This window comes from Pseudomonas sp. GYB4201 (genome assembly GCF_056312595.1).
Map to the genome: position 1 here is coordinate 1 of NZ_JBWGIG010000045.1, position 49523 is coordinate 49523.

The following is a 49523-nucleotide window of genomic DNA, read 5'->3' on the forward strand; positions in this document are numbered from 1 at the left end:
CGCTAAAGCCCCTCCAACGGCCCGGCTATCCAGACGCGGCCTGCGGCCGCTGCTACGTAGCAGCGGCCAAAGGCCGCGTCCGGCTACCTTGCGAAATGTCCTGGAACGGCACGGCGGTTAAGGCGCGGCCTGCGGCCACTGCTACGTAGCAGCGGCCAAAGGCCGCGTCCGGCTACCACGCGAAATTCCTGGAACGGCGCGGCGATTCAGACGCGGCCTGCGGCCACTGCTACGGGATTTTTGTAGCAGGGCGGCGATATCAGTGCCCTGCCGCCTCCGGCCCTGCCTTGGCGGCGAACGGCGGCTTGGCCAGCCACACGATCAGAATCAGGCCCATGAACATCCAGCCCAGCAGCGTGAAGTAATCCACGGTGGAGAGCATGTACGCCTGCGCCTCGACGATACCGTCCAGCTGCTGGTAGGTCTTGAGCCCTGCCCCGCCCATCTGCTGGATGGTGTGCTGGGTAGCCGGATCGTACGCGGTCACGCTTTCGGTCAGGTAGGCATGGTGCTGGTCCGCCCGGCGAATCCAGATCCAGGTAGTCAGCGACGCCGCGAAGCTGCCGCCCAAGGTCCGCAGGAAGGTGGCCAGGCCCGAGCCGTCGGCGATCTGGTTGGGAGGCAGGTCCGACAGCAGGATGGTCAGGGTCGGCATGAAGAACAGCGCCACGCCGATCCCCATGAACATCTGCACCAGCGCCACGTGGTTGAAGTCCACCTCGTTGGTGAAACCGGCCCGCATGAAGCAACTGGTGCCGATGGCCAGGAACGCCAGCCCTGCCAGGATCCGCAGGTCGAACTTGGTGGCGTACTTGCCCACGAACGGCGACATCAGCACCGGCAGGATACCCAGCGGTGCCACCGCCAGCCCCGCCCAGGTCGCCGTGTAGCCCAGTTGCGTCTGCAACCACTGGGGCAGGATCAGGTTGATGCCGAAGAAGCCCGCGTACCCCAGGATCAGCACAATGGTGCCGAAGCGGAAGTTGCGGTACTTGAACAGCTTCAGGTTCACCACCGGGTGCTCGTCGGTCAGCTCCCAGATGACGAAGAACGCCAGGGCAATCGCCGAGATCACCGCACCGATGATGATGAAGTTGGACTCGAACCAGTCAGCGTCGTTGCCCTTGTCGAGCACGATCTGCAGGGCGCCCACACCGATGATCAAGGCAATCAGGCCCACGTAGTCCATGGGCTGGCGGCTGGTGACCACCGGCCGCGCGGCCAGCTGCTGGCGCACCACCAGGCAGGCGAAGATACCAATCGGCACGTTGATGAAGAAGATCCACGGCCAGCTGTAGCTGTCGGTAATCCAGCCGCCGAGGATCGGCCCCGCAATCGGCGCCACCACCGTGACCATGGCCAGCAGTGCCAGTGCCATCCCCCTTTTCGCCGGTGGGTACACGGCAATCAGCAGCGTCTGGGTCATGGGGTACAGCGGCCCCGCCACCACGCCTTGCAGCACGCGGAAGCCGACCAGTTCAGGCATCGACGTGGAGATACCGCAGAGGAACGAGGCCAGCACGAACAGGATGGTGGCCCACAGGAACAGCTTGACCTCGCCAAAGCGACGGCTCAGCCAGCCGGTCAGCGGCAAGGCGATGGCGTTGCTCACGGCGAACGAGGTGATGACCCAGGTGCCCTGCTCGGAGCTGACCCCCAGGTTGCCGGAAATGGTCGGCAGCGCCACGTTGGCGATGGTGGTGTCGAGCACCTGCATGAAGGTCGCCAGCGACAGGCCGATGGTGCTGAGCAGCAGGCTGGGCGGCTTGAAGGAAGCGTTACTCATCGCAAATCCCTGGAAGTTGGAGGCGTACAGGCCCCGCGCGAGCGCACGGGGCCTGTGGATCGGCGAATCAGCGTTGGGCGGTGTTGCCGGCGCCGACGCTGTTGTCGTGGATCAGGCGGGTGATCATGTCATCGGCCTCACCCAGCTGACGGTCATAAACCTGGGTGCTGAACGAGGCTTTCTGCGGCGGCTGCTGGGCCAGCACCGGGCCGCTCTGGTCGTGCAGGTTGACGTCGACCACGGTGGACAGGCCGATGCGCAGCGGGTGGTCCTTCAGCTCATCCGGGTTCAGGTGGATACGCACGGGTACGCGCTGGACGATCTTGATCCAGTTGCCGGTGGCGTTCTGCGCCGGCAGCAGGGCGAAGGCGCTGCCGGTGCCGGCGCCCAGGCTGTCGACGGTGCCGGTGAATTTGACGTCGCTGCCGTACAGGTCGGCGGTGATGTCCACCGGCTGGCCGATGCGCATCTTGCTCAGCTGGGTTTCCTTGAAGTTGGCGTCGATCCAGATCTGGTCCAGCGGGATCACGGCCATGGTCGCGGTGCCCGGCTGGATGCGTTGGCCCAGCTGCACGGTGCGCTTGGCGACGTAGCCGGTCACCGGCGCGATCAGCGTGGTACGGGCGTTGGCCAGGTACGCCTGGCGCAGCTGCGCGGCGGCCGCCATCACGTCAGGGTGGGTGGCCACGGTGGTGTCATCCACCAGCGCGGTGTTGCTCTTGAGCGCCTGCTGGGCGTTGGCGACCGCGGCCTGGGCGGCGTTCAGGTCGTCACGGGCATGGCTCAGTTCTTCCTGGGAAATGGCCCCGCCGGCGGCCAGGGTACGGCGACGGTCGAAGTTGTCCTGGGCCTTTTTCAGGTCGGTCTGGCGCGACAGCAACTGCGCCTTGGCGCCATCGACGTTGCTGTACAACCCGCGCACCTGGCGCACGGCCTTGGCCAGGTTGGCCTGGGCGCTTTGCAGGTTGACCTTGGCGTCAGCCGGGTCGAACTCCAGCAGCACTTGGCCTGCGTGCACCAGGTCGCCGTCGTCGGCGCCGATGCTGGTGACGGTGCCGGTGACCAGCGGGGTGATTTCCACCACGTTGCCGTTCACGTAGGCGTCGTCGGTGCTTTCGTTCCAGCGGCCGTACACCTCGTACCAGCCCCAGGTAGCCAGGCCGCCGAGGATCACCAGCAACAGCAGAATGAACAGCATCACCTTACGCTTGCGCGGGTTGCCAGCGTTGGGTTGTTCCGTTGCCGGAGCCTTGTCCGGCGAGTTTGTAGCGGAGGCAGTAGCCATGACAGATACCTTGCTTATTCAGTCTGCGTTGCGTGTGCGGAAGGAGTGGCGGCCTGGGCGACGCTGTCGCCCGAGAAGCCGCCGCCCAGGGCCTGCATCAACTGGATCGACAGGTCGATCTGTTCGGCGTTGAGGCTGGCCAGTTGTCGTTGTGCCTGCAGCAGTTGCTGCTCGATGGTCAGCACGTCCACGTAGTTGCCGATACCGGAGCCGTAGCGCAGGGTGCCGGTGTCATAGGACTGCTTGGCGATGCTGGCCGCGCGTTCCTGGGCCTTGATCTGCAGGTCGATGGCGTGCAACTGGTTGATGGTGTCGCTGACATCGCCAAGGGCCTTGACCAGGCTCTTGTTGTACTGCGCCACCGCCAGGTCGTAGTCGGCGTCGCGGGCATCGAGGTCGGCGCGCAGGCGGCCGCCGTCGAAGATCGGCAACGACACCGTCGGCGAAATGCTCAGCAGGCGGCTGGCGCTGCCGAACAGCGAATCACCCAGCAGCGACTGGGTGCCGGCCGCGGCGCTGAGGTTCAGGTTGGGGTAGAAGCGGGTCTTGCCAGCGGCCACGTCCTTGCTCGCAGCCTCCACGCGCCAGCGCGCGGCCACCAGGTCCGGGCGGCGGCCCAGCAGCTCGGCAGGCAGTACCGATGGCAACGCCACGGCGCTGGCCTGCAACACTTTCGGCCGGACGATCTCGTTGGCCCGGTCCGGGCCCTTGCCCAGCAGCACCGCCAGGGCGATGCGCGCGCTTTGCAGGCGCTTCTTGGCGTCTTCGGCCGAGGCCTGGGAGCTGGCGGCCAGGCTCTCGGTCTGCTGGAACTGGTAGTCGCTGTCGATGCCGGCCTTCAGGCGGCGCTGGCCCAGGTTCAGCATCTGCTGGGTGCGCTTGAGGTCGTCCTGGGCCAGGTCGTCCATGATGTAGGCCTGGCCCAGGTCACTGTAGGCACGGGCGACATCGGCGGCCAGGGTAAGCCCGGCTGCCTGGCGGTCGACTTCGGCGGCGCGGGCCTGGCCCAGCGCGGCTTCCCAGGCGTCACGCTGGCCGCCCCACAGGTCGAAACTATAGTTGAACGACAACTGCGCCTCGCGCACGGTGGCGTACAGGCCACCCACGCCCTGCGGGTCCTGCACCTTGGGCAGGCGCTCGCGCACCACGCCCGCCGAGGCATCCAGGGTCGGCATGCGCGCAGCGTCCGCTGACAGGGCGGCAGCAGTGGCCTGGTGGGCGCGGGCCGCGGCCACCTGCATGTCGGGGCTGTCGCGCAGGGCTTCGCGGATCAAACCGTCCAGCTGCTCGTCGCCCAGGCTTTTCCACCAGTCGGCTTTCGGCCAGGCGGCAGGCGACAGAGTCACGCCTTTGAGCGTGCCATCGGCCTGCAGGGTTTTCGCGTCGGTGGCCACGCCCGAGGTGTTCAGGCCATGGAAATTGGCACAGCCGGCCAGGCTCATGGCCAGGAACACCAAGCTGAACCGGTTGCGTAAGGACTTGCCGCTCATTTTTCACCTACCCGCAAGGCGGTGAGGGTGTCCCCGGCCGCCAGCAATACTTTGGTTAAGATTCGTTCCAGGTCCGCCAGTTCGGTCGGCTCCAGCACCCCTACCAAATCGTTCATGGCATCGGCGCCAATGTGTGGCATGCGCTCCGCCAGGGAATGCCCCTCGGCGGTCAGTGCCAGGCGGATCTGCCGACGGTCCGTGGCGCAGCGCTTGCGCGTGATCAGGTTTTTCTGTTCCAGGCGGTCGAGCATGCGGGTCATGGAGCCACTGTCCAAAGACAGGTAGCGGCACAGCTCCGCTGGCGTATCGACCTTGTACATGTCAATGAAAATCAACACCTTGAACTGGGCCGAGGTCACACCTTCGGGCACCAGGTGAGTGTCCAGGATGCGATCCTTGACCTGCGACGCACGGCCCAGCAGCAGGCCGATGGTGCAGCGCTGGAAATTTTCCGGGGTGAAATGTCTCATCAAGAAGCCTGCCTAGGCAGTAATTTATACAAGATGTTACTGCCTAGGCAGCTAATGTCAAATAAATTTATTAGCTTGCTTAGTATTCGGACGACAGGCGGGAGGAAAAGTTTAGGCGCAAACACGTAGCCGCTGCCGCAGGCTGCGCTGGCCTTCGAGTCCACTGAAAATCTGCAGCGAACATCGGGGCCAGCGCAGCCTGGCGGCAGCGGCTACAGGGGGTCAGGCGAAGGCAGGCACGCCGCTGTGGAAGCGGAACTCGGGGTCGGGGCTGAGGATCAGGTCGGCCTCCACTTCGCGCACCTTGTCGATGGTCTTGGCAATGTCCTTGGCCTCACCGTAGTGATGCGCCAGCTTCAGGTAACCCTGGTAGTGCCGCGCCTCGCTCTTCAGCAAGCCGTGGTAGAAGGTGCCCAGCTCTTCGTCCAGGTGCGGCACCAGCGCCTCGAAGCGCTCGCAGCTGCGCGCCTCGATGAACGCGCCAACCACCAGCGTGTCCACCAGCTTCACCGGCTCGTGGCTGCGCACCACCTTGCGCAGGCCCGAGGCATAGCGCCCGGCGTTCAGCGGCCGCAGTTCGACGTTGCGGCGCTTCATCAGGCGGATCACCTGTTCATGGTGCACCAGCTCTTCACGGGCCAGGCGCGACATGAAGTTGATCAGGTCGGCGTGGGTGCAGTACTTGGCGATCAGGCTCAGCGCGGTGCTGGCGGCCTTGAACTCGCAGTTCTTGTGGTCCACCAGCATGGTTTCCTGGTTCACCAGGGCTGCGTCGACCCACGCCTGCGGCGTCCTGCAACCGAGGAACTCATGGATTTCAGACAGCATGCTCGACTCCTGGGGCGGGGCAAAAGCCGGCGATTATACGGACCCCACGGCAGATCGCCAGCCGCTATGCTTGAGAGAGGTCAATGGGCCGGACTGGCGGCTGTCTATAGTAGAACCCTACCTGCCCCTACCCGCCCGGGAGAACCGTCATGCAAACCATCCGCAGCCTGTTGGTGGTGCTGGACCCTGAACACGCCCACAGCCAGGCGCTGACCCGCGCCAAGCTGATCGCCGGCGTCACCCAGGCGCACCTGCACCTGTTGATGTGCGACCACCACCAGGACCACAGCGCCCTGCTGACCCTGCTCAAGAGCCAGTTGCACGACGACGGTTTCAGCGCCACGGCCGAGCAGGCCTGGGATGGCAACCTGGAGAAGACCATCATCAAGGTGCAACAGACCGAAGGCTGCGGCCTGGTGATCAAGCAGCACCGCCACGAAAGCGCGCTGAAGCGTTTCCTGCTCACGCCCAGCGACTGGAAGCTGCTGCGCCACTGCCCCTGCGCGGTGCTGATGGTGAAAAGCGAGCGACCCTGGACCCATGGCGTGATCCTGGCGGCGGTCGACGTGGGCAATGCCGACGGCGAACACCGGCATCTTCACGCGAACATCGTCGAACATGGCTTCGACATTGCCCGCCTGGCCAAGGGCGACCTGCACGTGATTGCCGCTCATCCTTCGCCGATGCTGTCGGCCAAGGACCCGGCGTTCCAGCTCAAGGAAACCATCGAGGCGCGCTACCGCGAACAGTGCGCGGCGTTCCAGGCCGAATTTGACATCGACGACGCCCACCTGCACATCGCCGAAGGGCCTGCGGACGTGTTGATCCCCTTCACCGCGCAGAAACTCAACGCCGCCGTCACCGTGATCGGCACCGTGGCCCGCACCGGCGTATCAGGGGCGCTGATCGGCAATACCGCGGAGGTGGTGCTGGATGCGCTGGAAAGTGACGTGCTGGTGCTCAAGACCGACGAGATCATCGCGCACCTGGAAGAGTTGGCCCGCGGATAACCCGTAGCCGCTGCCGCCAGGCTGCGCTGGCCAACGTGGGCCCTGAAAATCTCCAGTGAAGCACAGGGCCAGCGCAGCCTTCGGCAGCGGCTACGGGTTATTCGCCCGGCAGAGCATCCTGCAAAAACCCCGGCGCGATGTAGCGCTCGTAATGCGCCTCCGACAGCAGGAAAAATTCCCGATCAATGGCATCGCGCAGTTCCGGCAGCTCCCAGTCGCGGAATTCGGGCAGCAGGACCATGCCGTAGGCCTCCAGCTGGTTGATCACCCGCGCGCCACGGGCGATCAACTGGTAGGCCCAGCAGTATTCGGACTGGTTGGGTACAAAACGGATCTTGCGTTGCTCCAGCTGAAGGCGCAGCTTGTCCTTGTCGAAGACTTCGAGCTTGGCCACCATCACCTGCACCAGCAGCTGCTCCAGGCGCAGCCACACGGCGCGCTTGGCGTCGTCGTCGTAGCCGTTCCAATGGATCACTTCGTGGTGGAAACGCTTGCAGCCGCGGCATACAAGATCCCCGTAAACCGTGGAGCAGAGGCCTACACAGGGGGTCTTGATGGACTGATTGGACATGGGCCGGCAACGCTTTGACAAAGAAGACAGGCGGCCATGTTAGCCCTTTGTCTAAGGATGATCACCCCTGAAGTGGTAGGGCTTAACTTACCTTTCTTGTTTTTTTGCCGTAGAATCACGCTGCCTTTTTAGGCACCAATGTCCGCTAGAAGCTGTTTTCAAAGCGTCACGAGCACAGTTATCCGACAGAACGGCGTTGGCGCAGGTATTTGCAGGCACAAGTACCTGGCGCCAGCCCTCATCAGCTCCCCGTTCTGGAGGCGTAAAACTTTGAAAGCAGCTTCTACAAGGAATTTCTGCAGCCCCGGCTCATCGGCTCGAGAAGCCGTGCGGTGCATGGGCGCAGAAGTGACTGGATGAGCGTCCCGGACAGGGACCACTGATGAGGGTAATAACTGTGCTTGAAGCCTACCGCAAACACATCGAAGAGCGTGCCGCCCAGGGTATCGTGCCCCAGCCGCTTAACGCCGAACAAACAGCCGGCCTGGTCGAGCTGTTGAAGAATCCTCCGGCTGGCGAAGAAGCCGTCCTTGTCGACCTGATCACCAACCGCGTTCCACCAGGCGTGGACGAAGCGGCCTACGTGAAGGCCGGCTTCCTCTCCGCCATCGCCAAGGGCGAAGCCACCTCCCCGCTGATCGACAAGAAACGTGCCGTCGAGCTGCTGGGCACCATGCAGGGCGGCTACAACATCGCCACCATGGTTGAGCTGCTGGACAGCGCCGAGCTGGCCGCTGTTGCCGCCGAACAGCTCAAGCACACCCTGCTGATGTTCGACGCCTTCCACGACGTGGCTGAAAAAGCCAAGAACGGCAACGAACACGCCAAGGCCGTGCTGCAATCCTGGGCCGACGGCGAGTGGTTCAAGAAGCGCCCGGTGCTGGCCGACAAGATCAGCCTGCGCGTGTTCAAGGTCACCGGCGAAACCAACACCGACGACCTGTCCCCTGCCCCCGACGCCTGGTCGCGCCCAGACATCCCGCTGCACGCCCTGGCCATGCTGAAAATGGCCCGCGACGGTATCGTGCCGGACGTGCAAGGCTCCATCGGCCCGATGAAGCAAATCGAGCAGATGCGTGGCGAAGGCTTCCCGATCGCCTACGTCGGTGACGTGGTAGGTACCGGTTCGTCGCGTAAATCGGCGACCAACTCGGTGCTGTGGTTCTTCGGCGACGACATCCCCTACGTGCCGAACAAGCGCGCCGGTGGTTTCTGCTTCGGCTCGAAAATCGCCCCGATCTTCTACAACACCATGGAAGACGCCGGCGCCCTGCCGATCGAATTCGATGTCTCGAACATCAACATGGGCGACGTGATCGACCTGTACCCGCACGCTGGCAAGGTTTGCAAGCACGGTACCGACGAAGTCATCACCACCTTCGAAATGAAAACCCCGGTGCTGTTGGACGAAGTCCGCGCCGGCGGCCGTATCCCGCTGATCGTCGGCCGTGGCCTGACCGAAAAAGCGCGCGCCGAGCTGGGCCTGGGCCCAACCGACCTGTTCAAGCTGCCGGAAGCGCCGGTCGACACTGGCAAGGGCTTCACCCTGGCACAGAAGATGGTCGGCAAGGCCTGCGGCCTGCCAGTAGGCAAGGGCGTGCGCCCTGGCACCTACTGCGAACCGAAAATGACCACCGTGGGTTCGCAAGACACCACCGGCCCGATGACCCGCGACGAGCTGAAAGACCTGGCCTGCCTGGGCTTCTCCGCTGACCTGGTCATGCAGTCGTTCTGCCACACCGCTGCCTATCCGAAGCCGATCGACGTGGTTACCCACCACACCCTGCCGGACTTCATCCGCACCCGCGGCGGCGTTTCCCTGCGCCCAGGCGACGGCATCATCCACAGCTGGCTGAACCGCATGCTGCTGCCGGACACCGTCGGCACCGGTGGTGACTCGCACACCCGCTTCCCGATCGGCATCTCGTTCCCTGCAGGTTCGGGCCTGGTCGCCTTCGCCGCAGCCACCGGCGTCATGCCGCTGGACATGCCGGAGTCGGTACTGGTGCGCTTCAAGGGCAAGCTGCAACCGGGCATCACCCTGCGTGACCTGGTACATGCCATCCCTTACTACGGCATCCAGAAAGGCCTGCTGACCGTCGAGAAGAAAGGCAAGATCAACGCCTTCTCGGGTCGCATCCTGGAAATCGAAGGCCTGGACGAGCTGACTGTTGAACAGGCATTCGAACTGTCCGACGCCTCGGCCGAGCGTTCCGCCGCTGGTTGCACCATCAAGCTGCCGGAAAAGGCTATCGCCGAGTACCTGAAGTCGAACATCACCCTGCTGCGCTGGATGATCAGCGAAGGCTACGGCGATGCGCGCACCATGGAACGTCGCGCCCAGGCGATGGAAGCCTGGCTGGCCAACCCTGAACTGCTGGCCGCCGATGCCGACGCCGAATACGCCGAAATCATCGAAATCGACCTGGCCGACGTCAAGGAGCCAGTACTCTGCGCCCCTAACGACCCGGACGACGCTCGCCTGCTGTCCACCGTTCAAGGCCAGAAGATCGACGAAGTGTTCATCGGTTCGTGCATGACCAACATCGGTCACTTCCGCGCTGCCGGTAAGCTGCTGGACCAGGTGAAAGGCCAACTGCCGACCCGCCTGTGGCTGTCGCCGCCGACCAAGATGGACGCCCACCAGCTGACCGAGGAAGGCTACTACGGCATCTACGGCAAGGCTGGCGCGCGCATGGAAATGCCAGGCTGCTCGCTGTGCATGGGTAACCAGGCACGCGTTGAGCCGAACAGCACCGTGGTGTCGACCTCGACTCGTAACTTCCCGAACCGCCTGGGCGATGGTGCCAACGTGTTCCTGGCCTCCGCCGAACTGGCTGCCGTTGCCTCGATCCTGGGCAAGCTGCCAACCGTCGAGGAGTACATGGAGTACGCGACGAACATCGACAGCATGGCTGCCGACGTTTACCGCTACCTGAGCTTCGACCAGATCGCCGAATTCCGCGAGGCTGCTGCCAGCGCGAACATTCCGGTGGTTCAGGCCTAAGCCCGACCGGCAATAAAAAAACCCCGTCCTGGTGACGGGGTTTTTTTATGGTCGCAAGGCTGGCCGTGGCACGTTACGACGGATGTAGCAGCAACGGTCTCGGCTAGTAAATGCGGATCTTCGGCGTGGACCAGGGCCAGCGCAGGCTTCGCCAGCGGCTACAAGTGATCTGCGTAGCAGCTGCCGCCAGGCTGCGTCTGGACCCAAACCCGTTCGTCCAGGAACACCGCGGCCGCCAGCTGGCCACACCCAGGGCGTGCAGCCAAAAAAAACCCGTCGCAAGCGACGGGTTTTTTCATGAGCCAGGCAAGCTTACGGGTTGGACGTACCGCTCAACGCCAAGTCCATCAATTCCCGGTTCGCCACTGCATACATGGCGTAATCGGTACCCGTGGCGGCTTTCAACTCTTCAAGCATGGCGCGCCAGCGTACCACCATGTTCTTGTGCTGCTCGGTCCACAGCTCCACGCGCGCGTCCATGTCCGCCGGGCCATCGGCCATCTGCAGCACGGAAATGGTGATCGCCCGCTGCTGGAAGTCGATGTCGTCGCGGAATGCCTCGCGGGCCAGGGCCTGCCAGTTGTTTTCCACCGGCAGGCTGCTGATCTGCTGCAGGTACCAGTTCAGGTCCAGGGAACTGCCCACGGCGAAGAACGCCCGCGCCACTTCCGCAGCGTTGTGACCGGTGACGTCCGAGGCCTCAATGATCGGCAGCAGGGTGTACAGGTGGCTGGTGCCCGCCACCATGCGCGCCAGCAGTTCCGGCACGCCAGCCTCGACGTACCCCTGGTAGCGGGTCTGCCAGACCTCGCGGGTGGGGCCTTCCAGCAGTTCGTCCAGTTTTAGGCCCAGGGCCGCGATGTGCGGTCCGAAGTGCGCCACGTCGCGACCGGCGTCCTGCTCGTTGCGGCGGCTGCGCAGGAACCAGCGCGTGGCACGGCGGCCCAGGCGCATCAGCTCATCCATCAGCGCCAACTGCACCTCGGCGGCCACCTGGTAGTCCAGCGCCTCGATCTGGCGGAACCAGTGCGGCAGGTGGAAGATGTCGCGCACAATCACGTAGGCACCGGCGACGTTGGCCGGGCTCATGCCGGTGGACTCCTTCAGCCGCTGCACGAAGGTGATACCCATGTTGTTGACCAGGTCGTTGGCGATCTGGGTGCTGACGATCTCGCGCTTCAGGCGGTGGCGGCGCATGGACTCGGCGTACTTGCTGACCAGCGACGGCGGGAACGCGGTTTCCATGTCGCGGGTCAAGTAGTCGTCGTCCGGCACCTGGGACTTGAGCAGGGCTTCCTTGAGGTCGATCTTGCTGTAGGAAATCAGCACCGACAGCTCGGCCCGGGTCAGGCCCTGGTTGTTCGCCACGCGCTCCACCAGCTGCTCCTCGGACGGCAGGAACTCGATGGCACGGTCCAGCTTGCCGCGGCTTTCCAGGTCAGCCATCAGGCGCTTGTACTCGGCCAGGCGCTCGTAGGCACGGCGCGCGGCCAGGGACAGGGCCTGGGTCTGCTTGTAGTTGTTGCCCAGCACCAGGTGGCCGACCTCATCGGTCATGCTGCCCAGCAGCAGGTTGCGCTGCTTCTCGGTCATGTCGCCGGCCTGCACCGCTTCGTTGAGCAGGATCTTGATGTTGACCTCGTGGTCGGAGCAGTCCACGCCACCGGCGTTGTCGATGAAGTCGGTGTTGGTGGCACCGCCCAGCAGGCCGAACTCCACGCGCCCCAGCTGGGTCATGCCCAGGTTGCCGCCCTCGCCCACCACCTTGCAACGCAGCTCGTTGCCGTTCACGCGCAGGGCGTCGTTGGCCTTGTCGCCCACGTCGGCATGGGACTCGCTGCTGGCCTTGACGTAGGTGCCGATGCCGCCGTTCCACAGCAGGTCTACCGGCGCCTTCAGCAGGGCGTTCAGCAGTTCGGTAGGCGTCAGTTTGTCCGCCTGGATGTCGAAGCGTTGCTTCATCTGCGGGCTGATGGCGATGCTCTTGGCGCTGCGCGGGAAGATACCGCCGCCCCCGGACATGAGCGCCGTGTTGTAGTCGCTCCAGGCCGAGCGCGGCAGGTCGAACAGGCGCTGGCGCTCGGCGAAGCTGCTGGCCGGGTCCGGGTTGGGGTCGATGAAGATGTGCAGGTGGTTGAAGGCGGCCACCAGCTGCAGTTTGTCGGACATCAGCAGGCCGTTGCCGAACACGTCGCCGGCCATGTCGCCGATGCCGATCACCGTGGTCACGTCCTGTTGCACATTGATGCCGCGTTCGCGGAAGTGGCGCTGCACGCCCACCCACGCACCCTTGGCGGTGATGCCCATTTTCTTGTGGTCGTAGCCGGCCGAACCGCCCGAGGCGAAGGCGTCGCCCAGCCAGAAGCCGTAGTCGATGGCAATGCCGTTGGCGATGTCGGAGAAGGTCGCCGTACCCTTGTCGGCGGCCACCACCAGGTAGGGGTCATCGTCGTCGTGGCGCACCACGTTGGCTGGCGGCACCACGCCGCCGTCCTTGAGGTTGTCGGTGATGTCCAACAGGCCCGAGATGAACAGGCGGTAGCAGGCGATGCCCTCGGCCTGGATATCGTCACGGCTGCCGCCCAGGGGCAGGCGCCGCGGCAGGAAGCCGCCCTTGGCGCCCACGGGCAGGATCACCGAGTTCTTCACCTGCTGGGCTTTTACCAGGCCCAGCACCTCGGTGCGGAAGTCTTCCTCGCGGTCCGACCAGCGCAGGCCGCCACGGGCGACGTTGCCGAAACGCAGGTGCACGCCTTCGACGCGCGGGCTGTAGACGAAGATCTCGAACTTGGGCACCGGCTTGGGCAGCTCGGGAATCAACTTGGGGTTGAACTTGAAGCTGAAGTACGACTTGGCGTGACCGTTGGCGTCAGGTTGGTAGAAGTTGGTGCGCAAGGTGGCCTTGATCAGGTCCAGGTAGCGCCGCAGGATGCGGTCCTCGTTGAGCACCTGCACGTCGTCCAGCGCCGTGAGGATGGCCTGCTCCAGGCGTTGCTGCTTGTCGTCGAGGTCTTCGCCGGTGAGCTTGCGCGCCAGGTAGAAACGGGTCTTGAACAGCCGGGTCAGCTCGCGGGCGATGTCGGTGTGGTTGTTCAGGGTGCTGGCGATGTAGCCCAGGTCGAAGCCCAGGCGGATCTGCTTCAGGTAGCGGGCGTAGGCACGCAGCAGCGCCACGTCGCGCCACGGCAGGCCGGCGGTCAGCACCAGGCGGTTGAAGGCATCGTTCTCGGCGTCGCCCTGCACGATGTGGACGAAAGCGTCCTGCAGGGTGTCGTTGAGCTGCTGGATGTCCAGGTCCAGGCCTTCGGCAGCGGTGAAGGCGAAGTCATGAATCCAGAACTCGCGGCCATTGGTGTGGCGCAGGCGGTACGGGAACTCGCCCAGCACCCGCAGGCCGAGGTTTTCCAGGATCGGCAGCACGTCGGACAGCGCCAGCGGCGTGTCGGCGTGGTACAGCTTGCAGTGCAGCTGCTGCCTGCCGGTCTGCGCCAGCGGCTGGTAGAAGCTCATCACCAGCGGGCGCTTGTCGTTCAGGGCCAGCAGGTGCTGCATGTCGACCACCGCCGAATGCGCGGCGAAGCGCTCGCGGTAGCCGGCCGGGAAGCCTTTCGGGAAGTCGGCCAGCACGTTGGTGCCGTGGGCCTCGCCGAACGCCTCGACGGTCAGGCTGGCGTAGTCGTCCTGCCACGAACGGCAAGCCTGCACCACTTCGTTTTCCAGCTGCAGCGGGTCGATGTCGATGCGGTTCTTGGGGTCCACGCGCAGGATCAACTGCACCCGCGCCAGTACCGATTCCGAGAAGAAGGTCCAGAACTCGCAGTCGCTGGCCTTGAGGCGGTCCATCAGCACCTGCTGGATCTTCTGCCGGACCTCGGTGGAGTAGACGTCACGCGGTACGTAGGCCAGGCAGTAGCAGAAGCGCCCGTACGGGTCCTTGCGCAGGAACACGCGGATCTTGTTGCGCTCCTGGATCTGCACGATGGACATCACGGTGGTGAACAGCTCGTCCACCGGGGTCTGGAACAGGTCGTCGCGGGGCAGAACTTCCACCACCTGGGCCAGTTCCTTGCCCAGGTGCGCCTTGGGATCGAAGCCCGAGCGGCGCTCGATCTCGGCGACCTTGCGGCGAATGTACGGGATCTGCCGGACACTCTCGCCGTACACCGTGGAGGTGTACAGGCCCATGAAGCGGCATTCCTTGATGACCCGGCCGTTGGCGTCCAGCTGGCGCACCGAGACGTAGTCCGGGTAAGCCGGGCGGTGCACGCGGCTGGGGTGCGCGGCCTTGGCGAAGGACAGCAGCAGCGGTTCGTTCAGGTAGTTGACGGCATAGTCTTCGATGCGCAGGTCATCGGCGCTGAGGCCGGCGCGCAGCAGGCGGGTCAGGCCCAGGAACGAGCTTTCGTCGTACACCAGGTGGCCGCCGTCGGCGTCGTTGGCCACCACGAATTCTTCATAGCCCAGGAAGGTGAAATGGTTGGCCACCAGCCATTCCAGGAAGGTCTTGACCTCGGCCTTTTCCTCTTCATCCACCCCATAGGGGCTCTGGTCCACCAGTTGCAGCACTTCGCGGACCTTGGCCTTCATCGGCTCGAAATCGGCCACGGCCACGCGCACTTCCACCAGCACCTGCTCCAACTCCTTGGCCAGCAGCTTGAGCTCGGCGGCGTTGGCGCAGCGGTCGATCTCCAGGTACATCAGCGATTCCTGCAGCACGCCCTCGCCCTGGGTGCCCTTGGGCAGCAGCTCCTGCAGGCTGCCATCGGCGCCGCGGCGCACGCTGAGCACGGTGGTCTGCAGGGTGTGGATGCTGTAGCCGCGGCGGTTGAGCTCGGTGCGCACCGAGTCCACCAGGAACGGCAGGTCGTGGTGCAGCACCTCGACTGCGGTGTGGGTGGATTGCCAGCCGTGGCGTTCGTAATCGGGGTTGTACACCCTTACCTGGGGCTGGGCGTGGTCGAACCGCTCCAGCAGGCGCCAGGCCGAAAGGGTACAGCCGGCCAGGTCGCTGAGGCGGCGCTGGGTGAGTTCGTCCAATGAGATGATGCCGAAGAACTGATCAGCGAACAGCGCTACTTGTGGCAGGGCCTGCTCGCTAACGTGCTGCGCCAGGGCCGCTTTCAGTTGTTGCTGGAAGTCGGCTTTGCTGGCTGCGGTGAAGAACGCCATCTGTGGTACTCCGCTTGGGCTTGTTTTTGAATGAAGCGTCGCGTGTGTTCCCCTCTGGGATCAACCATAGCCAACCCGCCGCAAGAGGGGAGGAAAAACCCGATACCGGAGGTTGCCGGCATCGAGGGCAAGGGTCCGAACCGGTGCCTTGGACGTTGCACCAAAATGGACCGCTTGCCGACTCCCCAGCTTACCCAGTGCAACAGCTTCGATACTTGCAGGGCTGCGACATATTCGGTCAATCAGGAGTTGTCGTACGAGCTACACAGGGCGTTGCACACACAGGTTTCAGAATCGGCGCAAAGAGTGTCAGAATCGCTACCTGCCCTCCTACCTTGGTAAAAATCATGCAATTTCAAGCCAGCCAGTTGATGGTCAACCCTTGTGACGACGAAGAAGACAACATGGCGCTGGTGTGCTGCCACGATGAAAAAGGCGGCATGATCCTCATCACCCGCATGGCCGATGACAAGGACGTGGAATTCACCTTGGGCGAGGAAGAACCGTGCTACGTACGCGACTTCAAGGTCACCCTGGACGAGAACACCCTGAAGTTCGAACTGGCCGCCGATGACGCCGACGTATTGAACGGCGACGCCGAACTGGTGATCCACTATGACAAGGGCCAGGTAGACCTGGCTGAAGTCGAGGAAACCCTGCGCAACATCCTCGACGGCACCGGCACCTACGTGAGCCACATCGCCCGCTGATCACGCCCTGGAGCGCGCCATGACCCGCCCGGTATTCGACGCTCACTGCCACATCATCGACCCGCGCTTCCCGCTGGTCGCCAATGACGGCTACTTGCCACCCACCTACACGGTGGACGATTACCAGGCCCAGGTCGCACCGCTGGGCGTGTGCGGCGGCGCGGTGGTGTCGGGCTCGTTCCAGGTGTTCGACCAGCAGTACCTGCTGGCCGCCCTCGCGCAACTGGGGCCGGGCTACGTGGGGGTGACCCAGCTGCCGGCTTCAGTCACCGACGCCGAGCTGCAGCACCTTGACCGCCACGGCGTGCGCGCCCTGCGCTTCAACCTCAAGCGCGGTGGTTCCGAACAGCTGGACAAGCTGGAGCCCTTCGCCAAGCGCGTGCATGAACTGCTGGGCTGGCACGCCGAGCTGTACGTCGATTCCCGTGATTTGCACGCGCTGGAGGCACGCCTGCTGCGCCTGCCCGAAGTCAGCATCGACCACCTGGGCCTGAGCCGTGACGGCCTGCCCACGCTGTTGCGCCTGGCCGAACGCGGCGTGCGGGTGAAGGCCTGCGGCTTCGGCCGGGTGGATTTCCCCGTGGGGCCGGCGTTGCAGGCTATTTACGCGGCCAATCCCCATGCACTGATGTTCGGCACCGACCTGCCGTCCACGCGGGCGCCGCGGCCGTTCCAGGTCGAGGACCTGGGGCTGGTGGAGGACATGCTGGGGGACGATGGTGCGCAGATGGTGCTGTGGGGCAATGCGCGGGATTTCTATCGGTTGTGACGGGCCAGGCGACATGTTGTGTCGCCCTTGAGATCGACCCGGCCTCGCGGCCGGTGCTACATCTGGTTCAGGCCAGCCAGGCCTGTGCAGTCAATCGAGCTTCTTGCGGATCCAGTAGAGGTAGGTACCCTCGCCTTCACGCCGCTCCACCAGTTCATGCCCCAGGAACACGCAGAACTTGGGAATGTCGCGCTGGGTCGAGGGGTCGGTGGCGATCACCTTCAGCAAGCCGCCGGCCGGCAGGTCGCGCACGTGCTGGTGCAGCATCATCACCGGTTCCGGGCAGTTGAGGCCGGTGGCGTCGAGCACGCCATCCACGGCCAGTTCAGCAGGTTCAGACATACAAATCTCCAGAAACGTGTGGGCATTGTCAGCCAATGCCCGGGCGCAGGTCACCCCTTGCGCGGGGCCTTCTTGGTCGGGGTGTCGATACGGCGCAGGTGGCAGGTCACTTCCTCGCGGTCGTGGTAGAGCTGCTTGCAGCCGATTTCCACTTCAATACCACGGGCCTTGAAGCCGTCGGCGATGCGCTCCAGCAAGCGGCGCACCTCGGCGTAGCGCTGCTTCATCGGCAACTTCAGGTTGACCACCGCCTCGCGACACAGGCCCTCGCCCAGCCAGGTTTCCAGCAGGGAAGCGCTGCGGGCCGGCTTCTCGACGATGTCGCACACCATCCAGTCCACGGTGGGGCGCGGCTTGTAGGTGAAACCGTCAGCCATCAGGTGGGTGACCAGGCCGGTGTCCATCAGGCTCTGGGCCATGGGGCCGTTGTCGATGGCCGTCACCAGCATGCCGCGGCGCACCAGCTGGTAGGTCCAGCCGCCGGGCGCGGCGCCCAGGTCGACCCCGGTCATGTCTTCCGACAGACGCGCGTCCCACTCGTCGCGCGGGATGAAGTGGTGCCAGGCCTCTTCCAGCTTCAGCGTCGAGCGGCTGGGCGCCTCGCGGGGGAACTTCAGGCGCGGGATGCCCATGGGCCACATGGCCGAATTGTGCGCCGGGGCCAGGCCCAGGAACACTTCCCGGCCGCTGCGGAAGGTCAGCAGCAGGCGCGGCAGGTCGTCGTCTTCCACCAGCTTGCCGGCCTTGAGCAGGGCCTTGCGCAGCGGGCCTTCGAATTTGCGACAGAAGGTCGACAATTCCTTGCCGTCGTTGGTATCCAGCACTTCCAGCCACAGGCTGCCGCAGGTCGGATACGCGCCGAGGGCATCGAGCAGCACGCTGATGCGGTCGGTTTCCGGCAGTTCCACGAACGCGCCACGCGCCCACTGGCGCGGGAAGATCAGGTCGCTGAAGTTGACCTCGTCCATCAGCCGCTCAAGGTCCGCCGGTTCATGGCAGACGAACTCGGCGAAGGCGCTGGCCGGCTTGGCCTTGGCGTAGCCAGCCACGTCGAAATACGCGGCCAGTTCGGAAATTTCGGAACAGACTTCGCCTTCGAAGCCCGGCCGGCAGTGCATAAACAGGGTATTCATCAACCACTCCTGGACCGGCGCCCCGACAGTAGGTCGCCGCCATGGCGAGCGCACCACTGGCGCGCTGCCGAAATCGGCGCATTCTAAAGGAAGTTCGGAACCGGCGACACGCCTGGACAGTCAGGTGTAATGATAGCTAGCTACGCTTTATGCCCTGGGTCCGTGCCGTGCGGACCTTCGCGGCAGCCGCCAAGGAGTGATTTCATGCCCTCGCTTGATAGCCTGAAGACCCTCAAGACCCTGCAGGTCGACGACCGTCAGTACCATTATTTCAGCCTGCCCGAAGCCGCCAAGAGCCTGGGTGCCCTGCAACAACTGCCCATGTCCCTGAAAGTGCTGCTGGAAAACCTGCTGCGCTGGGAGGACGCCAAGACCGTCACCGGCGATGACCTCAAGGCCCTGGCCGCCTGGCTCAAGGACCGCCGCAGCGACCGCGAGATCCAGTACCGCCCTGCCCGCGTGCTGATGCAGGACTTCACCGGCGTGCCGGCGGTGGTCGACCTGGCCGCCATGCGCGCCGCCGTGGCCAAGGCCGGCAGCGACCCGCAGCGCATCAACCCGCTGTCGCCGGTGGACCTGGTGATCGACCACTCGGTGATGGTCGACAAATACGGCGACAACCAGGCCTTCGGCGAAAACGTCGACATCGAGATGCAGCGCAACGGCGAGCGTTACGCCTTCCTGCGCTGGGGCCAGAGCGCCTTCGACAACTTCAGCGTGGTGCCCCCAGGCACCGGCATCTGCCACCAGGTGAACCTGGAGTACCTGGGCCGCACCGTGTGGACCAAGGAAGAGGACGGCCGCACCTACGCCTTCCCCGATACCCTGGTGGGCACCGACTCGCACACCACCATGATCAACGGCCTGGGCGTGCTGGGCTGGGGCGTGGGCGGCATCGAGGCCGAGGCGGCCATGCTCGGCCAGCCGGTGTCGATGCTGATTCCCGAGGTGATCGGCTTCAAGCTCACCGGCAAGCTCAAGGAAGGCATCACCGCCACCGACCTGGTGCTCACCGTCACCCAGATGCTGCGCAAGAAAGGCGTGGTGGGCAAATTCGTCGAATTCTACGGCGACGGCCTGGCCGACCTGCCCCTGGCGGACCGCGCCACCATCGCCAACATGGCCCCGGAATACGGCGCCACCTGCGGTTTCTTCCCGGTGGATGAGGTCACGCTGGACTACCTGCGCCTGTCCGGCCGCCCCGAGGCCACGGTAAAACTGGTGGAGGCCTACACCAAGGCCCAGGGCCTGTGGCGCCTGCCAGGCCAGGAACCGCTGTTCACCGACAGCCTGGCGCTGGACATGGGCACGGTTGAAGCCAGCCTGGCGGGACCCAAGCGGCCCCAGGACCGGGTGGCGCTGCCGAAAGTGGCCCAGGCGTTCTCGGACTTCATCGGCCTGCAACTCAAGCCGTCCAGCAAGGACGAAGGCCGCCTGGAAAGCGAGGGCGGCGGTGGCGTGGCCGTGGGCAACGCTGCCCAGGCCGGCGAGGCGCAGTACAGCTGGCAGGGCCAGACCCACCACCTCAAGGACGGCGCCGTGGTGATCGCCGCCATTACCTCGTGCACCAACACCTCCAACCCCAGCGTGATGATGGCCGCCGGGCTGGTGGCGAAGAAGGCCGTGGAAAAAGGCCTGCAGCGCAAGCCCTGGGTGAAGAGCTCCCTGGCCCCCGGTTCGAAAGTGGTGACCGATTACTACAAGGCCGCCGGCCTCACCCAGTACCTCGACGCCCTGGGCTTCGACCTGGTGGGCTACGGCTGCACCACCTGCATCGGCAACTCCGGGCCGCTGGACGAGCCCATCGAGAAAGCTATCCAGCAGGCCGACCTGACCGTGGCCTCGGTGCTTTCGGGCAACCGCAACTTCGAGGGCCGCGTGCACCCGCTGGTGAAAACCAACTGGCTGGCCTCGCCGCCGCTGGTGGTCGCCTACGCCCTGGCCGGCAGCGTGCGCATCGACATCAGCAGCGAACCCCTGGGCACCGGCAAGGACGGCAAGCCGGTGTACCTGCGCGACATCTGGCCCAGCCAGCAGGAAATCGCCGACGCGGTGCGCAGCGTCGACACCGCGATGTTCCACAAGGAATACGCCGAGGTGTTCGCCGGCGACGCCCAGTGGCAGGCCATCGAGATGCCCCAGGCCGCCACCTATGTCTGGCAGGACGACTCCACCTACATCCAGCACCCGCCGTTCTTCGACGACATCACCGGCGCGCTCAAGCCGGTGGTCGACGTGCAGGGCGCCCGCGTGCTGGCGCTGCTGGGCGACTCGGTGACCACCGACCACATCTCCCCCGCCGGCAACATCAAGGCCGACAGCCCCGCCGGCCGCTACCTGCGGGAGAAAGGCGTGGAGCCGCGCGACTTCAATTCCTACGGCTCACGCCGCGGCAACCATGAAGTGATGATGCGCGGCACCTTCGCCAACATTCGCATCCGCAACGAAATGCTCAACGGCGAGGAAGGCGGCAACACCTACTACATCCCCACGGGCGAGCGCCTGGCCATCTATGACGCGGCCATGCGCTACCAGGCCGACGGCACGCCGCTGGTGGTGATCGCCGGGCAGGAATATGGCACCGGCTCCAGCCGCGACTGGGCGGCCAAGGGCACCAACCTGCTGGGGGTGAAGGCGGTGATCGCCGAGAGCTTCGAGCGCATCCACCGCTCCAACCTGGTGGGCATGGGCGTGTTGCCGCTGCAGTTCAAGGATGGCCAGAGCCGCAAGACCCTGAAGCTGAGCGGGCGCGAGACCCTCGACATCACCGGCCTGAGCGGCGCCGACCTGCGCCCGCACATGGACCTGACCCTGCGCATCACCCATGAGGACGGCAAGCAGGAAAATGTGACGGTGCTGTGCCGCATCGACACCCTCAACGAGGTGGAGTACTTCAAGGCCGGCGGCATCCTGCACTACGTGCTGCGCCAGCTGATCGCCTCATGAAAACGACGCTACCTGCGTAGCCGCTGCCGCCAGGCTGCGCTGGCCCTGAGCCTCCCTGAAGATCTTCAGCGACCTCGCGGGCCAGCGCAGCCTGGCGGCAGCGGCTACAAGCACGCAGCGGGATTCGGGGAAATTTAATTTCAATTTTGTGGCGCCGCGGCCGACAACCTGTGAAAGCCTTGCGGAACCCCACAGCCATGCGTAACAACCAGCCCGTCACCCAGCGCGAAAGGACGTTTCCTGCCCAGCAGCGCCTGATTTCCACCACCGATGCCAAAGGAATGATCACCTACTGCAATGACGCGTTCGTCGAGATCAGTGGTTTTTCCCGTGACGAGTTGATCCGTGCGCCGCACAACACCGTGCGCCACCCGGACGTGCCAGCGGCAGTGTTCGAGCACATGTGGGCCACCCTGCGCCAGGGCCAGCCGTGGATGGGCATCGTCAAGAATCGCTGCAAGAACGGCGATTTCTATTGGGTGAACGCCTACGTCACGCCGATTTTCGACAACAACCAGGTGGTGGGCTACGAGTCGGTGCGGGTCAAGCCCAGCGCCGAGATGATTCGTCGCGCCCAATCACTCTACGAACGCCTGAACAGCGGCAAGTCCGCGGTGCCGCGCCGCGACCGCTGGTTGCCGGTGGTGCAGGACTGGCTGCCGTTCATTCTGGTCAGCCAGGTCGGCTTCCTGATTGGCAGTTGGCTGGGCAGCTGGTGGGGCTTCGCCGTGGCCGCCCTGCTCTCGGTGCCGCTGGGCCTGGTGGGCCTGAGCTGGCAGCAACGGGGCATCAAGCGCCTGCTGCGCCTGGCCGAACAGACCACCTCCGACCCGCTGATCGCGCAGATGTACACCGACAGCCGCGGCGCCCAGGCGCGTCTTGAGCTGTCCATCCTCAGCCAGGACGCCCGCCTGAAGACCTGCCTCACCCGCCTGCAGGACACCGCCGAGCACCTCAACGACCAGGCCCGGCAGTCCGACGGCCTGGCCCACCAGAGCTCCGAGGGCCTGGAGCGCCAGCGCGTGGAAACCGAACAGGTGGCCGCTGCGGTCAACCAGATGGCCGCTACCACCCAGGAAGTGGCCAGCCACGTGCAGCGCACCGCCGACGCCACCCAGCAGGCCAACCTGCTGACCAGCCAGGGCCGTGGCATTGCCGGCGAAACCCGCGAAGCTATCCAGCGCCTGTCGGTGGTGGTGGGCGAGACCGGCCAGACAGTGACCCAGCTGGCCAAGGACAGCGACGAGATCGGCGGCGTGGTGGACGTGATCAAGGGCATCGCCGACCAGACCAACCTGCTGGCACTGAACGCCGCCATCGAAGCCGCCCGTGCCGGCGAGATGGGCCGTGGCTTCGCCGTGGTCGCCGATGAAGTGCGCCAGTTGGCGCAGCGCACCAGCGAATCCACTGGCCAGATCCACGCGCTGATCGCCAAGCTGCAGCAAACCGCAGGCGCCGCCGTGCAGACCATGGAAGCCGGCCATCGCCAGGCCGAGGAAGGCGTGGCAAGGGTGCTAGAAGCCGACCAGGCGCTGGTGGGCATCAGCGAGGCGGTGGCGCACATCACCGACATGACCACGCAGATTGCCGCTGCCACCGAGGAGCAGAGCGCGGTGGCCGAGGAGATCAGCCGCAACATCAGCACCATCGCCAACCTGGCGGACCAGACCAGCGAGCAGGCGCAGAACTCCGCCCTGCTGAGCGAAGAACTGACCCGCACGGCGCACAGCCAGTACTCGCTGGTAGAACGCTTCAACCGCTGAAACTCCCGTAGCAGCGGCCAAAGGCCGCGTCAGGAACCACGCGGTGCCTGTGACGCGGCCTTCGGGCCGCTGCTACGGGGCCCCTTGTACCTCGTGTATCGCGGCCAAGGCCGGCTCCTACCACGGACGGCGTAGGAGCCGACTTTAGTCGCGATGCAGACGACGCCGTTTCAAGACAATTGCTGCCACGGGTCAGCGTAGAAACCGCGCCACCGCCTGCGCCGCCGCCTCGATATGCTGCTCATGGCTGAACCCCGACGCCTTCAATGGCTTGAGGTCATGATCCCCCGCCACCAGCCAGCACAGCTCGATTTTCCCCGACAACACATACCCCTCCACCGCCGCCCGGTTGCCCAGCGCGTCGCGTTCGCCTTGCACGATAAGGGTCGGCGTCGCCAGCGCCGCCAGGTGCTCCACCCGCGGTTTCTCCGACTTGCCCGCGGCATAGAACGGATACCCCAGGCACACCAGCGCCGCAGCCCCCAACTCGTCCGCCAGCAGGCTGGCCATGCGCCCACCCATGGACTTGCCGCCGATCGCCAGGGTGCCGGTCACCAGCGGCCGCACCTGGGCGTAGACCTCGCGCCAGCATTCCAGCAGCTTGGGCTTGGGGTTGGGCGGGCGCTTGCCGCCGTCCAGGCGGCGCTGGGCCATGTAGGGGAACTCGAAGCGCAACACGCCGACGCCCCTGGCCGCCAGCTGCTCGCTGATGCTGGCCATGAAGCCGCTGTCCATGGGCGCGCCGGCGCCGTGGGCCAGTATCAGGCAGGCCACAGGCGCGCCCTGTGGCGCGTTCCACAGCCAGCCCCGGGCCTGGGCCAGCGCGGCCAATTGATCCTGGTCAATGCTGCAAGGCTGCGGCTCTTTCATGCTGGTTCCACCGTGAAAAAATAACGGCCGCCATGATGCCACGTCGACGCCGCCACGCGGCAGCGCCCGCGTGCGGTATGTCCACACAGCGACTAAGCTCATAGCGTTGAAAACTGGGCTGGACGGATATGTTTCCGGATGTTCAGAAACCCCTCCGCCAGCGACCCCGGCAAAGCCCCTAGCAACGCTGGAAGGCCCGCCACGTGGACGTCGGAGCGACCGACAAGAATTGCTAGCCATGATTGCTAGCAACTCTTGCATCACCCCTTTGCATTCTCCATACTGCGGCCGGTTTATAAATTCAATAACAACACCTGAACCGTGGATAACCCGCTATGAGCACAGTAATCGCTCCGACTGCGTACAACTACAAGGTGGTCCGGCAGTTCGCCATCATGACGGTGGTCTGGGGAATCGTCGGCATGGGCCTGGGGGTGTTCATCGCCTCGCAACTGGTCTGGCCGCAGCTCAACTTCGACCTGCCCTACACCACCTTCGGCCGCCTGCGCCCCCTGCACACTAACCTGGTGATCTTCGCCTTCGGCGGCTGCGCACTGTTTTCGACGTCCTACTACGTGGTGCAGCGCACGTGTCAGACGCGGCTGATTTCCGACGGCCTGGCGGCGTTCACGTTCTGGGGCTGGCAGGCGGTGATCGTCAGCGCCATCATCACCCTGCCGCTGGGCTACACCACCACCAAGGAATACGCCGAGCTGGAATGGCCCATCGCCATCCTGCTGGCGATCGTGTGGATCTGCTACGCGATCACGTTCTTCGGCACCATCGTCAAGCGCAACACCAAGCACATCTACGTGGGTAACTGGTTCTACGGCGCGTTCATCCTGGTGACGGCGATGCTGCACATCGTCAACCACATCTCGCTGCCGGTGAGCCTGTTCAAGTCCTACTCGGCCTACGCCGGCGCCACCGACGCCATGATCCAGTGGTGGTACGGCCACAACGCCGTGGGCTTTTTCCTGACCACCGGTTTCCTGGGCATGATGTATTACTTCGTACCCAAGCAGGCCGAGCGGCCAATCTACTCCTACCGCCTGTCCATCGTGCACTTCTGGGCGCTGATCACCCTGTACATCTGGGCCGGCCCGCACCACCTGCACTACACCGCCCTGCCCGACTGGGCGCAGTCGCTGGGCATGGTGATGTCGATCATCCTGCTGGCGCCCAGCTGGGGCGGCATGATCAACGGCATGATGACCCTCTCGGGCGCCTGGCATAAGCTGCGCACCGACCCGATCCTGCGCTTTTTGGTGGTGTCACTGGCGTTCTACGGCATGTCCACCTTCGAAGGCCCGATGATGGCCATCAAGACGGTCAACTCGCTGTCCCACTACACCGACTGGACCATCGGCCACGTGCACGCCGGTGCCTTGGGCTGGGTGGCGATGATCTCCATCGGCGCCGTCTACCACATGATCCCGAAACTGTTCGGCCGCGCGCAGATGCACAGCATCGGCCTGATCAACGCGCACTTCTGGCTGGCCACCATCGGCACCGTGCTGTACATCGCCTCCATGTGGGTGAACGGTATCACCCAGGGCCTGATGTGGCGCGCCATCAACGACGACGGCACGCTCACCTACTCCTTCGTCGAGGCCCTGCAGGCCAGCCACCCTGGCTACATCGTGCGGGCACTGGGCGGCTCGTTCTTCGCCAGCGGTATGCTGCTGATGGCCTGGAACGTGTGGCGCACCGTGCGCGCCTCCACGCCTGAAGAAGCTGAGGCGGCCACCCAGATCGCCGTCGTGGGGGCTCACTGATGAAACATGAAGTGCTCGAGAAGAACATTGGCCTGCTGGCCTTCTTCATGGTCATCGCCGTGGCCATCGGTGGCCTGACCCAGATCGTCCCGCTGTTTTTCCAGGACGTCACCAACAAGCCCATCGAAGGCATGAAGCCGCGCCCGGCGCTGGAGCTGGAAGGCCGCGACGTGTTCATCGCCAACGGCTGCGTGGGTTGCCACTCGCAGATGATCCGGCCGTTCCGCGCCGAGACCGAACGCTATGGCCACTACTCGGTGGCCGGCGAAAGCGTGTGGGACCACCCCTTCCTGTGGGGCTCCAAGCGCACCGGGCCGGACCTGGCCCGGGTGGGCGGGCGCTACTCGGACGACTGGCACCGCGCGCACCTGTACAACCCGCGCAACGTGGTGCCCGAGTCGGTGATGCCGGCCTACCCGTTCCTGGTGGAGCGCAAGGTCGACGCCAGCCTGACCGCGAAGAAGATGCAAGTGCTGCGTGAACTGGGCGTGCCCTACACCGACGCCGACATCGCCGGCGCCGAGGCGGCCGTCAAGGGCAAGACCGAAATGGACGCACTGGTGGCCTACCTGCAAGGCCTTGGCACCCTCATCAAGAGCAAACGGTGACGCACATGGATATCGGAACCATCCGAGGCCTGGGCACCGTCGTGGTGATGGTGGCCTTTATCGGCCTGGCGTTGTGGGTGTTCAGCGGCCGGCGCAAGAAGGACTTCGACGAAGCCACCTTGCTGCCGTTCGCCGATGATCCCGACGCCATCGCCAAGGTGGAACAAGCCCAGGCGCAAGCGCGCGCGTCCAGGAGTGACAAGCAATGACAACGTTTTGGAGTCTGTACGTAACCGTCCTCACCCTGGGCACCATCGTGTCCCTGACCTGGCTGCTGTTCTCCACCCGTCGCGGGCAGCGCAGCGAGGCCACCGAGGAGACCGTGGGCCACTCGTTCGACGGCATCGAGGAATACGACAACCCGCTGCCCAAGTGGTGGTTCATGCTGTTCGTGGGCACCATCATCTTCGCCCTCGGCTACCTGAGCCTGTACCCCGGCCTGGGCAGCTGGACCGGCCTGCTGCCCGGCTACCAGTACCTGGACAACGACACCAAGAAGCAGTTTTCCGACGGCAAGACCGGCTGGACCGGCGTGCACGAGTGGGAAAAGGAAATGGCCCGCGCCGACGCCCGCTTCGGGCCGATCTATGCCAAATTCGCGGCCATGCCCATCGAAGAGGTGGCCAAGGACCCGCAGGCGCTGAAAATGGGCAGCCGCCTGTTCGCCAGCAACTGCTCGGTGTGCCACGGCTCCGACGCCAAGGGCGCCTACGGCTTCCCCAACCTGACGGATGAAGACTGGCGCTGGGGCGGCGAGCCCGCCACCATCGAGACCACCATCCTGGGCGGCCGCCACGCGGTGATGCCGGCCTGGGCCGAGGTCATCGGCGAACAGGGCGTGGCCGACGTCGCCGCCTTCGTCATCAGCCAGCTCGACGGCCGCAAGCTGCCCGACGACGCCAAGGCCGACGCCGCCAACGGCCAGAAAATCTTCGCCGCCAACTGCGTCGCCTGCCACGGCCCCGAAGGCAAGGGCACGCCGGCCATGGGCGCCCCCAACCTCACCCACCCGCAGGCGTTCATCTACGGCTCAAGCTTCGCCCAGCTGCAACAGACCATCCGCTACGGCCGCCAGGGCCAGATGCCGGCGCAGGAACTGCTGCAAGGCAAGGACAAGGTGCATTTGCTGGCGGCGTATGTGTACAGCCTTTCCCACGGAGACGAAAAGCCCCAGGACTAACCCGTAGCAGCTGCCGTCAGGCGGCGTCCGGCAACACACTGGCCGTGCCTGGCACTATGCGGCGCCTGTGACGCGGCCTAACGGCCGCTGCTACAGGATCTAACGACCGCGCTTCACCGTGAGGCTCACTGATGAGCAAGCAGATTCCGGTACATGATGTCACCCCGCCGGCCGCGAAAGGCGACAGCGTCGACCTGTACGCGTCGCGGGAGAAGATCTACACCCGGGCGTTCACCGGGGTGTTCCGCAACCTGCGGCGGGTGGGTGGGGCGTTCCTGTTCCTGCTGTATTTCGGCACCGTGTGGCTGAACTGGGGTGGCCACCAGGCGGTGTGGTGGAACCTGCCGGAGCGCAAGTTCTACATCTTCGGCGCCACCTTCTGGCCGCAGGACTTCATCCTGTTGTCGGGCATCCTCATTGTCAGCGCCTTCGGGCTGTTCTTCATCACCGTATTCGCCGGCCGCGTGTGGTGCGGCTACACCTGCCCGCAAAGCGTGTGGACATGGATTTTCATGTGGTGCGAGAAGGTCACCGAAGGCGACCGCAACCAGCGCATCAAGCTCGACAAGGCGCCCATGAGCGCCAGCAAGTTCGGGCGCAAGGCCGCCAAGCACGGCCTGTGGCTGCTGATCGGCTTCGTCACTGGCATGACCTTCGTCGGCTACTTCTCGCCCATCCGCGCGCTGGCCGGGGACTTCTTCAGCGGCCACGCCGACGGCTGGTCGTACTTCTGGGTCGGCTTCTTCACCCTGGCCACCTACGGTAACGCCGGCTGGCTGCGCGAGCAGGTGTGCATCTACATGTGCCCCTACGCGCGCTTCCAGAGCGTGATGTTCGACAAGGACACCCTCATCGTCTCCTACGACCCGCGCCGTGGCGAGAAACGCGGCCCGCGCAAGAAGGACGCGGACTACAAGGCCCAGGGCCTGGGCGACTGCATCGACTGCACGATGTGCGTGCAGGTGTGCCCCACCGGCATAGACATCCGCGACGGCCTGCAGATCGAGTGCATCGGCTGCGCCGCCTGCATCGACGCCTGCGACAGCATCATGGACAAGATGGACTACCCGCGCGGGCTGATCAGCTACACCACCGAGCACAACCTGTCCGGCCAGCAGACGCACAAGTGGCGGCCACGGCTGATCGGCTACGCCGTGGTGCTGCTGGTGATGATGGGCGTGCTGGCCGGGGCGTTCCTGACCCGCTCGCTGGTGGGTTTCGACGTCAGCAAGGACCGCGTGCTGTACCGCGAGAACGCCGAAGGGCGCATCGAGAACGTCTACAGCCTGAAGATCATGAACAAGGACCAGCGCGAGCATACCTACGTGATCGAGGCCAGCGGCCTGCCCGACCTGCGCCTGCAGGGCCGCAACGAAATCCGCGTGGCGGCCGGCGACATCGTCAGCCTGCCCGCCGAGCTGTCGGTAGCCCCCGAACAACTGCCTTCCAGCACCAACGAGGTGTACTTCAGCCTCAAGGACGCCGACGACGGCGCGGTGCATGTGCAGGCCAAAAGCCGTTTCATCGGCCCCCAAGTACGCTAAGGAACCCCCATGTTCAACGCCACGGCTGACGCCGCCACCCCTTGGTACAAGCACCTCTGGCCGTGGATACTCATCGCCATGCTGGCCTGCTCGGTAGCCCTCACCCTGTCCATGGTGACCATCGCCGTGGAGCACCCCGACAACCTGGTCACCGACAACTACTACGAGGCCGGCAAGGGCATCGCCCGCTCGCTGGAGCGCGAGCAGCTGGCGGTGGACCTCAAGCAGCGCGCCGACGTGACCCTGGACAGCCTCACCGGCGAGGTCGACGTGCAGCTCAGCGGCGCCAGCCAGCCAGCGCAGATCACCCTGAACCTGGTGTCGCCGACGCAGCCGGAGAAAGACCGTCGCATCGACCTGAACGCCGCCGGCAACGGCCGCTACGTGGGCCATGTGGTGGACCAGGTGCAGGGCCGGCGTTTCGTCGAGCTGCTAGGCGTGCAGGACGGCAAGACCTGGCGCCTGTTCGAGGAAGAACAGGTCAACCCGGACAAGCCCCTGACCCTGGGCGACGAGCCCCTGCAGGCCGCCGAAGCACCGCAGCGCTGATGCAAGCATGATTACCGCCTGCTACCACTGCGCCCTCCCCGTGCCACCCGGCCGCCCGTTCACGGCCCCGGTGCTGGGCCAGCCCCGCGACTTCTGCTGCCCGGGCTGCCAGGCCGTGGCCCAGGCCATCGTCGACGGTGGCCTGGCCAGCTATTACCAGCACCGCGACCAGGCTTCGGCCAACCCCCAGGCACTGCCGCGCCAGTTGCCCGACGAACTGGCGCTGTACGACCGCGCCGACGTGCAGCAGGGCTTCGTCCACGCCCAGGGCCCGCTGCGCGACACCACCCTGATGGTCGAAGGCATCACCTGCGCGGCCTGTGGCTGGCTGATCGAAAAACACCTGCGCAGCCTGGCAGGCGTGGTCGAGGCGCGGCTGAACCTGTCCAACCACCGCCTGTTCGTGCAATGGGCGGACGACCAGCACACCTTGAGCCAACTGCTGGCCGAGCTGCGCCACATCGGCTACGCCGCCCACCCGTGGCAGGCCGACCGCGCCGCCGAGCAATTGGCCGCCGATAACCGCCGCGCCCTGCGCCAGCTGGGGGTGGCCGGCCTGCTGTGGTTCCAGGCGATGATGGCGACCATGGCCACCTGGCCGGAATTCAACATCGACCTCAGCCCGCAGCTGCACACCATCCTGCGCTGGGTGGCGATGTTTCTGACCACGCCCATCGTCTTCTACAGCTGCGCGCCGTTCTTTCAGGGCGCCCTGCGTGACCTGCGCACCCGCCACCTGACCATGGACGTGTCGGTGTCGCTGGCCATCGGCGGCGCCTACCTGGCGGGTATCTGGACCGCCGTCAGCGGCAGCGGCGATTTGTACTTCGACGCCGTGGGCATGTTCGCCCTGTTCCTGCTGGCCGGCCGCTACCTGGAGCGCCGCGCCCGCGAGCGCACGGCGGCGGCCACCGCGCAGTTGGTCAACCTGCTGCCACCCTCGTGCCTGCGCCTGGATGGCCAAGGCCATGCCGAGCGCATCCTGCTGGCCGAACTGGCCCTGCACGACCGCGTGCAGGTGCTGCCCGGCGCGGTGATTCCTGCCGACGGCCGCATCCTCCACGGCCAGTCCAGCGTCGACGAGTCGCTGCTGACCGGCGAATACCTGCCGCTGCCGCGCCAGCCCGGCGACAGCGTCACCGCCGGCACCCTCAACGTCGAGAGCAGTCTGACCATCGAAGTCACGGCGCTTGGCAGCGACACCCGGCTGTCGGCCATCGTCCGCCTGCTGGAACGCGCACAGGCGCAGAAACCCCGCCTGGCGCAGCTGGCCGACCGCGCGGCGCAGTGGTTCCTGTTGTTCTCCCTGGGCTGCGCGGCGGCCATCGGCCTGCTGTGGTGGCACCTGGATGCCGGCCGCGCGTTCTGGGTGGTGCTGGCCATGCTGGTCGCCAACTGCCCCTGCGCGCTGTCGCTGGCCACCCCCACCGCCCTCACCGCCGCTACCGGCAGCTTGCACCGCCTGGGCCTGCTGCTGACTCGCGGGCATGTGCTGGAAGGCCTGAACCAGGTCGACACGGTGATCTTCGACAAGACCGGCACGCTCACCGAGGGCCGCCTGCAACTCACCAGCATCAAGCCCTTGGCGCACCTGGACAGCGACCATAGCCTGGCCCTGGCCGCCGCGCTGGAAAGCCGCTCCGAACACCCCATCGCCCGTGCCTTCGGCCACGCGCGCCTGGTGGCCGAGCAAGTGCGCAGCGAGCCGGGCCTGGGCCTGGAAGGTTGCGTCGAGGGCCAACCGCTGCGCATCGGCAACCCGGCCTGGGCCTGCGCCCTGAGCGCCAGCCCGGCCCCCATGCCACCCGACGACCGCGGCCAGTGGCTGCTGCTGGCCGACGACCGCCAGCCGCTGGCCTGGTTCGGCCTCGATGACCGCCTGCGCGAGGACGCCAAGGCCTTGCTGGACGCCTGCCGTGCGCGCGGCTGGCAGACCTGGCTGCTGTCCGGCGACAGCTCGCCCATGGTCCACGGCGTCGCCACCGCCCTGGGCATCGACCAGGCCCAGGGCAGCCTGGCGCCGGACGCCAAGCTGGCCGTGCTGCAGCGCCTGCGCGGCCAGGGCCGCAAGGTGCTGGTGGTGGGCGACGGCGTCAACGACGTGCCGCTGCTGGCCGCGGCCGATGTCAGCGTGGCCATGGGCAGCGCCACGGACCTGGCCCGCACCTGCGCCGACGCCGTGCTGCTCAACAACCGCCTGGCCACCCTGGTGCAGGCCCTGCACATGGCCCGCCGCACCCGCCGGGTGATTATCCAGAACCTGGTGTGGGCGGCGCTGTACAATGGCCTGATGCTGCCCTTCGCCGCCGCCGGGCTGATCACGCCGATCTGGGCGGCGCTGGGCATGTCGGCCAGCTCCCTGACCGTGGTGCTCAACGCCCTGCGCCTGGCCCGGGTGCCCGCGCCCCGACGCCCGGCGGCGACGCCCACCACCCTTGCGACACCGGAGCTTGCATGCCCGCCCTCTACATCATGATTCCCGCCGCACTGGTGGTGGTCGCCATCGCCATCTACGTGTTCTTCTGGGCGGTGGACAGCGGCCAGTACGACGACCTCGACGGCCCGGCCCACAGCATCCTGTTCGACGACCAGGACCCACGCCACCAGGCCGCCGTCGACGAGGTCAACACCGCCAAGGACAACGCAATCAAGGACAAGGCGCCGCCCCATGCTTGAGCTGGCCCCGCAACTGGTGTCGGCGCTGATCCTGGGGCTGTTGGGCGGCGGCCATTGCCTGGGCATGTGCGGTGGCCTGATGGGCGCCCTGACCCTGGCCATCCCGCCCGAGCAGCGCGGCCGCCGCCTGCGCCTGCTACTGGCCTACAACCTGGGGCGCATCGGCAGCTACGCCTGCGCCGGACTGCTGCTGGGCCTGGCCGGCTGGGCGCTGGCCACCAGCCCCGCGGCCATGGCCTTGCGGGTGGTGGCGGCGCTGCTGCTGATTGCCATGGGCCTGTACCTGGGCGGCTGGTGGAGCGGCCTGGTGCACATCGAACGCCTGGGCCGTGGCCTGTGGCGGTTGATCCAGCCCATGGCCGGGCGCCTGCTGCCCGTCAGCAGCCTGCCGCGTGCGTTGCTGCTGGGGGGGCTATGGGGCTGGCTGCCCTGCGGGCTGGTGTACAGCACCCTGCTGTGGGCCGCCAGCCAGGGCAACGCCGGCCACAGCGCGCTGTTGATGCTGGCCTTCGGCCTGGGCACCTGGCCGGTGCTGCTGGCCACCGGCCTGGCCGCCGAGCGCACTCGCCAGCTGCTGCGCAGGCGCGGGGTGCGTGCGGCCGGTGGCCTGCTGGTGATCGCGTTTGGCCTGTGGACCCTGCCCGGCCCGCACCAGCACTGGCTGATGGGCCATTGAGCGGCGCTTGATGCACGTCAATACCGGTTGGCACGGGCGTCCCTAGACTAGCGAGCATGCACGCAAACCCGGGGAACCCGCATGCTCGACACCCTTGTCTGGGACGCTGACCTGATCCGCCGTCACGATCAGCCAGGCCCGCGCTACACGTCCTACCCAACCGCGGTTCAATTCAACAACCAGGTTGGCTCATTCGACCTGCTGCATGCCCTGCGCGACAGCCGCAAGGCCATGCGCCCGTTGTCGCTGTACGTGCACCTGCCGTTCTGCGCGCACATTTGCTACTACTGCGCCTGCAACAAGGTCATCACCAAGGACCGCGGTCGCGCCCAGCCCTACCTGCAACGCCTGGAACAGGAGATCCAGCTGATCGCCTGCCACCTGGACCCGCGCCAGCCCGTGCAGCAGTTGCACCTGGGCGGCGGCACGCCGACCTTTCTCAGCCATGACGAACTGCGCCAGCTGATGGCAACCCTGCGCAGCCACTTCAACCTGCGCCTGGACGACAGTGGCGACTACGGCATCGAGATCGACCCGCGCGAGGCCGACTGGTCGACCATGGGCCTGCTGCGCGAGCTGGGTTTCAACCGCGTCAGCATCGGCGTGCAGGACTTCGACCCGCAGGTGCAGCGCGCGGTGAACCGCCTGCAGAGCCTGGAGGAGACCCGCGCCATCATCGAGGCCGCGCGCACCCTGCAGTACCGCTCGGTGAACCTGGACCTGATCTATGGCCTGCCGCGCCAGAGCGTCGAGAGCTTCGGGCGCACTGTAGACGAGGTGATCCAGTTGCAGCCCGATCGCCTGTCGGTGTTCAACTACGCGCACCTGCCCGAGCGCTTCATGCCCCAGCGGCGCATCGACCACGTCGAGCTGCCACCGCCGGGGGTGAAACTGCAGATGCTGCAACGCACCATCGAGCAGCTGACCGGCGCCGGCTACCGCTACATCGGCATGGACCACTTCGCCCTGCCCGACGACGACCTGGCCATCGCCCAGGAAGAAGGCCAGCTGCAGCGCAACTTCCAGGGCTACACCACCCACGGCCATTGCGACCTGATCGGCCTGGGCGTGTCAGCCATCAGCCAGGTGGGCGACCTCTACAGCCAGAACAGCAGCGACCTCAACGAATACCAGGCCGCCCTGGCCGATGCCCAGCTGGCCACCGCCCGCGGCCTGGGCTGCAGCGCCGATGACCGCCTGCGGCGGGCGGTGATCCAGCAGCTGATCTGCCATTTCGAGCTGACGTTTGCCGACATCGAACAACGCTTCAACGTGGATTTTCGCGGCTACTTCGCCGATATCTGGCCGCAACTGCAGGCCATGGCCGCCGATGGCCTGATTGAATTGAACGACGCGGGCATGACCGTGCGCCCGGTGGGCCGCCTGCTGGTGCGCTCATTGTGCATGCTGTTCGACGCACACCTTGAACTGCACAACCGCCAGCGTTTCTCCCGTGTCATCTGAGCCCGCCGGCTTACTTCGCCGCCAGCGCCCCGGCCTGGATCACCTGCTCGGGCGACAGGTTCTGGTCCTTCATGGCCTGCCCCAGGCTGTTGGTGGCCACCAGCAACGCTGCGTTGATGGCGTTGATCGCGCTTTGCAGCGCGGCCATGCGCGCCTGGCGCTGCTGCGCGGGCAAGTCCTTGTCGTTGGCCAGGGCCTGCAGCTCGGCCATTTTCTCGGCCAGCTGCTTCTTCAATTCGCGGATCATTTTCAGGGTTTGCTGGATGGTCGGCGGCAACCCGCTTTCTTCTATGTCCTTATTGTTACTTTGGCTTGCAGCCTTGCTCACCCCTACCGCAGACAGGGTCACAGACACCGCCGGCGTGGCTGCAGGCTCGGTGCCATCATTGCTGGCCGTGGGCTGCGGATTACTGTCATGAATCTGCCATTGGCTGGTGGTCGGCGTGTTGCGCGGGTCGAAAGTGAGCATCGCAAGGCTCCATGCGGATAGCGTGATGTCATTTGTATCGACAATGAAATAAATAACTTGAGGCGCTTTCCATGACTAAACCGCGGCTGGTCTCATACGTTTCAAAAGCGTACCCTTACAGTCATTGTGTGTTTTTCCAAAGGATTTGAACTGATGTCCGAGCCAGTAAAAGTACGTACTGTCACTCAGGCCCACTGCAAGGATTGCAGCCTGGCACCCCTGTGCCTGCCCCTGTCGTTGAACCTGGAAGACATGGACGCCCTGGACGAGATCGTCAAGCGTGGCCGCCCGCTGAAGAAAGGCGAATACCTGTTCCGCCAGGGCGACCGCTTCGGTTCCGTGTACGCCGTGCGCTCCGGCGCGCTGAAAACCTTCAGCCTCAGCGACGGTGGCGAAGAGCAGATCACCGGCTTCCACCTGCCCAGCGAACTGGTGGGCCTGTCGGGCATGGACGCGGAGGCCTACCCGGTCACCGCCCAGGCCCAGGAAACCACGTCGGTGTGTGAAATACCCTTCGAACGCCTGGACGAACTGAGCGTGCAATTGCCCCAGCTACGGCGCCAGCTGATGCGCGTGATGAGCCGGGAGATTCGCGACGACCAGCAGATGATGTTGCTGCTGTCGAAGAAATCCGCCGACGAACGGATCGCCACGTTCCTGGTCAACCTCTCCGCGCGGTTCCGCGCCCGCGGCTTCTCGGCCAACCAATTCCGCCTGAGCATGTCGCGCAACGAGATCGGCAATTACCTGGGACTGGCCGTGGAGACGGTGTCGCGGGTGTTCACGCGCTTCCAGCAAAGCGAACTGATTGCCGCCGAGGGCAAGGAGATCCACATCCTCGACCCGATCCAGTTGTGCGCCCTGGCCGGCGGCACCCTGGAAGCCTGATTTCGACCTGACCGATCGAACAGGTATACTGGCGGGCATATTTTGCCTGCCAGGACCTTCCCACGATGGTTATCGATACCTTCAGCTTCAAATCCCTGATCCGCCCCGTCGTGGACTTCCCCAAGCCCGGTGTCATCTTCCGTGACATCACCCCACTGTTCCAGTCGCCCAAGGCGCTGCGCATGGTGATCGACAGCTTCGTGCACCGCTACATCGACGCCGACTTCACCCACATCGGCGCCATGGACGCCCGCGGCTTCCTGATCGGCTCCATCGTCGCCCACGAGCTGAACAAGCCGCTGATCCTGTTCCGCAAGCAGGGCAAGCTGCCCGCCGACGTGCTGGCCGAGGGCTACAAGACCGAATACGGCGAAGCGTTCCTGGAAGTGCACGCCGACAGCCTGTGCGAAGGCGACTCGGTGATTCTGTTCGACGACCTGATCGCCACCGGTGGCACCCTGATCGCTGCCGCCAATCTGGTGCGCCGCATGGGCGCGCGCGTGCATGAAGCCAGCGCGATCATCGACCTGCCGGAGCTGCTGGGTTCCCAGCGCCTGGAAGACATGGGCATTCCGACGTTCTGCCTGACCAACTTTGCGTTGACCGACATGTAATGCCAGACGCGGCCTGCGGCCGCTGCTACGGGGTTTGTAGCAGCGGCCGCAGGCCGCGTCCGCCGCACCGCCAATTCAAAGACTGATCGGCTTGCGCCCGGCAAACGAATGCGCCAGCGTGCCGCCGTCGACCATCTCCAGCTCGCCGCCCAGCGGCACGCCGTGGGCAATGCGCGACGCTACCAGGCCCTTGCTGGCCAGCAGTTGGGCGATGTAATGGGCCGTGGCCTCGCCTTCAACCGTGGGGTTGGTGGCCAGGATCACCTCGGTGAAGGTGCCCTGCGCTTCGATGCGCGCCATCAGTTGCGGAATGCCGATGGCCTCCGGGCCCAGGCCGTCCAGCGGCGACAGGTGGCCCTTGAGCACGAAGTAGCGGCCACGGTAGCCGGTCTGCTCCACCGCATACACGTCCACCGGGCCTTCCACCACGCACAGCAGGGTGTCGTCACGGCGGTGGTCGGCGCATTGCGGGCACAGGTCCTGCTCGGTCAGCGTGCGGCACAGGCGGCAGTGGCCCACGCCTTCCATGGCCTGGCTCAAGGCCTGGGCCAGCCGGGTGCCGCCGCTGCGGTCACGCTCCAGCAGTTGCAGCGCCATGCGTTGGGCGGATTTCTGACCCACGCCTGGCAAGGTGCGCAGGGCGTCGATCAGTTGGCGGATCAGTGGGCTGAAGCTCATGGGGTAAACGCCTGACAAAAACAACGAGACGCGGTTTATACCCGCGCCTCCGGGTGGCGTCAAATGCTCACGCCTCTGACATTTTGACCACCAGCTTGCCGAAGTTGCGCCCCTGCAGCAGGCCGATGAACGCCTCGGGTGCATTCTCCAGGCCGTCCACTACGTCCTCGCGGAAGCGCACCCTGCCGTCCCGTACCCACGGCAGCATGGCCGCGGTGAATTCGGCCTGGCGGTCGCCGAAGTCGTCGAAGACGATAAAGCCCTGCATGCGGATGCGCTTGGTCAGCAGCAGCCGTGGCAGCAGCGACAGGCGGTCGGGGCCGGCCGGCAGTTCCGTGGCGTTGTACTGGGCGATCAGCCCACACACCGGAATGCGCGCGCAGGGGTTGAGCAGCGGCATCACCGCGTCGAACACCGCGCCGCCGACGTTCTCGAAATAGATGTCGATGCCCTGGTCGCAAGTGGCGGCCAGGTCCTGGGCGAAGGTTGGCGACTTGTGGTCCAGGCAGGCATCGAAGCCCAGTTCGTCCACCACGTAGCGGCACTTATCGGCACCACCGGCCACACCCACCACTTTCAAGCCCTTGAGCTTGGCCACCTGCCCCACCACCGAACCTACGGCGCCGGACGCTGCGGCCACCACCAGGGTTTCACCGGCCTTGGGCTCGCCGATGTGCATCAGCCCCATGTAGGCAGTCATGCCGGGCATGCCCAGCACGCCCAGGGCCAGGGACGGGTTGGGGATGCCGGCGGGCAGCACGATGAGGTCGTCGCCGTTGGAGATGCTGTGGCTCTGCCAGCCGGTCATGCCCACCACCTGGTCGCCCACATGGTATTTGGGGTGGCGCGACTGCTCGACCACGCTCACGGCGCCGCCGGTCATCACCTCGTCGATCTGCACCGGCGCGGCGTAGGACGGCGCGTCGCTCATGCGCCCACGCATGTAGGGGTCCAGCGACAGATAGAGGGTGCGCAGCAGCACCTGGCCGTCTTCAAGGTCCGGCAGCGCCGCGCGCTCCAGGCGGAAGTTTTCCGGGGTGGGGGCGCCCTTGGGGCGCGACACCAGCACGATGCGCTGGTTGAGGGTGAGGTCCTGTGACATCGAAGGGCTCCTTGGTAGAGGGCAATACAGATGCAGACCCTACCACGCCCCACGACGTTCCCCGTAGCAGCGGCCGAAGGCCGCGTCCCAGGCACCACGTTCCCCCCTGACGCGGCCTGGCGGCCGCTGCTACAGGATAAAACAACAATGCCAGGCGGGTGCCTGGCATTGGGGTGCAGCGCAAGGTGCCTTAGAACGGCATCTTGAAACCTGGAGGCAGTTGCATGCCAGCGGTCATGCCGCCCATTTTTTCCTGGCTGTTGGCTTCGATCTTGCGCACGGCGTCGTTGACGGCGGCGGCGATCAGGTCTTCCAGCACTTCCTTGTCTTCCTGCATCAGGCTGTCATCCAGGCTAATGCGCTTGACGTCGTGACGACCGGTCATCACCACGCTCACCAGGCCGGCGCCGGATTGACCGGTCACTTCGGCGTTGGCCAGTTCTTCCTGCATCTTGGCCATTTTTTCCTGCATCTGCTGCGCCTGCTTCATCAGGCCGGCCATGCCACCTTTCATCATGGGGATCACCTCATCGGTTGTTTGGTTGGCCGCACGGCGCCTCGCTCAGGAGGCACCGCGCGTGGTTAACGGGTTACTGGCTTTGGCTGACCAAAGCGTCGACAGGTTCAATAGTATCCTCACGCACCACCGCGCCGAACTGGCGAATCATCTGCTGGATGAACGGATCGCCATGGATCGAGGCCTCGGCTTCGCCCTGGCGCTCGGCGCGGCGACGCGACGCCGCCTGGGCCGGGGTTTCCTGCTCGGGGCGGATCAGTTCCATGGTCAGCGTGAGAGTGCGGCCGTGGTACTGGTTCAGCGCCTCGTTCAGGCGGCGCTGCTGGGTGGCGTTGAACAGCGCGCTGTGGGCCGGGTCCAGGTGCAGCAGCCAGTGGTCGCCGTCCACGGCAATCAGGGTGCAGTTGGCGGCGATGCTGCCGGTCATGCCGGAAATCGGCAGCTTGGGGAACAGTTCGAGCCATTGCAGGGCCAGGCCGGTGGCCGGCTTGGAGGCTGGCAGCGGCTCGGGGGCGGCAACCGGCTCGGGCGCGCTCTCGCTGGCCAGTTCGTCCAGGTAGCTGTAGCCCCCGGCGTCCATGTCCGGCGCGTAGTAGTCCTCGTCCATCGGCGGCTCGTCGTCGCGGTCCATGCCGGCGGGCAGGTACTCGATGGGTGGCACGTCCATTTCCGGTGCCGGCGGCACCACGCTGGCGGGCACGGGCGTCGGCATGGGCGTGAGCGCCGGCTGTTCGGCGACCACGTCCAGCAGGGGTTCTTCCAGGGGCACCGGCAACGGGTCCGGCTCGACCTGGGCGGCGGGCGGCGGCTCGATGGGCGCCGGCTCGTTCCACGGCAGGTCGACATCGGCCACGGCCGGCGCTGGCTGGGCCGGTGGCTCAGGGGTGGGTGCAGGCGCGGGCGGCGCCACCACCGGTGCGGGCGGTGGCGCGACAGGAGCCGGTACGGGGGCGGCAATGGCCGCCACGGTGGGCGCGGCAGCCGGGGCTTGCGGGGACTCAGCCGTGGCTTGGCTGGTCCCCACCGGCTTTAGCACCGGCCTGGGGGCATCGCCGGTATCCGCCGGGCGGAAGGCCAGCATGCGCAGCAGCACCATCTCGAAGCCGCTGCGTGGGTCCGGTGCCAGCGGCAGGTCACGACGGCCGATCAGACCCATCTGGTAATAAAACTGTACGTCCTCGGCCGGCAGCGCCTGGGCCACCGCCAGCACCCGGTCACGGTCGCCGTGGCCGTTGTCCACGGCCTCCGGCAACGCTTGGGCCACGGCCACGCGGTGCAGCACGTTGAGCATTTCCGCCAGCACGCCGTTCCAGTCCGGGCCCTGTTCGGCCAGGTGGCGCACGGCTTCCAGCAACGCACGGGCGTCGCCTTCGAGCAGCGCCTGCAGCACGCCGTATACCTGGCCGTGGTCCAGGGTGCCGAGCATGGCGCGCACATCAGCGGCCAATACCTTGCCTTCACCGAAGGCAATGGCCTGGTCGGTGAGGCTCATGGCGTCGCGCATCGAGCCATCGGCGGCGCGGCCCAGCAGCCACAGGGCGTCGTCCTCGAACGGCACCTGTTCGGCGCCCAGCACGTGGCTGAGGTGCTCGACCACCCGCTCCGGGGTCATGTTCTTCAGGGAGAACTGCAGGCAGCGCGACAGGATGGTGGCCGGCAGCTTCTGCGGGTCGGTGGTGGCGAGGATGAACTTGACGTAGGGCGGCGGCTCTTCCAGCGTTTTCAGCAATGCGTTGAACGAGTGGCTGGACAGCATGTGCACTTCGTCGATCAGGTAGACCTTGAAGCGCCCGCGGCTCGGGGCGTACTGCACGTTGTCGAGCAGCTCGCGGGTGTCCTCGACCTTGGTGCGGCTGGCGGCGTCGATCTCGATCAGGTCGACGAAGCGGCCCTCGTCGATCTCGCGGCACACCGAACATTCGCCGCATGGCGTAGAAGTAATGCCGGTCTCGCAGTTCACGCACTTGGCGATGATACGGGCGATGGTGGTCTTGCCCACGCCGCGGGTACCGGTGAACAGGTAGGCGTGGTGCAGGCGCTGGTTGTCCAGCGCATTGATCAGAGCCTTGAGCACATGGGTCTGGCCAACCATTTCGCGGAAGGAGCGCGGACGCCATTTACGGGCAAGAACCTGATAACTCATCGAAAACCGTCGCAACTAGAATGCCAAAGACCGCTAATCGTAGCGGAGCAGGGGCAAAAATGCATCCAATGCTTGCCGATCAAGCGTCACCGGGCATGACGAAGGCCAGATAGTGGCTAAGCTGATGGCTTGTACGCGTTTTTACGGCATGGAGACGCCGATGCGCCTGACCTTGACCGCGCTGCTGCTGATTGCCGGCCAATGCCTGGGGGCGCCCGCGCCGCTGCGCTTTTCCATCGCCGAAAGCTGGACCATGCCCCTGGTGCAAGTGACCAATGGCGCACCTACCCAGGGCATCCTGTACGACATGATGCAGAGCCTGGCGCGCCAGGTGGGGGCGCCCGCCGAGTTCCACGTCATCGCCCGCCTGCGCCTGCAGGCGGCCATGGAGCATGGCGACGTGGACGTGCGCTGCTACGCCGCCCAGTCATGGCTGCCGGGGCTGTCGGGCGACTATATATGGAGCCTGCCGCTGGTCACCCAGCGCGACTACCTGGTGGCCCGCGCCGACGACAGCCAGCCCGTGAACCTCGACACCCTGCCCGCCCAGCCCATCGGTACCGTGCTGGGCTACACCTATGACGCCCTGCAGGCGCGCCTGGCCAGCGGCCAACTGGTCCGCGACGACGCCCGCGGCCAGGACCAGGTGCTGCAGAAGCTGCTGGCGCGCCGCTACCGCTACGCCATGACCAACAAGCTGTCCCTGGACTGGTTCAACCGGCAATTGCCGCCGGCCCAGCAGCTCAAGCCGGTGGCCTTCGTCGAGGAGCAGGCGCTGGGCTGCTACGTGCGCAACGACCCGGCGGTGCCGGTGCAACGGATACTGCGCACCCTGCTGCGCATGAAGATGTCCGGCGAGATCGACCAACTGGTGCAGCACTACACCGGAACCCCGTAGCAGCTGCCGAAGGCTGCGTCAGCTCCCCGCGCGCTACCGGGGACGCAGCCTTCGGCAGCTGCTACGGATTGTTGTATCATCCTCGACAAGTTGATTCAAAATGTAAGGGAATACAATGAAATACCTGCGCCCCCTCCTGGCCGCGGCGTTGCTGTGCGCCGTGCAACTTCCCACCTACGCCGATGCGCCGCCCGCCGCCGCGCAAACCCGCCCGGCCATGACCGCCAAGCAGCTGCTGGCTTCGCTCAAACCCCAGCACGGCACCGTCCAGCTGCCGGGTGACATCGCCACCCTGACGCTCAACGACGACTTCTATTACCTGTCCCCCGACGACACCGAGCGCGTGCTGAACATCGGCTGGGGCAACCCGCCCGGCATCAAGACCCTGGGCATGATCGTGCCGAAGGCCACCAACCTGCTGTCTGAAGGCGGCTGGGGCGTGATCGTCAGCTACACCGAGGACGGCCACATCGCCGACGATGACGCGGCCAAGATCGACTACAACCAGTTGCTCAAGGACATGCAGGCCGAGGACGAGGACGACAACAAGGCGCGCCACGAGCAAGGCTACGACGGCATTACCCTGGTGGGCTGGGCCGAACCGCCGCACTACGACCAACAGAGCCACAAGATCTACTGGGCCAAGGAACTGAAGGCCGAGCACGCCGACGTCAACAGCCTGAACTACAGCATTCGCGTGCTGGGGCGCAAAGGCGTGCTGGAGCTCAACGCCGTGGCCGCCATGAGCGACCTGCCGACCATCAAGCGCGAACTGCCCCAGGTGATGGGCTTCGCCGATTTCACCGACGGCAACCGCTACGCCGACTACAGCCCTGCCACCGACAAGCTGGCCGCCTACGGCCTGGCCGCGCTGGTGGCGGGCGGCGTCGCCAGCAAGGCCGGCTTGTTCGCCAAGCTGGGGCTGATGCTGCTGGCGCTGAAGAAGTTCGTGATCATCGGCGTGGTGGCCGTCGCGGCGTTCCTGCGCAAGCTGTTCAGCCGCCAGCGCTGAAGGCCATCACGACGCCACGGCGGCAGGCCCCAGCAACGCCTCGGTGCTATGGCTGAAGCCGCCGTCGTCGGTGCCCAGCATGCGGTTGTAGATCAGGCGGCTGAGCACCGACTGCGGCAGGTTGAAGTTGCGCCGGAACGGCGTGACGACCCATTCATTGGCCATGGTTTTCTCCATCAGCCGCTCGAAACTGCCCACCACGGTCTTGGCCGCATGGTCGCGGCTGACCCCGCCACGCTGGTAGAACGCCGCGGCATCCCGTGCTGCCCGGTACAGCACGTTGCACACCTGGGCCACGGTATAGCTGCGCAACGCCGTGATGATCATGGCTCGGGTCTTGTCGCCGGCGCGGTAGCCCAGGCGGTACTCCTCCAAGGCCATCTCCAGGAACGCCAGGCATTCGAGCAACGCCAGTTCGTCGCAGCAGGCGCGCAGCTCCGTTGCCCCGGCGAGGAGGAAACCAGGGTGCAGGACGTGATGCTCCAGCAAATCGTACAGCGCAGGCCCGGCAACACCCGGCACGGTGGGCAACCAGCGCACTTCATTGAAGTGCACGCGGGCGTTCTGGTCCTTGTCGAGGTCGATGGCGGCCGGGTCCGAGGCCGGGTCCACGGCGATCACCCCCGCGCGCCACAGGTCATTGATCAGCTCCCGGTCCATGTCACGCTGGGGCGTCAGCCGTTCCTGGCGCACCTGGCAGTAGGGGCGGATGTGCGACAGGTCCTCGCTGCCGGCGTACTTCAGCAAGGCCAGCAGGTACAGGCAGTGGCGTGGCGCCAGCGCCGACAGCGGCCGCCCCTCGGCCATGGCCTGCTCGAACGCCTGCACGATGCGCAGGCGCTTGGCGATGGCCAGTTGTTCCTGTTCGCTGGCCTGGCATGCGTCGCAGCGAAACGGCCGCCCCTCGCTGCGGGAAATGAAATCGGTGCGGGTGGCGAACAGCAGCGGCTCGGCGCAGCGTGCGCATTTCATCACCGTGGACCAGGCCCGGGAATGGCGCCGCACCACGGCCGTCAGCTCGGACTGGCTCAGGCCTTCGTCGCGGTAGATGCGCGCCACGGTCTCGGCGAACCGCCCGCTGTCGGCGTCCAGGCGCCAGTAGCGCAGGCACAGGGCACGTATCTCGGGGTCGGCGTCCAGGTACTCGATATACAGGCCTGGGTGTTCGGTCATGGGGCTGGTCTCGGGTGGCTTTTACAGTGCCACCACTGTAGAGCCCCCGCCGTGGCGAGGAAGCCGGACGGGTCCCAAGCAAAAGCGTGAAATTTCCGAAGACTGTGAAGTGCGCTTCCTACAAACGCGCCCGGGGCAACGCGGTGCCAAGGACGCGGCCTGGGGCCGCTGCTACGGGGTTAGTAAGTGCCTACCACGTGGCGTACGCGCTCCAGGGCATGGCGCAGCGCGCCCATGTCCACCGAGCCCAGCGCCAACCGGATGGCGTGGGGCACGTGCGCCGAGGTGGCGAACGGCTCGGCGGTCGACACCGCCACCTGCTCGCGCAACAGTGCCACGGCCACCTGGTCGGCGCGCAGTTCTTCAGGCAGCGGCAGCCAGATGAAGTAGGACGCAGGGTGGCGCACCAGCGGCATGCCCTTGAGCACCTGCCCTGCCAGGGCTTGCCGGGCGCGCGCGTCCTGGCGCTTGTAGGCCTCGCACTGGCTGACGGTGCCGTCCTTCAGCCACTGGCAGGCGATGGCCGTCATCACCCCCGGGGTGTTCCAGTGGGTGGCGCGGATCATCCGCTCGATAGCGGCCACCCACGGCAGCGGCGCCGCCACGAAGCCCACGCGCAGGCCGGTGGCCACGCTCTTGGAAAACCCCGACACATAGACCGTCCGTTCCGGCGCGAAGGTGGCCAAGGGTGGCGGTGCGTCCTCTACCAGAAAGGCGTAGGCAGCGTCCTCGATCACTATCAGATCATGCCGACGCGCCACCGCCGCCAGGTGTTCACGCTGGGTGACGTCCATCACCCAACCCAGCGGGTTCTGCAGGGTCGGCATGCAGTACAGCGCCCGCACGCGACGGCGCTGGCACAACGCATCCAGCGCCTCGAGGTCAGGCCCTTGCCCTTTCACCGGGATCGGCACCAGTTCCACCCGATGGGCCTCGGCGACAATCTTGAAGCCGGGGTAGGTCAAGGCATCCACTGCCACCACGTCACCGGGCTGCAGCAGCCCCATCACCGTCACCGCCAGGCCGTGCTGGGCGCCCGTGACAATCAGCGTCTGTTCGGCGCTCACCTCCAGCCTCTGGGCCTGCAGGTACCCCGCCATCGCCGCGCGCTCCAGCGGCCGGCCGGCATGAGGCTGGTAGCGCAGCAGCGCCTCCAGGTCGCCGGCGGTAGCAAGGTTGCGCAGCGCTGCGCGCAGCCTGTCGGCCTGGCCGGGCATGGAGGGGTAATTGAAATTGAGGTCGAGCATGCCGGCGGCCACGGGCGCCTGGTCCACGCCGTGGCCGGCGGGCAACTGGGTGTCGCGCACGAAGGTGCCGCGGCCGGTCTCGCCACTGACCAGGCCCATGGTCGCCAGCTCGGCGTACACCCGCGTCGCCGTCACCAGCGCCAGGCCATGCTCGCCGGCCAGCTCGCGATGGGTAGGCAAGCGCGTGCCGGGCAGCAGGCGGCCGGCATGAATGTCAGCAGCAAAGCGGTCCACCAGTTGCTTGTAACGAGCGCGGGCCATAGGCAGATGTATCCATGACAATCATTTGATTGTGCTGATTTTCGCTCCTAGGATGGATCGCCTGCAATCCCCACTCCCTTCAGGAAACGCCATGGAACGCACCAGCACCACCGCCCCCTTCGCCAAGCCCTCCAGCGGCTGGCTCAACGGTTTCATCGGCGTGCTGATCTTCAGCGGCTCGCTGCCCGCCACGCGCCTGGCGGTGCTGGATTTCGACCCGTTGTTCCTCACCGTTGCCCGCGCCACGCTGGCGGGCCTGCTGGCCCTGGCCGTATTGCTGTTGTTCAAGGAGCGGCGCCCGGGGCGTGGGCAGCTGTTCTCGCTGGGCATCGTGGCGCTGGGCGTGGTGGTCGGCTTCCCGCTGCTGACGGCCCTGGCGCTGCGCCATGTCACCTCTGCCCATTCCATCGTCTTCCTCGGCCTGCTGCCCATGGCCACGGCGATGTTTGCCGTGCTGCGCGGCGGCGAGCGGCCGCGGCCGGCGTTCTGGCTGTTCTCGGTGATCGGTGCCCTGCTGGTGGTCGGCTACGCCTTGGCCCAGGGGGTAGCGGCAGCGCCACTCGGCGACCTCCTGATGCTCGGCGCGGTGCTGGTCTGCGGCCTGGGCTACGCCGAAGGCGCTGCCCTGTCGCGCAGCCTGGGCGGCTGGCAGGTGATCTCCTGGGCGCTGGTGCTGGCCCTGCCCTTCATGGCCGTGGCCACGGCGCTGCTGATGCCGCCCAGCTTCGCCAACGTGCACCTGGCCGGCTGGTTGAGCCTGGGCTACGTGGCGTTGTTCAGCATGTTCATCGGCTTTGTGTTCTGGTACCGCGGCCTGGCCCAGGGTGGCATCGCGACGGTGGGGCAATTGCAGTTGCTGCAACCGTTCTTCGGCCTGGCGTTGGCAGCGACGGTGCTCGGGGAGCAAGTGAGCTGGGGAATGCTGGGGGTGACGATGGGCGTGATTGGCTGTGTGGCCGGGGTGCGGCGGTTCGGGCGCTGAGGCCAGTACCGGCATCTTGCTTGACACTCGTGCACCGCGCCAAGCAGTGTAGAGGCGCACCACAGTCAATCTTCTTCCCTGCCAAGGATGCCTATGCCGACTGTAATGGATTACGCCGCCCTGCTCGCCCTCGCCGAGAAAACCGCCGCCGTTGCCATTCCCTGTAGCTGTACCGCCAAACCCCTGGTGGGGTGGGAGGGCTGGCCGGTAACCCTGCGCGAAGCCCAGTTCACCCAGGTGGGCACCCTTGCGCAGTTCGACGCCGACCAGGCCACGCTTGACGAATACCACCCCGCAGGCACCAGTTACTGGTCAGCGCACGCGCCCATCGCGCCGCTGTATTACCCCTACAACCAATGCGGGGTGTGGCAATGCAGCGCGTGCGGGCGGGCCTACCTGCGCTACAACGACGATGGCGCCTACCATTCCGAAAGCCGCATCCGGCTGCTTGGCGCCACATTGCTGGTGGACGCCCCGCACCCGCACGGCGGGCGCTGACAGCCTAGGCGTACCAACGGCTCAAGGGCATGGGCTGCCCGCCCTGCACAGCCTGCACCGTAGTGAACAGGTCGATCATGCGCAGCAGGTAGGTATGCTGCTCGCGCAGTGTCGCCGCGCCCTGCCGCGCAATGGCCTGGCGCTCGTCCTCGTGTTCCAGGTAATAGGCGCAGATCTCCAGCAGGTCCTGGGTGTCACGGAAAATCACCAGGTCCTTGCCGTTGGTGAACAGCTTGCCCAGGTCCTGCTTGTCGTTGGTCAGCAGGAAACCGCCGCAACTCAGCACATCGAAAATGCGCATTGGCAGCCCGTACTCGACGAACGAGCGGCTGAGGTTGAGGTTGATCTTCGACTGCTGGAAAATCTTCGGCATCGTCTCGAAATGATCCGCGTGCCCGGCATATCCCTGAATCTGTCCTTCCCATTCGCTGTTGCCGTACACCCGCAGGTCGAAACGCTGTTCAACCTGGCGCACCAGGCCAATTCGCTCTTGCCAGGAGTGTTCGCGCGCGAGCAGGTAAGCCAGCTTTTCCGCGGGGCTGAGCAAGTGTTCGCCGGTGAGCCCGTAGCCGGATTCCCGGTTGACGTCGGCAATCAGCGCCTCGTCGATGTGCTCGGCCAGGGTAAAGGTTGCGCTGGGTTGGTCCAACGACTGGATCAACGCCGCGCAGCGAGCGCTGGTGCTTGGCGATAACCTGGGCTGGATCAGCGAGGCGTACTCGGTCCTGGTCAGGTTGGCGACAAAACTGATGTCGTGCACAAGGTCCACGGCCGCGCCTTGTTGCTGGAGCTGCTCGATGCGCCCCGGGTTGGCGGCCACCGGCAAATGGTAAATCTGCCGCACCCCACGCGCCCTCAAGCGCTGGGCAATGGCCGCGTCGTAGGCGAAGGTGAAACTGTGCGAATGTTTGACGGCGCCGTCGTAGAGCGGATAACACGGCGTATCGATGACCCACGCCAGGTAGGTGACCTTCAGCAGTTCGCAGACTTCGGAGATGTAGCGGTTGAAGTTGATGGTCAGCACATAGTCCGGCCGGCTGCTCATCAAGCCCATCACGTTATCTTCGGTGATGGGCAGGCAGGTAACGCGAAAGCCGAGGGTGCGCAGCGCGTCGGCGCAGTCCCGGGACACCACCGGCGCCTCGAATACCACGACCAGGGCGGCCGATTGGGGATGTTCAGCGTCCACGGCAAAGTCTCTGAAAGTGAAGGTCGAAAGCCTACCATAGCAGGGGTGGCGGCCCTAGACGCAGCCTGCGGCAGCGGCTACGTGAGTCTAGAGTTGCTTTATCCGCCCTACAGCAGAAACGGAAATTCCATGTTCAAACGGACCTTGGCGATCCTCGCCGCCCTCACCACGCTTCCCGCCCATGCCGGCACCCTGTGCAACCTGGTGACCGACGCGAAAACCTCCGCCGTCCTTGAGCAAACCGGCGACTGCACCACCCGAGTCACCCCCGCCTCCACCTTCAAGCTCGCCATCAGCCTGATGGGCTTTGACGCCGGTTACCTGCACGACGCCCACACCCCGGTGCTCAACTACCAACCCGGCGACCCCGACTGGGGTGGTGCCAACTGGCTGCAACCCACCGACCCGGCGCGCTGGATCAAATACTCGGTGGTCTGGTATTCCCAGCGCATCACCCATGCGCTGGGCGCCGCCAAGGTCGGCCACTACACCCGCGCGTTCCGCTACGGCAACGCCGACCTGTCTGGCGACCCGGGCAAAGGCAACGGCATGGACCGCGCCTGGATCGGCTCCTCGCTTAAAATCTCGCCGGTGGAACAGGCCGCGTTCCTGCAACGGCTGGTGAACCGCACGTTGCCGGTGAGCCGCCATGCCATGGACCTGACTGCGCGGCTGGCGCTGATTGATGAACGCCCTGACGGTTGGGAAATACATGGCAAGACGGGCATGGCGTACCCACGCGATGCCAATGGCGTTAGCGATGAAGCCCATGGCTATGGATGGTTTGTGGGGTGGGGCATGAAGGCTGGGCGCACGGTGGTGTTCGTACGGCTGGTACAGGACGAGCAGGCAGGGGGTGTTTCAGCAGGATTGCGAGCGCGTGGGGAACTGCTACGCGATTGGCCCACAATAACAACCCACCCGTAGCAGCTGCCGAAGGCGGCGTCCGAGGTTTCCAGGGTGCCCGGTCGTAACGCGGGGGCTTTGGACGCGGCCTGTGGCCGCTGCTACGTGCGGTGTACCTGACATGGCGCCCACGCGCGCCCGTAGCAGCGGCCGCAGGCCGCGTCCGAGGTTGCCGGAAATATTGTTGAACGCCACAAAGACAAAACCCCCACCTGCCTTCGCAGATGGGGGTTTCGGAATTTAATCTTGACGATGACCTACTCTCACATGGGGAAACCCCACACTACCATCGGCGATGCATCGTTTCACTGCTGAGTTCGGG

General features: G+C 65.6%; 41 protein-coding genes and 1 rRNA gene. 23 read left to right on the forward strand and 19 right to left on the reverse strand.

Annotated features, from left to right (window positions below):
- Nucleotides 1-259 precede the first annotated feature (259 nt).
- From AC0Z2B_RS28180 to AC0Z2B_RS28200, 5 genes are all read right to left on the reverse strand, one after another.
- Complete coding sequence (locus tag AC0Z2B_RS28180; RefSeq protein ID WP_416425838.1) at nucleotides 260-1786, reverse strand: DHA2 family efflux MFS transporter permease subunit; 1527 nt, start codon at nucleotides 1784-1786, stop codon at nucleotides 260-262.
- A 67-nt stretch (nucleotides 1787-1853) separates the two neighbouring features.
- A complete protein-coding gene (locus AC0Z2B_RS28185; protein WP_473003815.1) occupies nucleotides 1854-3071 on the reverse strand; it encodes an EmrA/EmrK family multidrug efflux transporter periplasmic adaptor subunit in 1218 nt (405 codons plus the stop codon).
- 14 nt (nucleotides 3072-3085) lie between these two features.
- A complete protein-coding gene (locus AC0Z2B_RS28190; protein WP_476301041.1) occupies nucleotides 3086-4561 on the reverse strand; it encodes an efflux transporter outer membrane subunit in 1476 nt (491 codons plus the stop codon).
- A complete protein-coding gene (locus AC0Z2B_RS28195) occupies nucleotides 4558-5031 on the reverse strand; it encodes a MarR family winged helix-turn-helix transcriptional regulator (RefSeq protein ID WP_416425842.1) in 474 nt (157 codons plus the stop codon). Before AC0Z2B_RS28195 ends, AC0Z2B_RS28190 begins: the two co-directional genes overlap by 4 nt.
- 222 nt (nucleotides 5032-5253) lie before the next feature.
- Nucleotides 5254-5859: a MiaE family protein gene (locus AC0Z2B_RS28200; RefSeq protein WP_416425843.1), complete on the reverse strand. Its 606-nt coding sequence runs from the start codon at nucleotides 5857-5859 to the stop codon at nucleotides 5254-5256.
- Between the two features lie 149 nt (nucleotides 5860-6008).
- Here AC0Z2B_RS28200 and AC0Z2B_RS28205 point away from each other — a divergent pair, with 149 nt between their 5' ends.
- On the forward strand, nucleotides 6009-6869 hold the full coding sequence (locus AC0Z2B_RS28205) for a universal stress protein (protein WP_476301044.1): 861 nt from the start codon (nucleotides 6009-6011) through the stop codon (nucleotides 6867-6869).
- A gap of 97 nt (nucleotides 6870-6966) precedes the next feature.
- Here AC0Z2B_RS28205 and AC0Z2B_RS28210 read toward each other — a convergent pair whose 3' ends face one another.
- The gene (locus AC0Z2B_RS28210) at nucleotides 6967-7440 is read right to left on the reverse strand and encodes a DUF1289 domain-containing protein (RefSeq protein ID WP_476301045.1); all 474 of its coding nucleotides are present in this window, start codon (nucleotides 7438-7440) and stop codon (nucleotides 6967-6969) included.
- Between the two features lie 397 nt (nucleotides 7441-7837).
- On the opposite strand from AC0Z2B_RS28210, the gene acnB reads away from it, so the two are divergent.
- Entirely contained in the window at nucleotides 7838-10447 is a 2610-nt protein-coding gene (gene acnB / locus AC0Z2B_RS28215; protein ID WP_476301090.1) for a bifunctional aconitate hydratase 2/2-methylisocitrate dehydratase, read from the forward strand.
- 312 nt (nucleotides 10448-10759) lie between these two features.
- On the opposite strand, the gene AC0Z2B_RS28220 is transcribed toward acnB, so the two are convergent.
- Nucleotides 10760-15616 carry an NAD-glutamate dehydrogenase gene (locus AC0Z2B_RS28220; RefSeq protein ID WP_476301047.1) on the reverse strand — a complete coding sequence of 1619 codons (4857 nt, stop codon included), beginning with the start codon at nucleotides 15614-15616 and terminating at the stop codon, nucleotides 10760-10762.
- A gap of 347 nt (nucleotides 15617-15963) precedes the next feature.
- Here AC0Z2B_RS28220 and AC0Z2B_RS28225 point away from each other — a divergent pair, with 347 nt between their 5' ends.
- Both AC0Z2B_RS28225 and AC0Z2B_RS28230 read left to right on the forward strand, forming a co-directional pair.
- Nucleotides 15964-16326 carry a hypothetical protein gene (locus AC0Z2B_RS28225; protein ID WP_476301049.1) on the forward strand — a complete coding sequence of 121 codons (363 nt, stop codon included), beginning with the start codon at nucleotides 15964-15966 and terminating at the stop codon, nucleotides 16324-16326.
- 19 nt (nucleotides 16327-16345) lie between these two features.
- The gene (locus tag AC0Z2B_RS28230; protein ID WP_476301050.1) at nucleotides 16346-17095 is read left to right on the forward strand and encodes an amidohydrolase family protein; all 750 of its coding nucleotides are present in this window, start codon (nucleotides 16346-16348) and stop codon (nucleotides 17093-17095) included.
- 90 nt (nucleotides 17096-17185) lie between these two features.
- Here the strand turns inward: AC0Z2B_RS28230 and tusA are convergent, their stop codons facing one another.
- Both tusA and rlmM read right to left on the reverse strand, forming a co-directional pair.
- Nucleotides 17186-17437: a sulfurtransferase TusA gene (gene tusA, locus AC0Z2B_RS28235; RefSeq protein ID WP_416425851.1), complete on the reverse strand. Its 252-nt coding sequence runs from the start codon at nucleotides 17435-17437 to the stop codon at nucleotides 17186-17188.
- A 50-nt stretch (nucleotides 17438-17487) separates the two neighbouring features.
- Nucleotides 17488-18570, reverse strand: coding sequence for a 23S rRNA (cytidine(2498)-2'-O)-methyltransferase RlmM (gene rlmM / locus AC0Z2B_RS28240; RefSeq protein ID WP_416425852.1), 1083 nt, complete (start codon nucleotides 18568-18570; stop codon nucleotides 17488-17490).
- A 204-nt stretch (nucleotides 18571-18774) separates the two neighbouring features.
- Between rlmM and acnA the strand changes: the two genes are divergently transcribed.
- Together acnA and AC0Z2B_RS28250 are read left to right on the forward strand one after the other, a co-directional pair.
- The gene (gene acnA, locus AC0Z2B_RS28245; RefSeq protein ID WP_476301053.1) at nucleotides 18775-21516 is read left to right on the forward strand and encodes an aconitate hydratase AcnA; all 2742 of its coding nucleotides are present in this window, start codon (nucleotides 18775-18777) and stop codon (nucleotides 21514-21516) included.
- A 197-nt stretch (nucleotides 21517-21713) separates the two neighbouring features.
- Nucleotides 21714-23279, forward strand: coding sequence for a methyl-accepting chemotaxis protein (locus AC0Z2B_RS28250; RefSeq protein ID WP_476301055.1), 1566 nt, complete (start codon nucleotides 21714-21716; stop codon nucleotides 23277-23279).
- A gap of 192 nt (nucleotides 23280-23471) precedes the next feature.
- Here AC0Z2B_RS28250 and AC0Z2B_RS28255 read toward each other — a convergent pair whose 3' ends face one another.
- Entirely contained in the window at nucleotides 23472-24149 is a 678-nt protein-coding gene (locus AC0Z2B_RS28255; RefSeq protein ID WP_476301056.1) for an alpha/beta family hydrolase, read from the reverse strand.
- Between the two features lie 335 nt (nucleotides 24150-24484).
- On the opposite strand from AC0Z2B_RS28255, the gene ccoN reads away from it, so the two are divergent.
- The 10 genes from ccoN (at nucleotide 24485) to hemN (ending at nucleotide 34624) form a co-directional block, all read left to right on the forward strand.
- A complete protein-coding gene (gene ccoN, locus AC0Z2B_RS28260; RefSeq protein WP_476301058.1) occupies nucleotides 24485-25927 on the forward strand; it encodes a cytochrome-c oxidase, cbb3-type subunit I in 1443 nt (480 codons plus the stop codon).
- Nucleotides 25927-26535 (forward strand): cytochrome-c oxidase, cbb3-type subunit II, encoded by a 609-nt coding sequence (gene ccoO, locus AC0Z2B_RS28265; RefSeq protein WP_416425858.1) that lies wholly within the window; start codon nucleotides 25927-25929, stop codon nucleotides 26533-26535. The genes ccoN and ccoO overlap by 1 nt, the downstream gene beginning before the upstream one ends.
- Before the next feature lie 5 nt (nucleotides 26536-26540).
- Nucleotides 26541-26744 carry a cbb3-type cytochrome oxidase subunit 3 gene (locus tag AC0Z2B_RS28270; RefSeq protein WP_416425859.1) on the forward strand — a complete coding sequence of 68 codons (204 nt, stop codon included), beginning with the start codon at nucleotides 26541-26543 and terminating at the stop codon, nucleotides 26742-26744.
- Nucleotides 26741-27715, forward strand: a complete 975-nt coding sequence (gene ccoP, locus AC0Z2B_RS28275; RefSeq protein WP_473003830.1) for a cytochrome-c oxidase, cbb3-type subunit III — start codon at nucleotides 26741-26743, stop codon at nucleotides 27713-27715. Before AC0Z2B_RS28270 ends, ccoP begins: the two co-directional genes overlap by 4 nt.
- A gap of 131 nt (nucleotides 27716-27846) precedes the next feature.
- Entirely contained in the window at nucleotides 27847-29259 is a 1413-nt protein-coding gene (gene ccoG, locus AC0Z2B_RS28280; RefSeq protein WP_476301061.1) for a cytochrome c oxidase accessory protein CcoG, read from the forward strand.
- Nucleotides 29260-29268: 9 nt separating this feature from the next.
- Nucleotides 29269-29808: a FixH family protein gene (locus AC0Z2B_RS28285; protein ID WP_476301063.1), complete on the forward strand. Its 540-nt coding sequence runs from the start codon at nucleotides 29269-29271 to the stop codon at nucleotides 29806-29808.
- A 7-nt stretch (nucleotides 29809-29815) separates the two neighbouring features.
- On the forward strand, nucleotides 29816-32284 hold the full coding sequence (locus AC0Z2B_RS28290) for a heavy metal translocating P-type ATPase (protein WP_476301064.1): 2469 nt from the start codon (nucleotides 29816-29818) through the stop codon (nucleotides 32282-32284).
- Nucleotides 32263-32484 carry a cbb3-type cytochrome oxidase assembly protein CcoS gene (ccoS, locus tag AC0Z2B_RS28295; RefSeq protein WP_476301066.1) on the forward strand — a complete coding sequence of 74 codons (222 nt, stop codon included), beginning with the start codon at nucleotides 32263-32265 and terminating at the stop codon, nucleotides 32482-32484. Before AC0Z2B_RS28290 ends, ccoS begins: the two co-directional genes overlap by 22 nt.
- Entirely contained in the window at nucleotides 32477-33160 is a 684-nt protein-coding gene (locus AC0Z2B_RS28300) for a sulfite exporter TauE/SafE family protein (RefSeq protein WP_476301068.1), read from the forward strand. Before ccoS ends, AC0Z2B_RS28300 begins: the two co-directional genes overlap by 8 nt.
- Before the next feature lie 81 nt (nucleotides 33161-33241).
- Nucleotides 33242-34624: an oxygen-independent coproporphyrinogen III oxidase gene (gene hemN, locus AC0Z2B_RS28305; protein WP_476301070.1), complete on the forward strand. Its 1383-nt coding sequence runs from the start codon at nucleotides 33242-33244 to the stop codon at nucleotides 34622-34624.
- A gap of 10 nt (nucleotides 34625-34634) precedes the next feature.
- Here the strand turns inward: hemN and AC0Z2B_RS28310 are convergent, their stop codons facing one another.
- Complete coding sequence (locus AC0Z2B_RS28310; RefSeq protein ID WP_476301072.1) at nucleotides 34635-35093, reverse strand: hypothetical protein; 459 nt, start codon at nucleotides 35091-35093, stop codon at nucleotides 34635-34637.
- Nucleotides 35094-35246: 153 nt separating this feature from the next.
- Here AC0Z2B_RS28310 and fnr point away from each other — a divergent pair, with 153 nt between their 5' ends.
- Both fnr and AC0Z2B_RS28320 read left to right on the forward strand, forming a co-directional pair.
- A complete protein-coding gene (fnr, locus tag AC0Z2B_RS28315) occupies nucleotides 35247-35981 on the forward strand; it encodes a fumarate/nitrate reduction transcriptional regulator Fnr (RefSeq protein WP_416425871.1) in 735 nt (244 codons plus the stop codon).
- 65 nt (nucleotides 35982-36046) lie between these two features.
- On the forward strand, nucleotides 36047-36595 hold the full coding sequence (locus AC0Z2B_RS28320; protein WP_416425873.1) for an adenine phosphoribosyltransferase: 549 nt from the start codon (nucleotides 36047-36049) through the stop codon (nucleotides 36593-36595).
- Nucleotides 36596-36670: 75 nt separating this feature from the next.
- Here AC0Z2B_RS28320 and recR read toward each other — a convergent pair whose 3' ends face one another.
- The 4 genes from recR to dnaX all read right to left on the reverse strand — a co-directional run bounded on the left by recR (nucleotide 36671) and on the right by dnaX (nucleotide 41035).
- Nucleotides 36671-37273, reverse strand: coding sequence for a recombination mediator RecR (gene recR / locus AC0Z2B_RS28325; RefSeq protein ID WP_416425874.1), 603 nt, complete (start codon nucleotides 37271-37273; stop codon nucleotides 36671-36673).
- A gap of 67 nt (nucleotides 37274-37340) precedes the next feature.
- Nucleotides 37341-38375, reverse strand: a complete 1035-nt coding sequence (locus tag AC0Z2B_RS28330) for an NADP-dependent oxidoreductase (protein WP_476301075.1) — start codon at nucleotides 38373-38375, stop codon at nucleotides 37341-37343.
- Nucleotides 38376-38565: 190 nt separating this feature from the next.
- On the reverse strand, nucleotides 38566-38892 hold the full coding sequence (locus AC0Z2B_RS28335) for a YbaB/EbfC family nucleoid-associated protein (protein ID WP_027981427.1): 327 nt from the start codon (nucleotides 38890-38892) through the stop codon (nucleotides 38566-38568).
- Nucleotides 38893-38965: 73 nt separating this feature from the next.
- The gene (gene dnaX / locus AC0Z2B_RS28340) at nucleotides 38966-41035 is read right to left on the reverse strand and encodes a DNA polymerase III subunit gamma/tau (RefSeq protein WP_476301078.1); all 2070 of its coding nucleotides are present in this window, start codon (nucleotides 41033-41035) and stop codon (nucleotides 38966-38968) included.
- A 160-nt stretch (nucleotides 41036-41195) separates the two neighbouring features.
- On the opposite strand from dnaX, the gene AC0Z2B_RS28345 reads away from it, so the two are divergent.
- A complete protein-coding gene (locus AC0Z2B_RS28345) occupies nucleotides 41196-41933 on the forward strand; it encodes a substrate-binding periplasmic protein (RefSeq protein WP_473003847.1) in 738 nt (245 codons plus the stop codon).
- A gap of 115 nt (nucleotides 41934-42048) precedes the next feature.
- Nucleotides 42049-42945 (forward strand): DUF2167 domain-containing protein, encoded by an 897-nt coding sequence (locus AC0Z2B_RS28350; RefSeq protein ID WP_476301080.1) that lies wholly within the window; start codon nucleotides 42049-42051, stop codon nucleotides 42943-42945.
- Between the two features lie 6 nt (nucleotides 42946-42951).
- On the opposite strand, the gene AC0Z2B_RS28355 is transcribed toward AC0Z2B_RS28350, so the two are convergent.
- Nucleotides 42952-44118: a hypothetical protein gene (locus AC0Z2B_RS28355; RefSeq protein WP_476301082.1), complete on the reverse strand. Its 1167-nt coding sequence runs from the start codon at nucleotides 44116-44118 to the stop codon at nucleotides 42952-42954.
- 179 nt (nucleotides 44119-44297) lie between these two features.
- On the reverse strand, nucleotides 44298-45626 hold the full coding sequence (locus AC0Z2B_RS28360) for an aminotransferase-like domain-containing protein (RefSeq protein WP_476301084.1): 1329 nt from the start codon (nucleotides 45624-45626) through the stop codon (nucleotides 44298-44300).
- A gap of 91 nt (nucleotides 45627-45717) precedes the next feature.
- On the opposite strand from AC0Z2B_RS28360, the gene AC0Z2B_RS28365 reads away from it, so the two are divergent.
- Both AC0Z2B_RS28365 and AC0Z2B_RS28370 read left to right on the forward strand, forming a co-directional pair.
- Nucleotides 45718-46608, forward strand: coding sequence for a DMT family transporter (locus AC0Z2B_RS28365; protein ID WP_416425887.1), 891 nt, complete (start codon nucleotides 45718-45720; stop codon nucleotides 46606-46608).
- A 93-nt stretch (nucleotides 46609-46701) separates the two neighbouring features.
- A complete protein-coding gene (locus AC0Z2B_RS28370) occupies nucleotides 46702-47106 on the forward strand; it encodes a hypothetical protein (RefSeq protein WP_416425889.1) in 405 nt (134 codons plus the stop codon).
- A 4-nt stretch (nucleotides 47107-47110) separates the two neighbouring features.
- Here AC0Z2B_RS28370 and AC0Z2B_RS28375 read toward each other — a convergent pair whose 3' ends face one another.
- Nucleotides 47111-48295, reverse strand: coding sequence for a CgeB family protein (locus AC0Z2B_RS28375; RefSeq protein WP_476301086.1), 1185 nt, complete (start codon nucleotides 48293-48295; stop codon nucleotides 47111-47113).
- Nucleotides 48296-48424: 129 nt separating this feature from the next.
- Here AC0Z2B_RS28375 and blaOXA point away from each other — a divergent pair, with 129 nt between their 5' ends.
- Entirely contained in the window at nucleotides 48425-49222 is a 798-nt protein-coding gene (gene blaOXA / locus AC0Z2B_RS28380) for a class D beta-lactamase (protein WP_476301088.1), read from the forward strand.
- Nucleotides 49223-49445: 223 nt separating this feature from the next.
- Here the strand turns inward: blaOXA and rrf are convergent.
- Nucleotides 49446-49523: ribosomal RNA gene (rrf, locus tag AC0Z2B_RS28385) — 5S ribosomal RNA — on the reverse strand; the annotation flags it as partial.

Bases quoted from the DNA above. Each gene is read 5' to 3' on its own strand.
- AC0Z2B_RS28270 (WP_416425859.1), top strand. From the start codon at position 26,541: ATGGATATCGGAACCATCCGAGGCCTGGGCACCGTCGTGGTGATGGTG.
- rlmM (WP_416425852.1), bottom strand. From the start codon at position 18,570: ATGAATACCCTGTTTATGCACTGCCGGCCGGGCTTCGAAGGCGAAGTC.
- AC0Z2B_RS28225 (WP_476301049.1), top strand. From the start codon at position 15,964: ATGCAATTTCAAGCCAGCCAGTTGATGGTCAACCCTTGTGACGACGAA.
- AC0Z2B_RS28360 (WP_476301084.1), bottom strand. From the start codon at position 45,626: ATGGCCCGCGCTCGTTACAAGCAACTGGTGGACCGCTTTGCTGCTGAC.
- AC0Z2B_RS28290 (WP_476301064.1), top strand. From the start codon at position 29,816: ATGATTACCGCCTGCTACCACTGCGCCCTCCCCGTGCCACCCGGCCGC.
- tusA (WP_416425851.1), bottom strand. From the start codon at position 17,437: ATGTCTGAACCTGCTGAACTGGCCGTGGATGGCGTGCTCGACGCCACC.
- blaOXA (WP_476301088.1), top strand. From the start codon at position 48,425: ATGTTCAAACGGACCTTGGCGATCCTCGCCGCCCTCACCACGCTTCCC.
- AC0Z2B_RS28300 (WP_476301068.1), top strand. From the start codon at position 32,477: ATGCTTGAGCTGGCCCCGCAACTGGTGTCGGCGCTGATCCTGGGGCTG.
- ccoN (WP_476301058.1), top strand. From the start codon at position 24,485: ATGAGCACAGTAATCGCTCCGACTGCGTACAACTACAAGGTGGTCCGG.
- ccoO (WP_416425858.1), top strand. From the start codon at position 25,927: ATGAAACATGAAGTGCTCGAGAAGAACATTGGCCTGCTGGCCTTCTTC.
- AC0Z2B_RS28185 (WP_473003815.1), bottom strand. From the start codon at position 3,071: ATGGCTACTGCCTCCGCTACAAACTCGCCGGACAAGGCTCCGGCAACG.
- AC0Z2B_RS28195 (WP_416425842.1), bottom strand. From the start codon at position 5,031: ATGAGACATTTCACCCCGGAAAATTTCCAGCGCTGCACCATCGGCCTG.
- AC0Z2B_RS28220 (WP_476301047.1), bottom strand. From the start codon at position 15,616: ATGGCGTTCTTCACCGCAGCCAGCAAAGCCGACTTCCAGCAACAACTG.
- AC0Z2B_RS28200 (WP_416425843.1), bottom strand. From the start codon at position 5,859: ATGCTGTCTGAAATCCATGAGTTCCTCGGTTGCAGGACGCCGCAGGCG.
- fnr (WP_416425871.1), top strand. From the start codon at position 35,247: ATGTCCGAGCCAGTAAAAGTACGTACTGTCACTCAGGCCCACTGCAAG.
- AC0Z2B_RS28205 (WP_476301044.1), top strand. From the start codon at position 6,009: ATGCAAACCATCCGCAGCCTGTTGGTGGTGCTGGACCCTGAACACGCC.
- AC0Z2B_RS28250 (WP_476301055.1), top strand. From the start codon at position 21,714: ATGCGTAACAACCAGCCCGTCACCCAGCGCGAAAGGACGTTTCCTGCC.
- AC0Z2B_RS28330 (WP_476301075.1), bottom strand. From the start codon at position 38,375: ATGTCACAGGACCTCACCCTCAACCAGCGCATCGTGCTGGTGTCGCGC.
- AC0Z2B_RS28335 (WP_027981427.1), bottom strand. From the start codon at position 38,892: ATGATGAAAGGTGGCATGGCCGGCCTGATGAAGCAGGCGCAGCAGATG.
- AC0Z2B_RS28285 (WP_476301063.1), top strand. From the start codon at position 29,269: ATGTTCAACGCCACGGCTGACGCCGCCACCCCTTGGTACAAGCACCTC.
- AC0Z2B_RS28255 (WP_476301056.1), bottom strand. From the start codon at position 24,149: ATGAAAGAGCCGCAGCCTTGCAGCATTGACCAGGATCAATTGGCCGCG.
- acnA (WP_476301053.1), top strand. From the start codon at position 18,775: ATGCCCTCGCTTGATAGCCTGAAGACCCTCAAGACCCTGCAGGTCGAC.
- hemN (WP_476301070.1), top strand. From the start codon at position 33,242: ATGCTCGACACCCTTGTCTGGGACGCTGACCTGATCCGCCGTCACGAT.
- AC0Z2B_RS28310 (WP_476301072.1), bottom strand. From the start codon at position 35,093: ATGCTCACTTTCGACCCGCGCAACACGCCGACCACCAGCCAATGGCAG.
- AC0Z2B_RS28350 (WP_476301080.1), top strand. From the start codon at position 42,049: ATGAAATACCTGCGCCCCCTCCTGGCCGCGGCGTTGCTGTGCGCCGTG.
- recR (WP_416425874.1), bottom strand. From the start codon at position 37,273: ATGAGCTTCAGCCCACTGATCCGCCAACTGATCGACGCCCTGCGCACC.
- ccoP (WP_473003830.1), top strand. From the start codon at position 26,741: ATGACAACGTTTTGGAGTCTGTACGTAACCGTCCTCACCCTGGGCACC.
- AC0Z2B_RS28365 (WP_416425887.1), top strand. From the start codon at position 45,718: ATGGAACGCACCAGCACCACCGCCCCCTTCGCCAAGCCCTCCAGCGGC.
- AC0Z2B_RS28345 (WP_473003847.1), top strand. From the start codon at position 41,196: ATGCGCCTGACCTTGACCGCGCTGCTGCTGATTGCCGGCCAATGCCTG.
- AC0Z2B_RS28370 (WP_416425889.1), top strand. From the start codon at position 46,702: ATGCCGACTGTAATGGATTACGCCGCCCTGCTCGCCCTCGCCGAGAAA.
- ccoS (WP_476301066.1), top strand. From the start codon at position 32,263: ATGCCCGCCCTCTACATCATGATTCCCGCCGCACTGGTGGTGGTCGCC.
- AC0Z2B_RS28190 (WP_476301041.1), bottom strand. From the start codon at position 4,561: ATGAGCGGCAAGTCCTTACGCAACCGGTTCAGCTTGGTGTTCCTGGCC.
- AC0Z2B_RS28230 (WP_476301050.1), top strand. From the start codon at position 16,346: ATGACCCGCCCGGTATTCGACGCTCACTGCCACATCATCGACCCGCGC.
- AC0Z2B_RS28180 (WP_416425838.1), bottom strand. From the start codon at position 1,786: ATGAGTAACGCTTCCTTCAAGCCGCCCAGCCTGCTGCTCAGCACCATC.
- AC0Z2B_RS28320 (WP_416425873.1), top strand. From the start codon at position 36,047: ATGGTTATCGATACCTTCAGCTTCAAATCCCTGATCCGCCCCGTCGTG.
- dnaX (WP_476301078.1), bottom strand. From the start codon at position 41,035: ATGAGTTATCAGGTTCTTGCCCGTAAATGGCGTCCGCGCTCCTTCCGC.
- AC0Z2B_RS28210 (WP_476301045.1), bottom strand. From the start codon at position 7,440: ATGTCCAATCAGTCCATCAAGACCCCCTGTGTAGGCCTCTGCTCCACG.
- ccoG (WP_476301061.1), top strand. From the start codon at position 27,847: ATGAGCAAGCAGATTCCGGTACATGATGTCACCCCGCCGGCCGCGAAA.
- AC0Z2B_RS28355 (WP_476301082.1), bottom strand. From the start codon at position 44,118: ATGACCGAACACCCAGGCCTGTATATCGAGTACCTGGACGCCGACCCC.